This window comes from Rhodococcus sp. DMU2021 (assembly GCF_019641445.1).
GTDB classification, from domain to species: domain Bacteria; phylum Actinomycetota; class Actinomycetes; order Mycobacteriales; family Mycobacteriaceae; genus Rhodococcus; species Rhodococcus pyridinivorans.
The window spans coordinates 402,465-460,135 of the sequence record NZ_JAIFKB010000003.1; the positions used below are offsets into that span (position 1 = coordinate 402,465).

At 68.8% G+C, this 57,671-nt stretch carries 47 protein-coding genes (2 of these 47 cut by a window edge); 15 read left to right on the top strand and 32 right to left on the bottom strand.

What is annotated here, in order from left to right; all coding sequences use genetic code 11:
* Nucleotides 1–1,648, top strand: partial view of a dihydroxy-acid dehydratase gene (gene ilvD, locus K3M35_RS07900; protein WP_024101385.1) — the 3' portion only. Its footprint begins 194 nt before the window's first position; the window shows 1,648 of its 1,842 coding nt (coding positions 195–1,842); the start codon falls outside the window, past its left edge; the stop codon is at nt 1,646–1,648.
* Nucleotides 1,649–1,726: 78 nt separating this feature from the next.
* Here the strand turns inward: ilvD and K3M35_RS07905 are convergent, their stop codons facing one another.
* Nucleotides 1,727–2,485 (bottom strand): DoxX family protein, encoded by a 759-nt coding sequence (locus K3M35_RS07905; protein ID WP_220666232.1) that lies wholly within the window; start codon nt 2,483–2,485, stop codon nt 1,727–1,729.
* Between the two features lie 77 nt (nt 2,486–2,562).
* On the opposite strand from K3M35_RS07905, the gene K3M35_RS07910 reads away from it, so the two are divergent.
* Nucleotides 2,563–3,708 (top strand): PQQ-dependent sugar dehydrogenase, encoded by a 1,146-nt coding sequence (locus K3M35_RS07910; protein ID WP_059380771.1) that lies wholly within the window; start codon nt 2,563–2,565, stop codon nt 3,706–3,708.
* Here K3M35_RS07910 and K3M35_RS07915 read toward each other — a convergent pair whose 3' ends face one another.
* From K3M35_RS07915 to K3M35_RS07935, 5 genes are all read right to left on the bottom strand, one after another.
* Nucleotides 3,709–4,914, bottom strand: a complete 1,206-nt coding sequence (locus K3M35_RS07915; RefSeq protein ID WP_220666233.1) for a cation:proton antiporter — start codon at nt 4,912–4,914, stop codon at nt 3,709–3,711.
* Nucleotides 4,915–4,939: 25 nt separating this feature from the next.
* Nucleotides 4,940–6,448: an Asp-tRNA(Asn)/Glu-tRNA(Gln) amidotransferase subunit GatB gene (gatB, locus tag K3M35_RS07920; protein ID WP_006554542.1), complete on the bottom strand. Its 1,509-nt coding sequence runs from the start codon at nt 6,446–6,448 to the stop codon at nt 4,940–4,942.
* A 42-nt stretch (nt 6,449–6,490) separates the two neighbouring features.
* Nucleotides 6,491–7,519 (bottom strand): 6-phosphofructokinase, encoded by a 1,029-nt coding sequence (locus tag K3M35_RS07925; protein WP_024101390.1) that lies wholly within the window; start codon nt 7,517–7,519, stop codon nt 6,491–6,493.
* 103 nt (nt 7,520–7,622) lie between these two features.
* Nucleotides 7,623–8,300 carry a response regulator transcription factor gene (locus K3M35_RS07930; RefSeq protein ID WP_033097743.1) on the bottom strand — a complete coding sequence of 226 codons (678 nt, stop codon included), beginning with the start codon at nt 8,298–8,300 and terminating at the stop codon, nt 7,623–7,625.
* A gap of 11 nt (nt 8,301–8,311) precedes the next feature.
* Nucleotides 8,312–9,478 (bottom strand): sensor histidine kinase, encoded by a 1,167-nt coding sequence (locus K3M35_RS07935; RefSeq protein ID WP_374107756.1) that lies wholly within the window; start codon nt 9,476–9,478, stop codon nt 8,312–8,314.
* A gap of 167 nt (nt 9,479–9,645) precedes the next feature.
* Here K3M35_RS07935 and K3M35_RS07940 point away from each other — a divergent pair, with 167 nt between their 5' ends.
* Together K3M35_RS07940 and K3M35_RS07945 are read left to right on the top strand one after the other, a co-directional pair.
* Nucleotides 9,646–10,257, top strand: coding sequence for a hypothetical protein (locus tag K3M35_RS07940; protein ID WP_220666235.1), 612 nt, complete (start codon nt 9,646–9,648; stop codon nt 10,255–10,257).
* Nucleotides 10,254–11,534: an alpha/beta-hydrolase family protein gene (locus tag K3M35_RS07945; protein WP_220666236.1), complete on the top strand. Its 1,281-nt coding sequence runs from the start codon at nt 10,254–10,256 to the stop codon at nt 11,532–11,534. The genes K3M35_RS07940 and K3M35_RS07945 overlap by 4 nt, the downstream gene beginning before the upstream one ends.
* Nucleotides 11,535–11,618: 84 nt before the next feature.
* Here K3M35_RS07945 and gatA read toward each other — a convergent pair whose 3' ends face one another.
* Both gatA and gatC read right to left on the bottom strand, forming a co-directional pair.
* Nucleotides 11,619–13,094: an Asp-tRNA(Asn)/Glu-tRNA(Gln) amidotransferase subunit GatA gene (gene gatA, locus K3M35_RS07950; protein ID WP_220666237.1), complete on the bottom strand. Its 1,476-nt coding sequence runs from the start codon at nt 13,092–13,094 to the stop codon at nt 11,619–11,621.
* Nucleotides 13,091–13,390, bottom strand: a complete 300-nt coding sequence (gene gatC / locus K3M35_RS07955) for an Asp-tRNA(Asn)/Glu-tRNA(Gln) amidotransferase subunit GatC (protein WP_006554549.1) — start codon at nt 13,388–13,390, stop codon at nt 13,091–13,093. Before gatC ends, gatA begins: the two co-directional genes overlap by 4 nt.
* 367 nt (nt 13,391–13,757) lie before the next feature.
* Here gatC and K3M35_RS07960 point away from each other — a divergent pair, with 367 nt between their 5' ends.
* Nucleotides 13,758–14,408 (top strand): amino acid-binding protein, encoded by a 651-nt coding sequence (locus tag K3M35_RS07960; protein WP_006554550.1) that lies wholly within the window; start codon nt 13,758–13,760, stop codon nt 14,406–14,408.
* 36 nt (nt 14,409–14,444) lie between these two features.
* Here K3M35_RS07960 and K3M35_RS07965 read toward each other — a convergent pair whose 3' ends face one another.
* The 5 genes from K3M35_RS07965 to K3M35_RS07985 form a co-directional block, all read right to left on the bottom strand.
* Nucleotides 14,445–16,928: a LuxR C-terminal-related transcriptional regulator gene (locus K3M35_RS07965; RefSeq protein ID WP_308257065.1), complete on the bottom strand. Its 2,484-nt coding sequence runs from the start codon at nt 16,926–16,928 to the stop codon at nt 14,445–14,447.
* Nucleotides 16,929–17,154: 226 nt separating this feature from the next.
* Nucleotides 17,155–18,546: a glutamate decarboxylase gene (locus tag K3M35_RS07970; RefSeq protein WP_220666238.1), complete on the bottom strand. Its 1,392-nt coding sequence runs from the start codon at nt 18,544–18,546 to the stop codon at nt 17,155–17,157.
* Nucleotides 18,547–18,600: 54 nt separating this feature from the next.
* Nucleotides 18,601–20,586: a YhgE/Pip domain-containing protein gene (locus tag K3M35_RS07975; protein WP_220666239.1), complete on the bottom strand. Its 1,986-nt coding sequence runs from the start codon at nt 20,584–20,586 to the stop codon at nt 18,601–18,603.
* Nucleotides 20,587–20,589: 3 nt separating this feature from the next.
* A complete protein-coding gene (locus tag K3M35_RS07980) occupies nt 20,590–21,465 on the bottom strand; it encodes a hypothetical protein (RefSeq protein WP_220666240.1) in 876 nt (291 codons plus the stop codon).
* A 58-nt stretch (nt 21,466–21,523) separates the two neighbouring features.
* A complete protein-coding gene (locus tag K3M35_RS07985) occupies nt 21,524–22,804 on the bottom strand; it encodes an amidohydrolase family protein (protein WP_024101399.1) in 1,281 nt (426 codons plus the stop codon).
* Between the two features lie 173 nt (nt 22,805–22,977).
* On the opposite strand from K3M35_RS07985, the gene K3M35_RS07990 reads away from it, so the two are divergent.
* Nucleotides 22,978–23,619, top strand: a complete 642-nt coding sequence (locus K3M35_RS07990) for a hypothetical protein (RefSeq protein ID WP_033097737.1) — start codon at nt 22,978–22,980, stop codon at nt 23,617–23,619.
* Nucleotides 23,620–23,656: 37 nt separating this feature from the next.
* Here K3M35_RS07990 and ligA read toward each other — a convergent pair whose 3' ends face one another.
* The 8 genes from ligA to K3M35_RS08030 form a co-directional block, all read right to left on the bottom strand.
* Nucleotides 23,657–25,765, bottom strand: coding sequence for an NAD-dependent DNA ligase LigA (ligA, locus tag K3M35_RS07995; protein WP_039586017.1), 2,109 nt, complete (start codon nt 25,763–25,765; stop codon nt 23,657–23,659).
* A gap of 37 nt (nt 25,766–25,802) precedes the next feature.
* Nucleotides 25,803–26,828 (bottom strand): methionine synthase, encoded by a 1,026-nt coding sequence (locus tag K3M35_RS08000; RefSeq protein WP_220666241.1) that lies wholly within the window; start codon nt 26,826–26,828, stop codon nt 25,803–25,805.
* Nucleotides 26,825–27,904 (bottom strand): tRNA 2-thiouridine(34) synthase MnmA, encoded by a 1,080-nt coding sequence (gene mnmA / locus K3M35_RS08005; protein WP_033097734.1) that lies wholly within the window; start codon nt 27,902–27,904, stop codon nt 26,825–26,827. The genes K3M35_RS08000 and mnmA overlap by 4 nt, the downstream gene beginning before the upstream one ends.
* Nucleotides 27,901–29,136, bottom strand: coding sequence for a cysteine desulfurase family protein (locus tag K3M35_RS08010; RefSeq protein ID WP_006554560.1), 1,236 nt, complete (start codon nt 29,134–29,136; stop codon nt 27,901–27,903). Before K3M35_RS08010 ends, mnmA begins: the two co-directional genes overlap by 4 nt.
* A 58-nt stretch (nt 29,137–29,194) precedes the next feature.
* On the bottom strand, nt 29,195–29,998 hold the full coding sequence (locus tag K3M35_RS08015) for a 1-acyl-sn-glycerol-3-phosphate acyltransferase (RefSeq protein ID WP_006554561.1): 804 nt from the start codon (nt 29,996–29,998) through the stop codon (nt 29,195–29,197).
* A gap of 83 nt (nt 29,999–30,081) precedes the next feature.
* A complete protein-coding gene (locus K3M35_RS08020) occupies nt 30,082–30,912 on the bottom strand; it encodes a GNAT family N-acetyltransferase (protein WP_220666242.1) in 831 nt (276 codons plus the stop codon).
* Nucleotides 30,913–31,060: 148 nt separating this feature from the next.
* The gene (locus K3M35_RS08025) at nt 31,061–32,017 is read right to left on the bottom strand and encodes an electron transfer flavoprotein subunit alpha/FixB family protein (RefSeq protein WP_006554564.1); all 957 of its coding nucleotides are present in this window, start codon (nt 32,015–32,017) and stop codon (nt 31,061–31,063) included.
* A gap of 45 nt (nt 32,018–32,062) precedes the next feature.
* Nucleotides 32,063–32,848: an electron transfer flavoprotein subunit beta/FixA family protein gene (locus K3M35_RS08030; protein WP_220666243.1), complete on the bottom strand. Its 786-nt coding sequence runs from the start codon at nt 32,846–32,848 to the stop codon at nt 32,063–32,065.
* Between the two features lie 223 nt (nt 32,849–33,071).
* Here K3M35_RS08030 and K3M35_RS08035 point away from each other — a divergent pair, with 223 nt between their 5' ends.
* The 4 genes from K3M35_RS08035 to K3M35_RS08050 are packed head-to-tail and all read left to right on the top strand — an operon-like array spanning nt 33,072 to nt 37,202.
* Nucleotides 33,072–33,872, top strand: coding sequence for a class I SAM-dependent methyltransferase (locus K3M35_RS08035; RefSeq protein WP_220666244.1), 801 nt, complete (start codon nt 33,072–33,074; stop codon nt 33,870–33,872).
* A gap of 26 nt (nt 33,873–33,898) precedes the next feature.
* Nucleotides 33,899–35,419 (top strand): glycoside hydrolase family 57 protein, encoded by a 1,521-nt coding sequence (locus K3M35_RS08040; RefSeq protein ID WP_037216018.1) that lies wholly within the window; start codon nt 33,899–33,901, stop codon nt 35,417–35,419.
* Nucleotides 35,416–36,663, top strand: a complete 1,248-nt coding sequence (locus K3M35_RS08045; RefSeq protein ID WP_220666245.1) for a glycosyltransferase family 4 protein — start codon at nt 35,416–35,418, stop codon at nt 36,661–36,663. Before K3M35_RS08040 ends, K3M35_RS08045 begins: the two co-directional genes overlap by 4 nt.
* Nucleotides 36,660–37,202: a GNAT family N-acetyltransferase gene (locus tag K3M35_RS08050; RefSeq protein WP_220666246.1), complete on the top strand. Its 543-nt coding sequence runs from the start codon at nt 36,660–36,662 to the stop codon at nt 37,200–37,202. The genes K3M35_RS08045 and K3M35_RS08050 overlap by 4 nt, the downstream gene beginning before the upstream one ends.
* 13 nt (nt 37,203–37,215) lie before the next feature.
* Here the strand turns inward: K3M35_RS08050 and K3M35_RS08055 are convergent, their stop codons facing one another.
* Both K3M35_RS08055 and K3M35_RS08060 read right to left on the bottom strand, forming a co-directional pair.
* Nucleotides 37,216–38,718: an amidase gene (locus tag K3M35_RS08055; RefSeq protein ID WP_220666247.1), complete on the bottom strand. Its 1,503-nt coding sequence runs from the start codon at nt 38,716–38,718 to the stop codon at nt 37,216–37,218.
* 34 nt (nt 38,719–38,752) lie between these two features.
* Entirely contained in the window at nt 38,753–39,511 is a 759-nt protein-coding gene (locus K3M35_RS08060) for an acyltransferase (protein ID WP_006554571.1), read from the bottom strand.
* A 93-nt stretch (nt 39,512–39,604) separates the two neighbouring features.
* Between K3M35_RS08060 and K3M35_RS08065 the strand changes: the two genes are divergently transcribed.
* Nucleotides 39,605–40,921, top strand: a complete 1,317-nt coding sequence (locus tag K3M35_RS08065) for a PQQ-binding-like beta-propeller repeat protein (protein ID WP_033097729.1) — start codon at nt 39,605–39,607, stop codon at nt 40,919–40,921.
* A 24-nt stretch (nt 40,922–40,945) separates the two neighbouring features.
* Here K3M35_RS08065 and K3M35_RS08070 read toward each other — a convergent pair whose 3' ends face one another.
* Genes K3M35_RS08070 through K3M35_RS08090 form a run of 5 tightly spaced genes read right to left on the bottom strand, consistent with a single transcriptional unit; the run spans nt 40,946 to nt 45,633 of the window.
* Nucleotides 40,946–42,103: a class I SAM-dependent methyltransferase gene (locus K3M35_RS08070; protein WP_220666248.1), complete on the bottom strand. Its 1,158-nt coding sequence runs from the start codon at nt 42,101–42,103 to the stop codon at nt 40,946–40,948.
* On the bottom strand, nt 42,104–43,081 hold the full coding sequence (locus K3M35_RS08075) for a class I SAM-dependent methyltransferase (protein ID WP_019288412.1): 978 nt from the start codon (nt 43,079–43,081) through the stop codon (nt 42,104–42,106).
* 53 nt (nt 43,082–43,134) lie between these two features.
* A complete protein-coding gene (locus K3M35_RS08080) occupies nt 43,135–43,914 on the bottom strand; it encodes an enoyl-CoA hydratase-related protein (RefSeq protein ID WP_019288413.1) in 780 nt (259 codons plus the stop codon).
* A 10-nt stretch (nt 43,915–43,924) separates the two neighbouring features.
* Nucleotides 43,925–44,758: an NUDIX hydrolase gene (locus K3M35_RS08085; protein WP_006554576.1), complete on the bottom strand. Its 834-nt coding sequence runs from the start codon at nt 44,756–44,758 to the stop codon at nt 43,925–43,927.
* A 44-nt stretch (nt 44,759–44,802) separates the two neighbouring features.
* Nucleotides 44,803–45,633 (bottom strand): ABC transporter ATP-binding protein, encoded by an 831-nt coding sequence (locus tag K3M35_RS08090; protein WP_006554577.1) that lies wholly within the window; start codon nt 45,631–45,633, stop codon nt 44,803–44,805.
* Nucleotides 45,634–45,676: 43 nt separating this feature from the next.
* On the opposite strand from K3M35_RS08090, the gene glgX reads away from it, so the two are divergent.
* Nucleotides 45,677–47,839, top strand: coding sequence for a glycogen debranching protein GlgX (gene glgX, locus K3M35_RS08095; RefSeq protein ID WP_308257066.1), 2,163 nt, complete (start codon nt 45,677–45,679; stop codon nt 47,837–47,839).
* Between the two features lie 27 nt (nt 47,840–47,866).
* Here the strand turns inward: glgX and K3M35_RS08100 are convergent, their stop codons facing one another.
* The 3 genes from K3M35_RS08100 to ctaD all read right to left on the bottom strand — a co-directional run bounded on the left by K3M35_RS08100 (nt 47,867) and on the right by ctaD (nt 51,864).
* Complete coding sequence (locus K3M35_RS08100) at nt 47,867–48,709, bottom strand: peptidyl-tRNA hydrolase (protein ID WP_094980279.1); 843 nt, start codon at nt 48,707–48,709, stop codon at nt 47,867–47,869.
* Nucleotides 48,702–49,931 (bottom strand): phosphoserine phosphatase SerB, encoded by a 1,230-nt coding sequence (gene serB / locus K3M35_RS08105; RefSeq protein ID WP_024101411.1) that lies wholly within the window; start codon nt 49,929–49,931, stop codon nt 48,702–48,704. Before serB ends, K3M35_RS08100 begins: the two co-directional genes overlap by 8 nt.
* Before the next feature lie 172 nt (nt 49,932–50,103).
* On the bottom strand, nt 50,104–51,864 hold the full coding sequence (ctaD, locus tag K3M35_RS08110) for a cytochrome c oxidase subunit I (protein ID WP_072740429.1): 1,761 nt from the start codon (nt 51,862–51,864) through the stop codon (nt 50,104–50,106).
* Between the two features lie 270 nt (nt 51,865–52,134).
* Between ctaD and K3M35_RS08115 the strand changes: the two genes are divergently transcribed.
* Genes K3M35_RS08115 through K3M35_RS08125 form a run of 3 tightly spaced genes read left to right on the top strand, consistent with a single transcriptional unit; the run spans nt 52,135 to nt 54,770 of the window.
* The gene (locus tag K3M35_RS08115) at nt 52,135–53,142 is read left to right on the top strand and encodes an ABC transporter substrate-binding protein (protein WP_220666249.1); all 1,008 of its coding nucleotides are present in this window, start codon (nt 52,135–52,137) and stop codon (nt 53,140–53,142) included.
* A 46-nt stretch (nt 53,143–53,188) separates the two neighbouring features.
* Nucleotides 53,189–54,247, top strand: a complete 1,059-nt coding sequence (locus tag K3M35_RS08120) for an iron-siderophore ABC transporter substrate-binding protein (RefSeq protein ID WP_374107754.1) — start codon at nt 53,189–53,191, stop codon at nt 54,245–54,247.
* A gap of 49 nt (nt 54,248–54,296) precedes the next feature.
* Nucleotides 54,297–54,770: an NUDIX domain-containing protein gene (locus K3M35_RS08125; RefSeq protein ID WP_159417938.1), complete on the top strand. Its 474-nt coding sequence runs from the start codon at nt 54,297–54,299 to the stop codon at nt 54,768–54,770.
* On the opposite strand, the gene K3M35_RS08130 is transcribed toward K3M35_RS08125, so the two are convergent.
* A protein-coding gene (locus K3M35_RS08130) for an arabinosyltransferase domain-containing protein (protein ID WP_220666250.1) crosses the window boundary here: on the bottom strand, nt 54,764–57,671 show its 3' portion. The gene runs 329 nt beyond the window's last position; only the last 2,908 of its 3,237 coding nucleotides appear in the window; its start codon lies beyond the right edge, outside the window — the gene reads right to left on this strand; it ends in the stop codon at nt 54,764–54,766. The two genes, K3M35_RS08125 and K3M35_RS08130, sit on opposite strands and share 7 nt — an antisense overlap.

Sequence of the window (57,671 nt, forward strand, 5' to 3'; positions counted from 1 at the left end):
CGAAGCGGGCGGCGTGGCGCGCGAGTTCCACACCATCGCAGTCGACGACGGCATCGCCATGGGCCACGGCGGCATGCTCTACTCGCTGCCGAGCCGCGAGATCATCGCCGACTCCGTCGAATACATGGTCAACGCGCACACCGCCGATGCACTGGTGTGCATCTCGAACTGCGACAAGATCACCCCGGGCATGCTCAATGCCGCGATGCGCCTGAACATCCCGACGGTCTTCGTCTCCGGTGGTCCGATGGAGGCCGGCAAGGCGGTCGTCGTCAACGGTGTCGCGCAGGCCCCCACCGACCTCATCACCGCCATCTCGGCCTCCGCCAGCGAGGCCGTCGACGACGCGGGTCTCGACGAGGTCGAGCGCAGCGCGTGCCCGACCTGCGGTTCGTGCTCGGGCATGTTCACCGCCAACTCGATGAACTGCCTCACCGAGGCTCTCGGTCTCGCGCTGCCCGGCAACGGTTCGACCCTCGCCACCCACGAGGCGCGACGCGCACTGTTCGAGACCGCCGGCCGGACGATCGTCGAGGCCGCCCTGCGCTACTACCGCGACGACGACGAGTCGGTGCTTCCGCGCAACATCGCCACCCCGGCCGCCTTCCGCAACGCAATGGCGCTCGACGTCGCCATGGGTGGTTCCACCAACACCGTGCTGCACACCCTCGCCGCCGCGCAGGAGGGTGAGGTCGACTTCGATCTCACCACCATCGACGAGATCAGCCGCCGGGTGCCCTGCCTGGCGAAGGTCTCCCCGAACTCCGACTACCACATGGAGGACGTGCACCGCGCCGGCGGAATCCCCGCCATCCTCGGCGAGCTGCGCCGCGGTGGTCTGCTCGAGACCGACGTCTCCACGGTCCACACGAAGAGCTTCGACGAGTGGCTCGACACCTGGGACATCCGTTCCGGCAAGGCGTCCGAGACGGCCCTCGAACTGTTCCACGCCGCACCGGGCGGTGTGCGCACCACCGAACCGTTCTCGACGGACAACCGCTGGTCGTCGCTCGACACCGATGCCGCGAACGGTTGCATCCGCGACATCGAGCACGCCTACACCGTCGAGGGCGGCTTGTGCGTGCTGCGCGGCAATCTCGCACCGGACGGCGCGATCCTCAAGACCGCCGGTATCGACGAGGATCTGTTCCACTTCGAGGGCCCGGCCTACGTCGTCGAGTCGCAGGAGGAGGCCGTCTCGGTCATCCTCGGCAAGAAGATCAAGGCCGGCGACGTCGTCGTCGTCCGCTACGAGGGCCCGGCCGGCGGCCCCGGCATGCAGGAGATGCTGCACCCGACCTCCTTCCTCAAGGGCATCGGTCTGGGCAAGGTGTGTGCCCTGATCACCGACGGTCGCTTCTCGGGCGGCACCTCCGGTCTGTCCATCGGGCACGTCTCCCCCGAGGCCGCGTCCGGTGGTGTGATCGGCCTGATCGAGCAGGGCGACCGGATCCGCATCGACGTCGCGACCCGCACCCTCGAGGTGCTCGTCGAGGACGAGGTGCTCGCGGATCGTCGCGCGAAGATGGAGGCCTCCGAGCGTCCGTGGCAGCCCGTCGACCGTGAGCGCACGGTCTCGAAGGCGCTGCGCGCCTACGCCGCTCTGGCGACCTCCGCCGACAAGGGTGCCGTTCGGCGCGTGCCGTAACACTTCACGACAGCAGGAACGAGGGCCCCGCGATCATCCCGATCGCGGGGCCCTCGCCTGGTGTCCGTCCTTCGTATGTCAGCGTCCGAAGATCCACAGGCACACGCCGGCCGCCACACCCAGCAGCAGCACGACGAACGAGCCCAGGAACGGACGCGTCGCCCAGCCGCGTCGTCCGTCGATCGCGATGCGTCCCGGTCCGGTGAGGGTGATCGTCACCGCGCAGGCGACGAGAAGGGCCTCGAACTCGAAGCCCGACGATTCGGCAGCGAAGAACTGGACGCCCGGCTCGAGTTCGTGTTTGAACAGCACCGCGTTGACCATGATGGCCACGATCGCAGCAGCGGCGAACGGAGTGAGCAGACCCAGGACGAGCAGTCCTCCGGCCGCGATCTCACCGACCGCGCCGACGATCGCGAGCACGGCGGGCTGCTGGTACCCCGCGTCGCGCAGCAACGACTCGAAACCGTCGAGACCCGGGCCGTTCCACAGACCCACCAGCTTCTGCAGTCCGTGTGCGACGAGGATCGCCCCGACCGCCGCGCGCAGGACGAACAATCCGAGGTCGAGCGTCCCGCGGCGCACCTTCGGGGTCTGCTCGCCGACGGCCACCGCGCCGCCCGCATCCGCACCGAATACCGGCTCCGGCCGGTACATCTGCTCGGTGGGAGCGGCGTAGGCGTCGGTGCCGAGGGGCGTTCCCCCGGCCCCGAAGTCGTCGTCCGATCCGAGATACGACTCGCGTGGTCGGTGCATCTCGAGTGTGTGCTCGTCGGGCTGGTTTCCGTAGGAACTCGAACCCGCGTCCGGTATGCCACCGTTCTTGTTGTCGGCCACGCTCCCAGCCTAGGCCCGTGACTGCCCCCACACCCGGCATCCGCGGGTGCGCGCGTCGTGCCGGTAACGTTTGCGGCATGACACGGGGTACGCGGTGGACGGGTTCGTGGGGCGTACGTGCGGCAGCGGCGGCGCTCGCCGTCGGAGTCCTCGCCGTCCCATCCTGCGCCCGCTTCGACGACTCCGCATCGAGCCCGTTCACTCCCGAACCCACCTTCGATCCGGGACCGGGCGTCGGGCCCCAGGACCCCACCGAGACGACCACGCCGAGCGCCTCCCCCAAGCCTCCGGGGCCGTGTGTCGATCCCGACCCGTCCGTGATCGCGACCTGCCTCGACGTCACCGGCGGCCTGGTGACGATGCCCGACGGCAACTCCGCGCTCGTCACCGAGCGCCGGACGGGTCGGATACTGCAGGTCGCGCCGGAGACCGAGCCGGTGGAGATCGCGACGATCCCGGTCGACGGATCCGGGGACGGTGGGCTCCTGGACGTGGCACTCTCCCCCACCTTCGCCGAGGACCGACTGCTCTACGCCTACATCACCACGGCCTCGGACAACCGCGTGGTCCGCATCGCCGCGGGCGACACTCCCAAGGACGTGCTGACGGGAATCCCGCGCGGCGCGACGGGCAATTCCGGCGCCATCGAATTCGTCTCGCCCACCGAGCTCGCCGTCCTGACCGGCGACGCCGGAAACGCAGCGGCCGCAAACGATCCGAACGTCCTGTCCGGCAAGCTCCTGAACCTGCCGCTCCCGGCACCCGGCGCAGCACCCACTCCCTCGGTGATGCTGTCGGGGATCGGCACCGCGGGCGATGTGTGCCGCGATCCGAACGGCAACCTGTGGATCACCGACCGCACTCCCCTCGAGGACCGGCTCCAACGGGTCGGGGTCGACGGCTCGACCGGCACCGGCCCGGCCTGGACGTGGCCCGAGCGGCCCGGTGTCGCCGGGTGCGCGGCGGCTCCCGACGGGATCGCAATCTCGCTCACCGACGCGAAGGCCGTCGCGGTCGTCGCTACCGATCCGGGGACCGGCGCGGTCACGGCGTCCCCCGTCCTCGCGGCGGAGGACCGCTACGGCATGTTGCGCGGCGCCTCTTCGTCGCCCGACGGCCTGCTGTGGGTCTCGACGGTCAACAAGTCCGGCGCCGAACCGGGACCGAACGACGACCGCGTCATCCGCATCCAGTTCCCGGCCGGTGGTGGCGGATTCGACTGATCATGCCCGCCCCGGTGTCTGCGCCGCAGCGGGGTGGTGGAGCAGCCCCGCGAGCATCGGGAGGACGAGGACGGTGACGGCGCCCGCCGCCACGAGGATCGACGCGCTCGCGTTCGTCATCTGATCGGCACTCACCGCGACGCCGGTGACCGCGACGATCAGTGGCAGACCCGTAGTGGAGTACAGGGCGATCTGCAGTTGTTCGGCGGTTCCGAACATGCGGTTGCCGGTCTCGTCGCGTTCGAGGCGCGATGCGACGAACACCGGTACACCCCTCACCAGGACGAGCAGTCCGAGGAATGCCAGCAGGATGCCCGGGGCACTCGCAACGGCACCGACGTCGATCGCCATGCCCGAGGTGACGAAGAAGATCGGGATGAGGAAGCCGTATCCGAGACCGTCGAGCTTCTTCTCGAGCCGCTCGTCGCCCGCCGGGATCGTGCGGCGCAGGATGAAGCCGGCGGCGAAGGCCCCGAGAATGATGTCGAGATCGAAGGCGGCGGCGACGGCGATGAGTCCGACGAGCAGCAACATTGTCAGGCGCACCGGGATCTGGGCGGTGGTGTCGGAGCCGAGCCGGACGAACTGGGTGAACCGTGAGCCCTCCCCCAGGATCCAGGTCGGCAGCACGGCGACGGCGACGGCCACGACCGCGAACGCCAGCAGGACGATCAGCGAGCCGAGTGCGCCGCGCGCACCGAGCAGGGTTGCCATGGCCACAACGGGCAGCAGTTCTCCGAACGCACCGTGATTGAGCACCGACCGTCCGAGTGGGGTCGCGACGAGCCCGCGGTCGGCGAGGATCGGCAGGAGCGTCCCCAGCGCTGTGGATGTCAGGGCGATCGCCACGGCAATCTCGGCGTGCACCTGGCCGACCGCTCCCAGGGCGGCGACGGTACCGAGCGCCAACAGCATGCACACGCACCAGGTGAGCATCGCGCGGCGCCCACCCCGCCCGCGCAACTCGGCGGGGTCGATCTCGTATCCGGCGAGCAGGAAGAGCATCCCCAGGCCGAGTTCGCGCAGGATGCCGATCTCGCTGCCCGCCTCCGCGAGGTCGAACGCGTAGGGGCCGATGAGGACACCGGCCACCAGCAGCAGCACGACCTCGGGCACCAGCCGACGCGGGACGGCGCCGGCGATCAGCGGTGCCAGCACCGCCGCGACGGCGATCCAGAACAGCGAGGTGGCGACAGCAGCGTCCATGCGCCGCTACTCTAGCCGCGCAAGATCAACTGCACGCAGCGATGACGAGTTCCTTCACGCGCGCCGGATCGGCCTGTCCGCGAGTGGCCTTCATGACGTCGCCGACGATCTTGCCGGCCGCCTGGACCTTGCCGGAGCGGATCTTGTCGGCGATGTCGGGGTTGGCGGCCAGCGCGGCGTCGACCGCGGCCTGCAGCGCAGAATCGTCGCGCACGACCTCGAGACCGCGAGCGGCGACCACCTCGTCGGGCTCGCCCTCACCGGCGAGCACACCGTCGACGACCTGACGGGCCAGCTTGTTCGTCAGCTTGCCGTCGGCCACCAGCGCGATGACGCGGGCGACCTGTTCGGGTGTGATAGGCAGTTCGGCGAGTTCGACACCGCGGGTGTTGGCCTGCTGGGCCAGGTAGGCGACCCACCACGAGCGGGCCTCCGAGGCGGGGGCGCCGGCCTCGGTGGTCGCGATGACGAGGTCGAGCGCTCCGGCGTTGACGAGGTCGCGCATCTCCTCGTCGGAGACACCCCAGTCGGCCTGGATGCGGGCGCGGCGCAGCCACGGCAGCTCGGGCAGCGTCGCGCGCAGCTCTTCGACCCAGGCGGCGTCGGGCGCGATCGGCTCGAGGTCGGGCTCCGGGAAGTAGCGGTAGTCCTCGGCGGTCTCCTTGCGGCGACCGGGCGAGGTGGTGCCGTCGGCCTCCTGGAAGTGCCGGGTCTCCTGGATCACCTCACCACCGGAGACCAGTACGGCCGCCTGGCGCCGCATCTCGTAGCGCACGGCCACCTCGACGGACTTGAGAGAGTTGACGTTCTTCGTCTCGGTGCGGGTACCGAACTCCTTCGCGCCGATGGGCATCAGCGAGATGTTCGCGTCGCACCGCATCGAACCCTGGTCCATGCGGACGTCGGAGACGTCGAGTGCCTCGAGCAGGTCGCGCAGGGCGGTGACGTAGGCGCGGGCGACCTCGGGGGCGCGCTCGCCGGCACCGACGATCGGCTTGGTGACGATCTCGACGAGCGGCACACCGGCGCGGTTGTAGTCGAGCAGCGAGTGGCTCGCACCGTGGATGCGACCGGTGGCGCCACCGACGTGCAGCGACTTGCCGGTGTCCTCCTCCATGTGCGCGCGCTCGATGTCGACCCGCCAGGTGGTGCCGTCATCGAGTACGACATCGAGATATCCGTCGGTGGCGATCGGCTCGTCGTACTGCGAAATCTGGTAGTTCTTCGGCTGATCCGGGTAGAAGTAGTTCTTACGCGCGAAGCGACCCCACGGGGTGATCGAGCAGTTCAGCGCGAGGCCGATGCGGATCGCGGACTCGACCGCGGCCTGGTTGACGACGGGCAGCGCCCCCGGCAGACCGAGGCAGACCGGACACACCTGCGTGTTGGGCTCGGCGCCGAAGGTGGTCGGGCAGCCGCAGAACATCTTGGTGGCGGTGTGCAGCTCGACGTGCACCTCCATGCCCATCACGGGCTCGAACTTCGCGAGCACGTCGTCGTAGGCGAGCAGGTCAGCGGACACGGAGGCAGTCATGGTGTCGATTTTAGACGGCGCCGACAGTGCCGACGCGCCGCCTCACCCGAACAGGATCCGCATCTCCTGATAGCGCTCGTCGGGCACGTACTTCGGTTCGGCGAGCTCGTCGAAATCGACCCGAGCGATGTCGGTGCCGTGCAGCGCGACCATGCGCCCCCAATCCTCCTCGGCGACGAGATCGGTCACCGCCATGCCGAGTCGCGTGGCGAGCACCCGGTCGAATGCCGTGGGGACACCGCCCCGTTGGATGTGACCGAGCACCGTCGCGCGGGCCTCGACGCCGGTGTGCTTCTCGATGAGCGGCGCGAGCACCTCCGCGATACCGCCGAGACGCGGCCGGTCGAATCCGTCGAGCCCCTTGGTGGAGTACGCCTCCTCCATCTCGGGCAGTGTGAAGCCCTCAGCGACGACAACCATCGGCGAACGCCCGCGGTCGCGGACGCTGGTCACCCACTCGCAGATCTGTTCGAGGCTCTCGGGGTGTTCGGGGATGAGGATGGCGTGTGCACCACCGGCAGTACCCGCGTGCAATGCGATCCATCCGGCGTGCCGGCCCATGACCTCGAGCACCATGCACCGCTTGTGGGAGTTGCCGGTGGTGCGGAGACGGTCGATCGCCACCGTCGCGATCTCGACGGCCGTGTCGAAACCGAAGGTGTAGTCGGTGTGGCTGAGGTCGTTGTCGATCGTCTTCGGCACACCGACGATGCGGATCCCTTCACCGAACAGTCGCTTCGAGGCGGCAGCGGTGCCCTCTCCCCCGATGGCGATCACCGCGTCGATCCCGAGGCGGCCGAGGGTCTTCTGGATGTTCTGTGCCCCACCGTCGGGTCCCTGGTACGGACCGAACCGGCTCGTGCCGAGGATCGTGCCACCCTGCTGGGCGAGACCGCGAACACGGCTGCGGTCCAACGGGATCACATCGCCCTCGACGAGACCGCGCCAGCCGTCGAGGAATCCGACGAACTCCTGTCCGTGGACCTCGGTGCCCTTGAGCACCGCACCGCGGATGACCGCGTTGAGCCCGGGGCAGTCCCCGCCACTGGTGAGAATTCCGATCCTCGTCACGCACTACCTCCCGTCGCATGGTTCCGTACCGCACGGACCGATACCGCCCGGACCGCTGCTGCATTGCCATCCTGCCCGTTCACCGGCGCGACGGCAGCCCGATTCAGCCGGGTGTGACGAGACCGGACTCGTAGGCGAGCACCACGGCCTGTGCCCGGTCGCGCAGGTGCAGTTTTGCGAGAACCTTGCCGACGTGGGTCTTCACGGTCTGCTCGGCGACGAACAATCGTTCTGCGATCTCGGTGTTCGACAGGCCGTGTGCGATCAGTTCCAGCACCTCGAGTTCGCGCGGGGTCAGCGGATCGAGGACGCGGTCGCGCCCTCTCGCCGGCCGGCGCCGGCTGGTGACGTCGGCGATGAGGCGACGGGTGACGGTCGGCGCGAGCAGTGCCTGACCATCGGCGACCACCCTCACGGCCCGCACGAGTTCGTCGGCGGGGGCGTCCTTGAGCAGAAACCCGCTTGCTCCCATCCCGAGCGACTCGTAGACGTAGTCGTCGAGGTCGAAGGTGGTGAGCATGAGCACCTTCGACCGCGGCTCACGGGTGTCGGCAAGGATGTGCCGCGCCGCGTCGAGACCGTTCATCTCGGGCATGCGCACGTCCATGAGGACGACGTCGGGCCGCAGTCGCGCGACCTCCGAGACAGCCGCTCGACCGTCGGGGGCATCGCCGACGACGCTGATGTCGGGCTGGGCTCCGAGCAGTGCTCCGAAGCCCTGCCGGACCATTGCCTGGTCGTCGGCGATGAACACGGTGATGGGAGGGTGCGGTTCGGTCATCGGCACCCACCTTAGGCCCCGGTCAGCACCGGGAGAACCGCTCGGACCTCGAATCCGCCGCCGGGGCGGGGATGGGCGACGAGTTGCCCGCCCACGACGGACGCACGTTCGACCATGCCGAGGATTCCGTTGCCGCCGCTGCGGTCCGACTGCCGAACGGTGGTGTCGACCTGACCGGGCGAGGCCGGCCCGTTGGTCACCTCCACCGTGACGGTCGCCGGCTCCCACTGCAGTCGTGCGGACACGCGGGCGCCGGGTGCGTGCCGGGCCGCGTTCGCCAGGGACTCTTGCAGGATCCGGTAGACGGTGAGTCCGACACCGTCGGAGACGGGTGCGGGGACGCCGACCGTCTCCGTCTCGAGCGCCATCCCGGCTCGGCGGGAGGACTCGAACAGCTCACCGATGCGGTCGATGTCGGGCTGCGGTTCGTGTTCGGGGAGCTGCCCGTCGCTGCGGAGTACTCCGAGCAGGGTGCGGACCTCGTTCAGCGCCTCCCGTGCGGTCGCACCGAGGGCGTCGAATTCGGCGCGCACGTCGTCGTTCACGTCCGGGAGCCGGTAGGGCGCGCTCTGCGCCTGCACGACGATCATCGACATGTGATGGGCAACGATGTCGTGGAGGTCGCGTGCGATGTGGGCCTTCTCCTCGAGGATGGCGCGCCGTGCACGTTCGAGCTCGCTGGCTTCCTCCTGCTGGGCGAGTTGCCGTCGGGAGATCACCAGCCAGCGCACCAACAGCCCGAACACCATCAGGGCGCTGATCCCGATCCCCCAGCCCCAGCCGTCGCTGCCGGGGACGAAGGCCGCGAAGAGCAGAACCGTCGAGACCCAGACGACGAGGACGATCCGGATCTCCTCGCGGATCGCCACGGCGAACACCAGCGCGAGCATCACCATGATGTGCACGACCTGCCACGGATAGTCGTAGCCGGGGACCAGGTCGAACGCTATCGGGATGACGAGTCCCGCCGCCGCGGCCACCGCCCACCCGAGCGCCGGCCGGACGAGCACGAGGAGGAACGGGAACACCGCCATCCCCGAGATCAGCGGCAACAGGGGTGGGGAGACGTCGTGGGTCAGGGGCAGCGTCGGCCACGCGATCGCATAGAGGATCAACGTCACGGTGACCACGGTGATGACGCTCCACCGCCCCCGGCCCAGGCGTCCCGCGGTTCTCACGCCGGACTTCGCAAGCTCTTTCACCTCACCCACGCTAGGAGCCGGGGTCTCGACTGTCCTCATACCTGGGGGTGAGATCCGCATAGCTCTGCGGGTGGTGTCGGCCTCCTCGAGATCGCTCCGTCGCGGGGTCCGGTGCAGGGCTGCGCGTTCCTAGCGTCACCGGCATGACAGTGAGATCCGCAGCGGTCCGAGTCGCGTCGGTCGCCTTCCTCGCCACCGCAGCATATGCCGCCGTGCCGGGGGCGCTCGCCCACTCCGCCGCGCCCCCGACGGAGGACGCCGCGGCCGCAGCGACGGTGACGGCGCTCGTCGCCGACGACGCGGAGGGAGCACTGTCGTCCCTGCCGGCCGATTTCACCGCCGTGATGGGGTATGCGCCGATCGTCGAACAGTGGGCGGACGGGACGACGGTGCTCGCCGACCCCGAAGGTGACTGCTCCGCCCCGGTGCCGCTGCCGGCGGCGTTCGAATCGGCATGCCGGGTGCACGATCTCGGGTACGACCTCCTGCGGTACGCCCACACCACCGGTGGCGAGCTGGGCACCGGTGCCCGCCGCGACCTCGACGGTCTGTTCGCACGGCATCTCGACACCGTCTGCCGTTCCGAACCCGGCATCCCCTCCTGCACGCCGATCGCAGGGATTTCTTCTGCAGCAGTGGAATTCAACTCGTGGCGACAGGCTCACCGGACACCTGTCGCGGAATCGCCGTGGGCCCTGGCCGTCGCTGCGGGCTCGGTCGCTCTGGGCTTCACGGCACGAAAGGTACGGCGATGACGATCCTCATGGTGGTTCTCGCGACGGTGATCTCCCTCGCCCCTCCCCTGCTGCCGCGACAGTCGGTCGTGCAGGGCGTCGTCACAGGGGTGTTCGTCGTGGTCGCGCTGGCCGTTCTCCGTCTCGTCGTGACCGCGAGGCGGCGGACCGGTCGGGCTCCGCGGCCGGCGAGACCGGAACTGCGTGTGCCCGTCGGCCTCGTCGGCGGATCCGTCGTTCTGGTCACGGCCGCCGGTGCGCATCGGTGGCAGAACGGTCTGCGGGAGGCGATGGCGGTCCCGGCGCTGGATGTGCGCTGGTGGCTGGAGGCACTGGCAGTCGCGATCGTGGTCGTCGCGGCGCTGCTCGCCCTTCCGCGCCTCGTGCACCTCCTGTCGCGACGCGGGGTGGCGGTGGCCGTCGCCGCGACGCTGGGAATCGGCGCCACGGTTGGGATCGGCACCACGGCGGCCTTCTCACCCGGAGGGGCGGTCGACACGGTCGCCTCCCCCACCGCGCTCTCGGCGGGATTGTCGGGTGGCGTGGGATCGGCGGTGTTGTGGAACCGGTTGGGTCGAGAGGGGCAGAAGTTCGTGTCCCTGCCCTCCGAGGGGTCACCGATCCGGATCTACATACCGTTGTCGGCCGCGCCGGATCCGTCTGCGCGCGCCGAGTTCGCGGTGGACGAACTCCGCCGGGCGAGAGCCTTCGACCGACCGCATCTCGTGGTGGCCGTGCCGACCGGCTCGGGCTGGGTCGATGCCGCTGCGGTTCGCGGCTTCGAGGACCGGTGGGGCGACGATGTCGCCATCGTCGCCCAGCAGTACTCGGACATGCCGAGCTGGGTGACCTTCGTCCTCGATCGCGGTGCTGCGGAGGAGGAGGCCCGCGCGCTCGTCACCGCCTTGCGGGCGTACCTGTCCACGCTGCCCGACGAGCGACGCCCCGCCCTGCACGTCTACGGGCAGTCTCTGGGAGCGTCCGGCGCGAGCGCCGTCTTCGACGACGAACCGGAGCCGTGTGCACTGTTCCTCGCGGGGCCACCCGCGGGGGTCCGCACCGCCGGTGCGAGTGTCCGGGCGAACACCTCCGACCCGGTGGTGTGGTGGCGGCCGTCGCTGCTGTGGTCGCCGCCCGATCTGTCGCATGCGCGCGCCGATGCCCCGACCCCGCCGTGGCTGCCGGTGGTGTCGTTCGTGAACACAACGGTGGACCTGCTCACCTCGCTCGAGACGGCACCCGGTCACGGTCATCGCTACGGCGACGATCAGGCGCGGTGCATCTCCGCCGACGGGTAGATCGCGCCCACACGGATCGGCGTCCGGATACACCGCGACCCGCCGGCCGACGAACGGCACGACGGGTCGTGGTGTGGGAAAGGATCAGGCGACGATGGGTCCTCGTGCCACCTCGAAGGCCGCACCCACGCGGTACAGGCGCTCGTCGGCCAGGGCCGGGGCCATGATCTGCAGACCGACGGGGAGACCGTCGTCCGCCGAGAGGCCGGACGGCACCGACATCGCGCAGTGCCCCGCGAGGTTGGTCGGGAGCGTGCACAGGTCGGACAGGTACATCGCCAGCGGATCGTCGACCTTCTCGCCGAGCTTCCACGGCGTGAACGGGCTCGTGGGCGAGACCAGCACGTCGACCTGCTCGTAGGCCTTGTCGAAGTCCTGCGCGATGAGGCTCCGGACTTTGAGTGCCTGACCGTAGTAGGCCTCGTAGTAGCCGGAGGACAGCGCGTAGGTACCGATCATGATGCGGCGCTTGACCTCCTTGCCGAAACCGGCGGCGCGGGTCGCGGCCATGACCTGCTCGGCACTCATCGTGCCGTCGTCGACGCGCATGCCGTACCGCATCGCGTCGAAGCGGGCCAGGTTGGAGGAGACCTCCGACGGCAGGATCAGGTAGTACGAGGCGAGCGCGTACTCGAAGTGCGGGCACGAGACCTCGACGACCTCCGCGCCGAGCTTCGTGAGCGTCTCGACCGCCGCATCGAACGACGAGAGCACGCCGGGCTGGTAGCTGTCGGAGTGCAGCTCCTTGACCACGCCGACCTTCAGGCCCTTCAGGTCGCCGGCCGCACCCTGGCGCGCCGCCTCCACGACGGGACGCACGGGGGCGTTCACCGACGTCGAGTCGCGCGGGTCGTGCCCGGCGATGACCTCGTGCAGCAGCGCCGTGTCGAGGACGGTGCGGCCGCAGGGACCACCCTGGTCGAGCGACGACGCACAGGCGACGAGGCCGTACCGAGAGACCGTGCCGTAGGTGGGCTTGGTGCCGACGGTGGCGGTGACAGCGGCGGGCTGGCGGATCGAGCCACCGGTGTCGGTGCCGATCGCGAGGGGTGCTTGATACGACGCGAGCGCCGCAGCGGAACCGCCACCCGAGCCACCCGGGATACGGCTGGTGTCCCACGGGTTGCGGGTGGGGCCGTAGGCCGAGTTCTCGGTGGACGAACCCATCGCGAACTCGTCCATGTTGGTCTTGCCGAGGATGGGGATCCCGGCCTCGCGCAGCTTCGTGGTGAGCGTCGCGTCGTAGGGCGAGACCCAGCCCTCGAGGATCTTCGAACCGCACGTGGTGGGCATGTCCGTGGTGGTGAACACGTCCTTGAGCGCGAGCGGCACACCGGCGAGCGCCGAGGCCGGTTTCTCGCCCGCGGCGACGGCACGGTCGACCTCGTCCGCGGCGGCGAGCGCCTGCTCGGAGGCGACGTGCAGGAAGGCGTTGTACTCGCCGTCGACCTCGGCGATGCGATCGAGGTGGGCCTGGGTGACCTCCACCGACGACAGTTCGCCGGCATGGATCTTCGACGCCAGGGTCGCGGCGTCGAGGCGTGTCGTATCCGTGCTCATTCGCCCTCTCCCAGGATCTGCGGGACCGAGAAGCGATCCTCCTCGACGGCCGGCGCACCGGAGAGCGCCTGCTCGGGTGTGAGACCGGGGACGACGACGTCGGGTCGCGTCACGTTGGTGACGGCGTTCGGGTTCGCCATGGGAGCCACATCGTCCGCGGCCACCTCCGACACCGCCTTGACGTGGTTGAGGATCGAATCCAACTGACCGGCGAACTCGTCGAGTTCGGCATCGGTCAGCGCAAGCCGGGACAACCGGGCGAGATGCGCGACCTCGTCACGGGAGATGGCAGGCACCGTGAATGGCCCCTTTCCGATGGAGAGTGAACGTCCTGTCCAGGGTAATGCGTCCTGGAAGCGACGGCGCACGCGGTTCGGCGACATCACTCGTCGCCCGGTCGGCGTCGCGTCCCGTCCGCCGATGTTGCAAGCTTCGCAACGCTGTGTTGCGTTCGTGTGACATGCACCGTCGCGACCGGGGATTATCGATGAGGTCGGCATAATTTCGGATCTGCGCCGTCCCGGACGCCGGCGCCGAGGTGCAAGGATGTGGTCTGCCAGAGGTCGACACGGGCCCCTGGGCCGGCACTCGGATGCCGGCGCACCATGTGCCGTCGATGTGGCGTTCGTCGACGGCACGAAACCGACTGGGGAAAGGACTCACGTGTCGTACCTCTTGCGTGTCAGGCTCCCCGATCGTCCCGGTAGCCTCGGCTCGCTCGCCCTGGCGCTCGGTTCGGTCGGCGCCGACATCCTGTCGCTCGACGTCGTCGAACGCGGCACGGACTTCGCGATCGACGATCTCGTCGTCGACGTCGAGCCGGGCAAGCTCCCCGACACGCTCCTCACCGCGGCCGAGGCCCTGCCCGGTGTGACGGTCGACTCGATCCGTCCCTACGCCGGAATCCTCGACACCCATCGCGAACTCGAACTGATCGATCACGTCGCCGCCGCCCGCGACGACCGCATCCAGATCCTCGTCGACGGTGCTCCCCGGGTGCTCCGCGTGGGTTGGGCGACCGTGCTCGGAGTCGGCCCGAACGGCATCTTCCGCCTCGCGGGGAGCCCGGGTTCGCCGGAGACCCACCTCGACGGCGTCCCCTGGATGCCGCTCGCCGAGGCCACCCTGCTCGACCACGACGGTGAGTGGGTGCCGCAGCTCTGGCGCGACATGGACACGATGCTCGCGGCCGCTCCCCTCGGCTCGCCCGAACGTGTCCTCGTCCTCGGCCGCCCCGGCGGACCGGAGTTCCGTCCGTCCGAGATCGCACGCATCGGTTACTTCGCGGGCATCGTCGGCACCGTCCTCCGATAGTCCCCGGGGTTCCGGTCGCAGCTTCGGGAAAGGGTCTCAGCCGACGACGAGCCTGTGCGCCTGCGCGATCGCTTCCTCACGCGAATGCACGCCCAGTTTCCGGTAGAGGGAACGCAATTGGGTCTTGACGGTGTTGAGGGTGACGAACTGTTCCTTGGCGATCGTGCTCGCCGTGCCGCCGGCGAGCAATGCGTCGAGGACCGCGCGCTCGCGTGGGGTCAGCCGTACGACGACACGGATCTCACGGAAGATGCCGTACTCGGCCATCGCCGGGTCGAGATCGATCGGCAGGTCGACCCCGAGCGACAGGATGTCGCGCACGGCCGAGGGCGGGACTCCGACGAACGGCCGTGTCACCCCGGCATGTTCCGCCAGCACCACGGCCCGCTGGAGATGCCGTCGCGCATCGGTGCGGCGACCGAGTCTCAGAGACGCCACCGATCCGATCAGGGCGAGTTCCGCACCGACGGCCGGACAGTGCTCACGGGCGGCATCCCCACGATGCACGATCACCTCCGCGCCTCCGGGATCGCCGCCGAGCAGACGCAATCGCGCACGGGCCGGAGCCGTGAGGGGGTGCGTCGAGCTGTCGACCAGCTCGCGCGCCGCGCGGGCCTCGCCGAGCGCGAGGTGCAGGTCGGCACGCGCGGCATCGACCAACACCGCGGAGATACCGGTGAGGCGATGGGAGAAGTGCTGAAGTTCCGAATCGATGTACAGCAGGCCGTCGGCGGGCACACCGCTCAGCAGCGCCAGTCGCCCCCGCGCGTACATGACGGCCGCCCACAACTCTTCCGTGTGGCGGGGAGTGCCGAGTTCGGAGAGCGCGCGGAAGGCCGTGCCGGTGTCGAGCCTGTCGAGGGCCACGAGCGCGGTGGCGACCAGGCCCGCCGTACGGATGAGGGCCTCGGCCTCTCCCATGATCGGCGGATGCCGGAGCTCCTCCTCGATCCACCGGGTCGCCTCGTGGGTCCGGCCCCGGAGGGCTTCGAGGAGCGCGAGTTTGCCCGCGGCCTCTCGCTCGACGAACACACCGCGACCCGCCGTGTGGGCACGGCGCAGCATCGTTCCGGCATCGGTGGTGCGTCCGCCGAGGAGGTAGACGGTGCCGAAGTTGAGGTATTTCAGTCCGTGGGCGTGCCGGGTCGTGTCGTCCAGCGTCTCGAAATTCGGCACGGGTTCGGTGGCCAGGCCGTCGCACACTTCCATCGCCTCGTCGTAGGCACCCTGCATCCGGAGACTTCCGAGGCGAAGGATCGTTTCGAAGGATCGAGGGAAGGCCCACTGTTCCGGCTCTCCCGCCTTGTTCCGGGCACGGGTGATCGTCCGCAGCGACGCGACGGTGCGATCGTTGGTCGTCATGTCGTCGGGGAGCAGCTCGAGCAGCACGATCCCCAGGGAGCGGAGCGATCCGCTTCCGTACAGTGCCACCCAGTTCTTCTCGACGATGTCGATCGCGCATCGCCAGTCGCGCCGCTCCACGGCATGTTCGAGGGCGATGTCCGGACGCGAGCGCTGCAACCAGTAGTCGATGAGAGCCGACCGCGCATCCCACAGCTCCTTCGGGTATTCGGCGCTGCCCACCCGCAGGAGTGATCTGTGGACGACCTCGGGATAGCGCCAGGCGGTCTCGCCGTCCGTGGAGTCCTCGTCCGTCGAGCAGGCCTCGATCAGTCCCGACTCGGTCAGCGCGGTGAGGAAGGCGTCGCTGTCGTCGATGTGCGGTAGAGCCGAAATCGACGACTCCGTCACCGTGTTGGGTGCGGCGGAGACGAGGACCGAGCGGGAGGACAGTGCCAGTGAGGGATCCGCGGCCACGACATGCATGACGACGAGATCGACGGTCGAGTCGACCAGGACGTCGAGGGCGTCGGTGCCGTAGACCCGATCCGGCTTCTCGGCGCGCAGCGTCGCACACACCGCCGCGACGAATGCGGCGAATCCTTCGGTGCGGCGGGTGATCCACTCGATGGTGCGTTGGTCCCGCGCAAGTCCGAAGAGCCGGCACAGTGCAGCGGTCTCGTCCACGGTGAACGCCAGGTCGTCGTCGCCGACGATCGTCCTGTGCGGGTGTCCGTCGACAAGTTCGGCCCACGAGCCTGCGGCCCTGCTGGTGACCACCATCCGCACCTGCGGCCCGAGCCGCAGCAACTGCCCGACCCGGTCTTCGATCGCTTCGACCGACCGGACACCGTCGAGCACGAACATCACGGGCCGGGGGTGCCGGACCAGTATCGAACACAACGAGTCGAAGGAGCCTTCCGCCGCAACGGGTTCGTCGACTCCGAGGGAGGTGCACAGCAACGATGCCACCGTCGCCCAGTAGGTCTCGGGTGTGACGTCGTGCGCGGGTTCGGGAATCACCACCGGCGCCCACTCGGGACACGGGTCGATCGCCAGCCACGTGTCGACGAGGGTCGTCTTGCCGGAGAAGGGGCCACCGAGGATCACGGCGAGTTCGGAATGCGCGGACAGAACGGAGAACAATCGGCGACGGGACAAAGGCAGTGTTCTCGGCACGTCCACTATCCCTTTCGCATCCGGGCAGCATCGCCCTCGAAACGGACTCACAGGTATGTGCAAATATTAGCAGCCGGCGGGGGAAATGACGGATTTCGCCGGGATTCCGATCGCGCGCCAGGAATCACATCGAAGTAACTCCGCACCTCCATTCACACGGTCCACGAACGGATTTCACGTCGGCGGGGGAGAAACTCGGTGAGCTTCTCCCCCGCTGCGACTTCGTTCAGTGTGCGAATGCCTGGTCGGTGTGGCCGCGACCGACACCCTCGCGGAGATATCCGACTACATCGGCGATGTCTTCACCGAGCTTGTGGGCGATGTCCCGGCTGAAGCCCTCGCGAAGCACGATTCGCAGGACCGCGACGTCCTCCGCGTCGGCCGGCATCGTGTAGGCCGGAACCTGGAATCCGCGGGCCCGCAATTCGTGGGAGATGTCGAACACCGTGAAGCCGGGGTCGCCCGTCACCTCGAAGGAGATGACCGGGATGGCGGAGCCGTCCGTGATGATCGCCATGTTCTCGATCTCGGAGATCTGCTTCGACAGCATGAGCGCGGTGTCGCGCAGGGTCTCCATGATCTGCGTGTACCCGGCGACACCGAGCCGAATGAAGTTGTAGTACTGGCCGATGACCTGGTTACCAGGACGCGAGAAGTTGAGCGTGAACGTCGGCATGTCGCCACCGAGGTAGTTGACCCGGAAGACCAGGTCCTCGGGCAGATGTTCCTTCGAGCGCCAGACGACGAAACCGATACCCGGATAGGTCATGCCGTACTTGTGACCACTGACGTTGATGGACACGACCCGCGGCACACGGAAGTCCCATTCGAGGTCCGGATGGAGGAAGGGCACCACGAAGCCACCGGAGGCGGCGTCGACGTGCAACGGGACGTCGGGACCGCCGGAGGCCGCGAGCTCGTCGAGCGCGGCGGCGATCTCCGCCACGGGCTCGAGTTCACCGGTGAAGGTGGTGCCGAGGATCGCGACGACGCCGATGGTGTTCTCGTCGACCGCTTCACGGACCTGCTCGGGGGTGATGACGTAACGGCCGGGCTCCATCGGCAGGTACTTCGGCTCGATGTCGAAGTAGCGGCAGAACTTCTCCCACACCACCTGCACGTTGCTGCCGAGCACCAGGTTCGGCTTCGACGCGTCCTTGCCGGCGGCCCTACGGGCCTCACGCCAGCGCCACTTGAGCGCGAGACCGCCGAGCATGACGGCCTCGGACGAACCGATCGTCGAGACGCCGGTGGCCGATGACGGATCGGCCGGATCGAGGTTCTCGGCGTGGAACAGGGCCGCGACCATGTTGACGCAGCGGGTCTCGATCTCCGCCGTGGCCGGATACTCGTCCTTGTCGATCATGTTCTTGTCGAACGTCTCGGCCATGAGACGACCCGCCTGCGGATCCATCCACGTGGTGACGAAGGTCGCCAGGTTGAGCCGCGAGCTGCCGTCGAGCATCAACTCGTCGTGTATGAACTGGTACGTCGCCTCCGGATCGGTCTCCGACTTGGGAAGTCGCAGAGCAGGAATCGGGTCGGTACCGAGTCTGCCGGTGAAGGCAGGTGCGAGTGTCTCGGCTGGAGCATTGGACTCTGACATGGTTTCCTCCATTTCCCGCATCGAACACTCGTCGATCCGGTGACTTCAGGACATACGGGGCGGCTCTCACACCTCGATCGGCGGGTACAGCCTCTCCATCGTGTAGCGGCGGTTGCGCCGAACCGACAGGGCACTCAGCGTCAACGATACGAGCAGGATTCCGGCCAGGACAGCGATTGCGATCCACAATCGCGAATCGATGTTCTCGGCGACGGTGAGCTGCCGCAGACCGTTGACGGTGTAGGTCATCGGGTCGAACGGGTGGATGTACTGGAACGGCTTCGCCGTGGTCGGCACGGGGTAGATACCGCCGGCCGAGACCAGTTGCAGCATCAGGAAGGCCAAGGTCACCACCCGACCGACGGCGACGCCGAAGATCGCATTGAACGCTTGGATCATGGCCAGATACGTTGCGGAGATCAACATCAGGAACAGGATCGTCCCCACGACGTGCTTCACGTCCAGTCCGACGCCGAAATGGACGACCGTGTACATCACGACCACCTGCAGGATGCCTACCAGCAGAGCCGGCCAGTACGACGCGAGGACCGTGCGGTAGGCACCGAGTCCCGCGACGGTGGGCCGCGACTGCAACGGGGTGAGCAGCATCCAGGTGATGATGCCGCCGACGAACAGGGCGAGCGACAGGAAGAACGGGGCGAAACCGGTACCGAAGGTGGGTGCCTCGTTCGTGTAGTTCTGTTGCAGTGCAACCGGAGTCGACAACGTCTCGGCGGTGGCGGTGCGTTGTTCGTCCGTCCAGTTCGGCACCTGGGTGGCACCCTGGCTCAGGGCCTGCGCGAGTTCCTGCGAACCCGACTGCAACTCGACCATGCCCGAGGACAGCTCTCCTGCTCCGTCGGCCAACTGGACACTGCCGTCGGTGAGTTGGACGAGACCGGAGTTCAGCGTGGCGGCACCGGAGCTCAGTTCGTCGACACCGCTGCGGAGTCGGTTCACGTCCGCCGCCAGTCCCCCGTTCGACAACGTCGCCAGGGCTCCCTGTAGCGGACTGTTCGGGTTGCCGAGTTGATACTCGAGTTGTTCGGCGCCTGCCTGCAGACGCATGATCTCAGCGCGTAGGGCGTCGGCATCGGAGGCCGCCTGTTGCGCCGTCAGCGGTGTCAACGCGGTGATCGCCTGCTGCACGACCGGATCGGAGCTCCGGTTCAGGATGTCGACGACCTGCTGTACGGCCTGGTTCACCGTCGACTGCGTGGTCTGCGGTACCCGCGATTCGAGGGCGTCGAGCGAGGCCCGCAGCTCCGCTGCCTGCCCGACGACACCCGAGAGGGAACCGCTGTCGAGCGCGCTGAGCAGCGGACCCGTCACGCCGTCGATCGCGGTGGCGAGTTCGTTCGCGCCGGTAGCGAGCTGCGCCGACCCGTCTCGCGCCGTGACCATGTTCGTCGCGAGCTCCTGCGATCCCGAAGCGAGCTGGTCCGCGCCGCTCTTGGCCGTGTCGATGCCGTCGGCGAGTTGCCCGGCACCGTCGGCGGCCTGCTTCAGACCCGAGCCGGCGCTCTCGAGACCGGTGAGCACGGTCCCGACACCTTGGGCACCGATCGTGGAGTTCACCTGTCCGATCACCTGTTCGGACGCGTCCTGCCCGATGATCGTCGCGAGATAGTTGTTCGCGTCGTTGAAAGTGAAGACCAGATTCGCCTTCTCCGGGTTGTCGCCGTTGGGGGATTCGACCGCTTCGGTGAAATTCTCCGGAATCGTGATGGTGTAGTAGTACTTTCCGTCGGCCAGACCCGCGACGGCGTCCTCTTCCGACACCTCCGCCAGATCGAGCTGACCGGATGCGATGAGGGACTTCACGACCTGATCGCCGGCGTCGACCTGTTCCCCCGTCGACGAACGACCGGTGTCGTTGTTGACGATCGCCGCGGGAATCTTGTTCACCGCACCGAACGGATTCCAGAAGGCCCACAGGTACATGGCCCCGTACAGCAACGGCATGAGAATGATCGTCGCGATCGCGATGCGCGGCATCGTGCCGCGGAAGTATCGCTTCGAGTCGCTACCGAGAGAGACGCCTGCGAGCACTCGTCACTTCCTCTTCGTCAGGACGCCGATGTCACCGGGTCCGAGCAGATCGTGCATGTCAACCACGGCCCGTACCCCGCTATCGGGGTCGACGGGGTTCACGTCGCCGATGATCACCGCCTGGTTCTCACCGAGCGCGACGAGCCGGCCGAGCAGGGTCGCACGTTCGACGTCGTCGGCGATCCGATCGATCCGGCCCACCACCAGCAGTGGTGGACGCCGGGTGTTCGCCACCGAGATCCGCAGGAGCAGTTGCTGGAGTTCGGGCAGGTCGTCGACGAACGCCTCGAGCGGTGGCAGCGGTACGTCGCCGAAGATCTCCTCGCACATCTCGGCGATACCGTCCTCACGGACCCGCGGAACGAACTTGTACCACGGGGAATCCCACCGCTTCTGCTCGGTGACGAGATCGCGCACGGTGACCGACGGGCGCACCTCGTCGAGCTCGTTCATGCACGCAATCGCCGACCGCGCGATGATCTTCTGCGGTCTGTCCTCGCCGAGAATCGTCAGCGATCCCCGGGTCAGTCGCATGCGACCGCACAGAGCCATGAGCAACGCGGTACGCGCAGCACCGGCCTGCGCGGCCAGAACCGTCACTCCCCCGGCGTCGAGGTCCAGGTCGAGGGGGCCGAAGACATGGCCCCAGGGTCCGTGGAGTTCGATCCCGCGCGCCGACACGAGTGTGCCCGGCGTCTGCCGGGCGGTTGCCCGCTGCACGACCGGAGTGCCGTACGGCGGAGTCCCGACATCATCCGGTTCGGCTGTGCCCACCGGTGTTCCGCCGTAGTTTCCGTTCACGACGAAGGGATCCTCGAGCTGCTCGTCCGACAACTCGTCCCAGGCCTCTGCGTCGCTGTGCTGCCCGTAGTGAGTCACCGACTGTCCTTGCGCCGAGCGAGTGGGGTGTGGTGCCGTGTCCGATGCGCTGCCACGGTCACAGGCTGTTCTTGACGACGTGGCCGTTCTTCACGATGACCGACAGGTTCTTTGCCGGATCGGCGATCAGACTCAGATCCTCGAGCGGGTTGCCGTCGACGAGGAGCACGTCCGCCCAGGCGCCCTTGTCGATCACACCCCATCGGGCCTGACGGTAGGGATCGCGTTCGCCTGCGAGCCGGAACAGTTCGGCGTTTCCGGAGGTGAGCATCCGCAGCGCGTCGAGGTTGCTGTAGTGGTCGCCGAGCCGCGCGGCCATCTCGCTCTGGCGCGGCGCGATCTGCGGCTCGAGCAGCAGGTCGGTTCCCCAGGCCGTCTTCACGCCGTGCTTCTGCGCCCACTCGTAGACGTGGTCGGTGCCGGTGCAGATCTGCTTGTCCTTCTCCGCGCGATCCGGGTCGGGATAGTGGTGGTCGCCGAGCGCGAAGGGCTGCATCGACAACCACACCTCCTTCTCCGCGAGCAGTGCGACGGTCTCCTCGTCGGCGAGGTGGCCGTGCTCGATCGACTTCACCCCGGCCGCGACCGCGCGGCGGATCCCGGTGACGTTGTAGACGTGGGTGGCCACGTACGTGCCGTAGTCGGATGCGGCCTGGACGGCGGCACGCAGTTCTCTGTCGATGAACTGGACGGTGTACAGCGGGTCGTACATGGACGCCGCTCCGCCGCCGACCATCAGCTTGATCTGCGATGCACCTTTCTTGAGTTGCTCGCGCACGGCTGCGAGGACCCGGTCCTCACCATCTGCGACCCGCATGAAGCCGATCTGTTCGGCGCGGGCCTGATCCCCACCGAGGGCTGTGGGGCATTCGTAGACGAAGCCGAAGTCGCCGTGCCCGGACGTCTGCGAGATCGCGGCCTGGGACGGGTAGATGCGGGGACCGTCGAACAATCCCCGGTCGATCACCGATTTGATGCTGCCGGTGTCGCCGGCCATGTCGCGGACGGCGGTGAAGCCGCGCAGCAGCATGTTGCGGGCCTCGGCGAGGCCGTTGAGCGCGATGTGCGCTTCGCTGCCCATCACCATGTCGATGTAGGAGTTCGCGTTACCGACGAGGTGGACGTGCGCGTCGGACATGCCGGGCATGAGGACCCGCCCGCCGCCGTCGATCACGTCGGTCTCGCGGCCGGGTTCGTCGCCGATCGGCGATTCGGATACGGCGACGATGCGGTCTCCGTCGATCAGTACGTCGCCGGTGACGAGCTCTCCGGAAACTCCGTCGAAAACTCGCACATTACGAAAAAGAAGGCGCTGAGTGGACTTACCGGTTTCCGTCATGGCTGGGACGCTAACGCGCATCGAACACGACTTCCGACCAACCGAAAGGATCCCGAACCAATTCACCCCAACCGTTCACCCTTTTCGAAAGTTCGTTCTGAACTGCACCTATTCGATCGGATAGCTTCTTTTGAAAACACACAGATTTCCGATCTTCGACTTACACTGCGCCAATGCTGATTCACCCGACATTGCGCATGCAGTCCTGGGGATTCGTCATCGGCGCCGCCCTGTTCGCATTGGGTTCGGCGCCCGGAATTGCGACGCTTCTCGGCACCGCCGGTGCAAATACTTCGTTCTTCGTGGGTTCCTGGTTCTTCACGGGTGCAGCATTCGTCCAATTGATGCTCAGTGGGCCGGCCACCGTCACGGACAAGGGCAGCCCGGCGATCCGCGCCGACTGGCTCGCGTCGCTGATCCAGTTCATCGGTACGCTGCTGTTCAACGTCAGCACGGGAGCCGCACTGCACGCCCACACCGTCAAGGGTGAGGAGCACCTGGTGTGGAACCCCAATCTCGAAGGTTCCCTGTGCTTTCTGGTGTCGAGCGCGATCGCGTGTGCAGTCCTCTGGCGAGCGGGCTCGCATTGGGCGCCGCGCTCGAAGGACTGGATCAGCGGGTGGCTGAACATGCTCGGGTCGATCGCTTTCGGGGTCTCCGCCGTCGGTTCGTTCGTCCTCGACGACGGAAACACTCTCGACCCGAGCCTTGCCAACGCCGGCACGTTCGTCGGGGCGATCTGCTTCCTGCTCGCCGCGGCGGTATTCCTCGGGAGGCGCAGCGCCGAGGAACCGGAATCCGCAACGGCCTCCTGAGAATTCGCCGGCAGGGCACCTGCCGACGGAGAGCGTCTCAGTTCTCCCCTTCGCGCCCTTCGAGATAGGCGCGAGCGGCGTCGGGCCCCTCGTCGAGCAGGATCCGGAAACCGTCCTCGTCGAGCACGGGTACTCCGAGATCGGCGGCCTTGTCGGCCTTCGAACCCGGGTTGTCGCCGATGACGACGAAAGCCGTCTTCTTCGACACCGATCCGGCGGCCTTGCCTCCGCGCGCGAGGACGGCCTCCTTGGCCTGGTCGCGGGAGAATCCCGCGAGCGTGCCCGTAACCACGATCGACAGTCCTTCGAGGGTTCGCGGGATCGATTCGTCGCGTTCGTCGGCCATCCGCACACCCGCTGCCGCCCACTTGTCGACGATCGCGACGTGCCAATCGACGGTGAACCAGTCGGTCACCGCCGCGGCGATCGTCGGTCCGACGCCCTCGACGGCCGCGAGCTCGTCGACGGACGCGGCCCGGATCCGGTCGAGGCTGCCGAACTCGGTGGCCAGCGCACGCGCAGCGGTCGGTCCGACGTGCCGGATGGACAGGGCGACCAGCACGCGCCAGAGCGGCTGTTCCTTCGCCTTGTCGAGGTTCTGCAGCAGACGTTCGCCGTTCTTCGAGAGCACGCCCTTGGTGGTGCGGAAAAACGCGATGCGTTCGAGGTCTTCCTTCGTGAGCGAGAACAGGTCGCCCTCGTCGGCGATGATCTTCCCCTCGAGCAGCGCCGTGGCCGCCTCGTAGCCGAGGGCTTCGATGTCGAACGCTCCCCTGCCCGAGACGTGGAAGACCCGCTCGCGCAATTGCGCCGGGCACGACCGCGAGTTGGGGCAGCGCAGGTCGACGTCGCCCTCCTTCGCCGGGGCGAGGGTGGTACCGCATTCGGGGCACTGCGTGGGCATCTCGAAGGCGTACTCGGAACCGTCGCGCAGGTCGACGACCGGGCCGAGGACCTCCGGGATCACGTCGCCGGCCTTGCGGATGACCACGGTGTCGCCGATGAGCACGCCTTTGCGCTCCACCTCGGACGCGTTGTGCAGCGTCGCCAGCGAGACGGTGGACCCGGCGACGGTGACCGGCTCCATGTAGGCGAAGGGGGTCACGCGTCCGGTGCGCCCGACACTGACGCGGATGTCGAGGAGCTTGGTGGTGACCTCCTCCGGCGGGTACTTGTAGGCGATCGCCCACCGTGGGGCGCGGGACGTGGCACCGAGGCGTCGGTGCAGCCCCATGTCGTCGATCTTGACCACCAGGCCGTCGATCTCATGTTCGATGTCGTGGCGGTGTTCGCCCCAGTAGCGCATCCGCTCGACGACCGCCTCGGCGCCCTGCACGCGAACAGTGTGCGGTGAGACGGGCAGGCCCCAGGCCGCGAAGGCCGCGTAGGCGTCGGATTGCGAGCGGGGTTCGAAGCCCTCCATGCGGCCGTAGCCGTGGCAGTACATGCGCAGACGCCGGCGCGCGGTGACGGCCGGGTTCTTCTGCCGCAGGGAACCGGCGGCGGAATTGCGGGGATTCGCGAAGGGCGGCTTGCCTTCGGCCACCAGCCCGGCGTTGAGGGTCTGGAAGTCCTCGAGCCGGAAGAACACCTCGCCGCGCACTTCGAGCAACGTCGGGATCGGGTATTCGGCGGTGCCGGTGAGCTTTTCGGGAACGTCGTCGATCGTGCGGGCGTTGAGGGTGACGTCCTCCCCGGTGCGTCCGTCGCCGCGGGTGGCCGCGCGGACGAGTTTGCCGTTCTCGTAGACGAGGCTGAGCGCCACGCCGTCGATCTTCACCTCGCACAGATAATCGGGGTGAGTGCCGGTCTCGACCTCGGCGCGCGAGAGCCACGCGCGCAGTTCGTCCTCGTCGAAGACGTTGTCGAGGCTGAGCATCCGTTCGAGATGCTCGACGGCACCGAATTCGGTGGCGAAGCCGCCGCCGACCAGCTGGGTGGGCGAATCCGGCGTGCGGAGTTCGGTGTACTGATCCTCGAGTGCCTGCAGTTCGCCGAGGAGCGCGTCGAACTGACCGTCGGAGATGATGGGGGCGTCGCGCACGTAATAACGGAACTGATGCTCGCGCACCTGTTCGGCGAGATCCTGCCAGCGCTCACGCGCCTCCGGAGGAGCGGTGATGGGTGCGTCCGTCGGTTCACTCACAGCCTGCAAGCCTAGTCGAGGGGACCGACCGGAATACTCAGAGCGTGTCGGCTTCCTCAGCGAAGGCCGACGCGACGTCGCGCAACGAACACAGAGCGGCCCGTGCCCCCTCCGTGGAGGCCGAGGCCAGCCCGCAGACCGGGCTCACCGCCACCGATTGCAGCACCTTCCTGGGGAACCCGAGCCGGTCGATCAGCTCGACGGCCGGTGCCGCGTACTCGCGCCAGCCCGTCGAGGCCGGTGCGGTGGCGGGCACGAGTCCGAGTATCGGGACCGTGCCCGAGTCGAACAGTTCCCCGAGTCCGTCGAGGTCGGAGCGTCGCACGCCTCCGACGTCGAAGGCCACAGCGTCGGCAGCGCTGCGCCGCAGGAAGTCGGCCGGGAAGGTGCCCGCGCAGCAGTGCACCGCGACGGAGAGTCCAGTGCCCCGAATCGTCGTGTCGAGCACGTCCAGCGCTTCCGGGTCCGGCACGGCAAGGACGGTCTCGAGGACGGTCCGGCCCTTCAGCGTTCCGGCGAGCACATCCGGCAGCGACGGTTCGTCGAGTTGCGCGACCACCTGAACCCCGAGCCGGCGGGTGATCTCGGCGGCGTGTCGGGCCAGGCCCTCCGCGAGCGATTCGGCCAGGTCGCGAACGGCGCCGCGGTCGGTGAGCACCCGGCGTCCCGTGGCGAGTTCGACGTGGGCGGCGAGGGTGAGCGGCCCGGCAGCCTGCACCTTCACGGGGCGGCCGGCATCCAGCCCGGCGCGTTCCCAGGCCTCCTCGAGCGCATCGAGGTCCTGGGCGAGCAGGTCGCGCGCCCGGGCGGCCACACCGCCGCGTCGCGACACGAGGCGGTAACCAGTGGTCGAGGTGTCGAGGTACATGTCGACGAGCAGGGCGCTGACCCGCCCGATCATGTCGGCACCGAGGCCGCGTGCCGGCAGTTCGACGAGGTGGGGCAGATCCGTGAGTTCGCCGACGACGACCGCCGCGGCCTCGCGCGGGTCCGTCCCGGGCCACGAACCGATGCCTGTCGCGAGACCGGACCACACCTCGCGGCCGGTGGCAGGTGCCGTCACCGGTCCCCTGCCGCGATGGTTCCGCTGCCGAGGACGATGTCGCCCGCAGCGTCGGACCGGTACAGCACGGCGGCCTGACCGGCGGCGACACCGGTGAGCGGTTCGCGCAGCGAGATCTCGATGCCCGGACCCACCGCTTCGGCGACGGCCGGGGCCAGGCCACCGTGAGCGCGGACCTGGACGACGCACTCGATCGGTCCGACAGGAGCGGTGCCGGAGGTCCACACGGCGCGTTCGGCCCGGATCGACTCGACCTTCAGCTGTTCGGCGCTGCCGACCCGGACGGTGCCGCTCTCCGGTTCGATCGCGGTGACGTAGCGGGGGCGTCCGTCCGGTCCGGGCCCGGCGATACCGAGTCCCTTGCGCTGGCCGATGGTGAAACCGTGCACGCCCTCGTGCTGCGCGAGCACCTCACCCGAACGGTCGTCCACGACGGCGCCGGGACGCACACCGATGCGGGCACCGAGGAAGGCGCGGGTGTCGCCCGACGGGATGAAGCAGATGTCGTGGCTGTCGGGCTTGTTCGCCACAGCGAGTCCGCGCTCGGCGGCCTCCTCGCGGATCCGGCTCTTGGGGGTGTCGCCGACGGGGAACACCGCGCGCGACAACTGCTGCGCCGTGAGCACGGCGAGTACGTACGACTGGTCCTTGTCGGCGTCGACGGCGCGGCGCAGCACCCCGTCGTTCAACTGCGCGTAGTGACCGGTGGCGACGGCGTCGAAGCCGAGCGCGACGGCACGGTCGGCCAGCGCCGAGAACTTGATCTTCTCGTTGCAACGCAGGCACGGGTTCGGGGTCTCACCGGCGGCATAGGACGCGACGAAGTCGTCGATCACGTCCTCCTTGAAGCGGTCTGCGAAATCCCAGACGTAGAAGGGAATTCCGAGCACGTCGGCGGCGCGGCGAGCATCGCCGGCGTCCTCCTTCGAGCAGCATCCGCGCGAGCCGGTGCGCAGTGTGCCCGGCGCGGCCGACAACGCGAGATGCACTCCCACGACGTCGTGTCCGGCCTCGACCATGCGGGCGGCGGCGACCGCCGAGTCCACACCGCCGCTCATTGCCGCAAGAATCCTCATCTCCGGTCACCTCCTCGTCCACCGGCGCTCGCCAGTCCGGCGGCGCGAGCCCTGTCCACCACGGAAGGGAGAGTTTCGATCAGTTTGTCGATGTCACTGCGGGTTGTGGTGTGCCCCAACGAGAATCGGAGCGAACCGCGTGCCGTGATCGGGTCCGCCCCCATCGCGACGAGTACGTGACTCGCGCGCGCGACCCCGGCGGTGCACGCCGAACCGGTCGAGCATTCGATACCGGCCGCGTCGAGCAACATCAGCAGCGAGTCGCCTTCGCATCCGGGGAACGTGAAGTGCGCGTTGTTGGGCAGTCGTCCGACCTCGCGAGGACCGTTGAGGATCGCGTCGGGGATCGCCGCCTCGACACCCGCGACAAGAAGATCGCGCAGGTGCGCGAGTTCGGCGGTGCGGCCGGGCAGATCCGAGGTGACCTCGCGCAACGCCGCGGCCATCGCCACGATGGACGCGGTGTCCTGCGTCCCGGACCGCACGTCGCGTTCGTGGCCCCCACCGTGGGCGAGCGGCACGCACGGTACCTGCCTGCCGAGCAGCAGCGCTCCCACTCCCTGCGGACCACCGAACTTGTGAGCGGCCAGGGTCAGTGCCGACAGTCCGCTCGCGGTGAAATCGACTGGGAGATGCGCGACCGCCTGCACGGCGTCGCTGTGCATCGGGACGTCGAACTCGGCGGCGACCGCAGCGAGTTCGGTGATCGGCATGACGGTGCCGACCTCGTTGTTCGCCCACATCACGGACACGAGGGCGACCTCGTCGGCGTGGCGCGAGAGTTCCTCGCGGAGCGTGGTGGGATCGACGCGGCCGGAGCCGTCCACCGGCAGCCACGTCACCTGGGCATCCTCGTGCTCGACGAGCCATTCGACGGCGTCGAGCACGGCGTGGTGTTCGACCGCGCTCGCGAGGATCCGGCGACGCCGGGGGTCCTGGGCGCGGCGACCCCAATAGATGCCCTTGACGGCCAGATTGTCGCCCTCGGTGCCACCGGAGACGAAGATCACCTCGGAGGGCCGGGCGCCGAGGGCGGCCGCAATCGACTCCCGCGACTCCTCGACGCGCCGGCGCGCTGCGCGCCCCGATCCGTGCAGGGAGGACGCGTTTCCGACGGTGGCGAGGACCGACGTCATCGCCTCGACGGCCGCAGGAAGCATCGGCGACGTCGCGGCGTGATCGAGGTAGACGGTCGTGGAGGTACCGGAGGGACCGGCGGCGGGCGAGGTCATGACCGATCCAGGATAGCGGGTCGGCGCAGGTGCCCGCCGCGCTCAGGGGGGTCGCCCGTCAGGCGGCGTCCACCGTCCGTGCCGTTCCACCGGCCGGTGAGCCGCCGACCGGCAGGAATGTCACGGCCTCGACCGGGCGCTCGGCACGGACCGCGCGGGCGCATCGGGCTGCGAGATCGTGCCGGTCCCGACCCGGATGTTCGAGCGGAGCGAGCACGACTTCGACGACGACACCGCGGTTCCGGATCATCCGCCGGATCGAGGAACCGATCGTCTCGTCACCGACGAAGGCCGGCGCGGCGGTGAGGTCTCCCCCGCGCTCGCCGTATCGCAGGCCGACGGGCTGGACGGGGCACTGCGCGTCCACGGCCGCCTGCAGCAGGGCGGGGCGGAAACCGCCGTGGGACCGTCCGCATCGCGTCGTGCCCTCGGGGAAGACGGCGACGCACCCGCCCTCCAGCAAGCGGGTGCGTACTCGCTCGATCACGGCGGGCAGCAGTCGCAGTCGTTCCCGTTCGATGGGGATGACACGCATCCGGCGTGCGAGCGCGCCCAGCAGGCCCCAGTCGAGCAGGTCCGCTCGTGCGACGAACTCCGCGGGAGCGACTGCGGTGAGGACGAGGACATCCGTCCACGAGATGTGCGGTGCAACGACGAGCACGCCCCCTGCGCGCGCCCGTCGGTCACGCCGATCGTCGATCGTCGGACGGATGCCTACGCACCACAACAACAGGCGCGCACTGCGCCGCACCGTGCTCTCCCGACGCGCCGCGGGAATCATCCGTCCTGCCAGCAGGAGCGGCACCACCGTCAGCACGACCGCGACCGTCGCGATGCGCAACCACACCGTCGGCAGACCCACACGATCCGTCCCGTCCGGCAGGCACCGGATCCCGCACGGACTCGACGGCATCCACGCGTGCACCCGTGTCGTACCGACCCGAGTCACCGCGACCCCCGCTCGGCACGCTCGGCGGCCGCGCGCAGGCGGGCGAGATAGCGGGTGTCCGCCCGGTCCACGGCTAGTATCGCGACGAAGTCGGCGACCCCGAAAACCGGATCGTGGGCCGGTTCACCACAGATCCGGGCACCGAGCCGCAGGTATCCGCGCAGGAGCGGCGGGACCACGGGACGCGGCAACGGAGCGATCTCGTCGAGCGGGTGGCCTTCGACCATCACGGGATTCAGCGGTCGGACCCGCGCTGCGGGTTCGACGGCGTGTCGTTCGAGCAGCAGGTCGCGCACGGCCCGAACGTTCGACGCCTCGGGTTCGTCGGGCGTCGTGCGCATGGGCACCGAGACGCATCCGACGACCTCGTTGTGTCCGGTCGCCTCGAGATAGTGCAGGATGCCGGCCCACATCAGGGTGAGGACCGATCCGGAACGGTGGGCTGGATCGACGCAGGCCCTGCCCATCTCCACCAGGCCGCGCCCGTGTGGGTCGAGTGCGGAGAGATCGAATTCGGTGGCGGTGTAGTACCCACCGGCCTCGCGGGCGGCTTCGGGCGGCAGCATCCGGTAACAGCCGACGACGTCGTCGGTGACCCGATCGCGCACCAGCACGTGGTCGCAGAACTCGTCGAACCGGTCGGCGTCGGATCCGCCCCCCGCATCGGGGATCCGGAAGCCGGGTTCACCGGAGAAAACCCGGTACCGAAGGCGTTGCGCAGCCGTGCGATCCGACGCTTCCGTCGACACGACGAGGGAGTAGCGGGGGCCGGACAGGACGGGAGCGGTGAACCCACTCGGGCGGTACAGCACCGGCGATGTGGTCATGCCCCAAGGTGTAACGACCGTGGGAGGCGCGCCGGCGGCGACGGGGTGTCGCGGCGATGCATCGCCGATGAACACTCCCGCAGAATGCACGCGGCCCCGCTCCTTTCGAAGGAGCGGGGCCGCGCAGGGATCGATCTGCCGGAGCGGATCAGCCCTTGTGCTTCTTGACCTCCTCGGTCAGCTGCGGAGCGACGTTGAACAGGTCGCCGACGACGCCGTAGTCCGCGATCTCGAAAATCGGGGCCTCTTCGTCCTTGTTGACGGCGACGATGGTCTTCGACGTCTGCATGCCGGCGCGGTGCTGGATGGCGCCGGAGATGCCGAGCGCGACGTACAGCTGCGGGGAGACCGTCTTACCGGTCTGACCGACCTGGAACTGGCCCGGGTAGTAGCCCGAGTCGACGGCGGCGCGGGAAGCACCGACGGCGGCACCGAGCGAGTCGGCGAGCTCCTCGACGACGGAGAACTTGTCGGCCGAACCGACACCGCGGCCACCGGAGACGACGATCGACGCCTCGGTCAACTCCGGACGGTCGCCGCCGACGATCGGATCGCGCGAGACGATCTTCACGGCGTTCTCTTCCTGGGCCGGAACCTCGACGGCCACACGCTCGGCGGCGGCAGCCTCGGGCTTGGCCTCGATGGCGCCCGGGCGGATGGAGATCACGGGGACCTCACCGTTGGCCTTGGCGTCGACGGTGAACGCGCCACCGAAGATCGAGTGCACGGCGGAGCCGTCGGCCTTGACGTCGACGACATCGACGAGCAGACCGGAGCCGATGCGGGCGGCGAGGCGGCCCGACACCTCCTTGCCCTCGACGGACGCGGCGGTGATGACGGCGGCGGGGCTGGTGGACTCGACAAGCGACGCGAGGACGTCGACCTTCGGGGTCACCAGGTAGTTGTCGACGTCTTCGGACTCGGCGGCGTAGACCTTGACCGCACCGGCGGCGGCGAGGGCGTCCTGCAGCGCGTCGGCGGTGCCGGGGGCACCTGCGACGACGGCGGAGGGCTCGCCGAGCACACGCGCGGCGGTGATGAGTTCGGTGCTGACCTTCTTGAGCGCGCCCTCGGCATGCTCGACGAGCACGAGTACTTCTGCCATTACTACTTCTCTCCTAGATATGTCAGATGTTGTCGCGGGGCGCGATCAGATGATCTTCTGGCCGACCAGGTACTGAGCGATCTTGCTGCCGCCGTCGCCCTCGTCGGTGACGCGCTCACCCGCGGTGCGCGGGGGCTTCGGAGTCACACCGGTGACGGTGGACGCAGCGTTCGCAACACCCAAGATCTCGGGATCGAGACCGATGTCGGCGAGGGTGAGGGTCTGAACTTCCTTCTTCTTCGCGGCCATGATGCCCTTGAAGGAGGGGAAGCGGGGCTCGTTGATCTTCTCGGTGACCGAGACGATGGCGGGGAGCGGAGCCTCGATGCCGAAGACGCCCTCGTCGGTCTCGCGCTCGCCGGCGGCCTTGCCGTCCGCGATCGTGAGCTTGCGCAGGTGCGTCAGGTGGGGCAGGCCCAGGTACTCGGCGATGATCGCGGGCACGGCGCCCACGCGACCGTCGGTGGCCTCGTTACCGGCGATGACCAGCTCGACACCCTCGATCTGGCCGAGCGCAGCGGCGATCGCGTACGCGGTCTGGATCGAGTCGGAGCCGTGCATGGCGGGATCGTTGAGGTGGATCGCCTTGTCGGCGCCCATGGACAGCGCCTTGCGGATGGCGTCGGTGGCGCGGTCCGGACCGGCGGTCAGAACGGTGACCTCACCGCCGTCGCGCTCCTTGATGAGCAGAGCTTCCTCGACGGCGCGCTCGTTGATCTCGTCGAGCACGGCGTCGGCGGCCTCACGGTCGAGCGTGTAGTCGCCGTCGCTGAGCTTGCGCTCGGACCACGTGTCGGGGACCTGCTTGATCAAAACGACGATGTTCGTCATGGGTCTGCGTCGACCTCCTGTGTGTAGCTGCCTTTGGTCGGCAAGGCGCTGCCTGAACCGAGCACTCGTGTCTTTCGCACGGCGTGTGCGATAGATTATCAGCCGCTAAGTTACCAGTCAGTAACTTGACGGGATTCCCGGTTCACCATAGCCGTACGGAAGGACGACGAAACCTGTGATCTGGAACACCGGAGACCACCCCTCTGGGGAGAGGTCTAATGTCGTGGCGGTGAGCGACACCCCCGCCCGCGCCGATGACGCGCACGCCCTCCCCCTCACCGGCGAACGGACGGTCCCCGGCATCGCCGAGGAGAACTATTGGTTCCGACGTCACGAGGTCGTCTACCAGAACTTTCTCCCCCGTTGCGTGAACCGGGCCGTGCTCGAGGCCGGCGCCGGCGAAGGCTACGGGGCCGACATGATCGCCGATGTGGCGACGCGCGTGATCGGCCTCGACTACGACGAGAGCGCCGTCGCACACATCCGCGCGCGCTACCCCCGCGTGGACATCCGGCACGGAAACCTCGCCGAACTACCCCTCGAGGACGAATCGGTCGATACGGTCGTGAACTTCCAGGTGATCGAGCATTTGTGGGATCAGACACAGTTCCTACGCGAATGTCACCGCGTTCTCACCCCCGGCGGCGAATTGCTCATCAGTACTCCCAACCGGATCACCTTCTCCCCCGGCCGCGACACCCCGCTCAACCCCTTCCACACCCGTGAGCTGAACGCCGCCGAACTGACCGAACTGCTCGAGGACGCCGGCTTCCGCGTCGAACTCATGACCGGCGTGCACCACGGCCCCACGCTGCGCGCACTCGATGCCAAGCACGGCGGATCGTTCATCGACGCCCAGATCGAGCGCGCCCTCGCCGGGCAGCCGTGGCCGGACGATCTCACCGCCGACGTCGCGATGGTCTCCACCGACGACTTCACCATCGTCCCCGAGAACATCGATGCGAGCCTCGATCTGGTCGCGATCGCCGTGAAGGACCCCGCAGCGAAGGACACCGCTCCGTGAGTGCCGCATCGTCCCGCGAACCCGGGATGTTCGCGCTCGTCCTCCACTCCCACCTCCCGTGGCTCGCCCACCACGGCCGGTGGCCCGTCGGCGAGGAATGGCTCTACCAGTCGTGGGCAGCGACCTATCTGCCCGTCACCGACGTGCTGCGGCGGCTCGCCGCCGAAGGCCGAACCCGGATGCTCACACTCGGCATCACCCCGGTACTGGCCGCGCAACTCGACGACCCGCACTGCCTCGCCGGGATGCACCACTGGCTCGGCAACTGGCAACTGCGCGCGCACGAGGCGGCCGGCATGCGGGAGGAGTCCTACCGCGCACTCGGCGCCCGCGAGCACCGCGCCGCCACCGCGGCACTGGAGGACTTCGAAACCCAATGGCGCCACGGCGGATCCCCCGTCGTGCGGCAGCTGATCGACGCCGACGCGATCGAACTGCTCGGTGGGCCTCTCGCCCATCCGTTCCAGCCCCTCCTCGACCCGCGACTGCGCACCTTCTCGTTGTCCGAAGGTCTCGCCGACGCGCACGCCCGCTGGAACCATCGCCCCCGCGGCATCTGGGGCCCGGAATGCGGTTACACGCCGGGCATGGAGAACGATTACGCCGCAGCGGGAGTCGAGCACTTCATGGTCGACGGTCCTGCGCTGCGCGGCGACACCTCGCTCGGCCGCACGGTCCGCGACTCGGACGTCGTGTGTTTCGGCCGCGACCTGCAGGTCTCGTACCGGGTGTGGTCGCCGAAGTCCGGCTATCCCGGCCACTCCGCCTACCGCGACTTCCACACCTACTGCCACGACACCGGACTCAAACCGTCCCGCGTCACGGGCCGCACGGTGCCCTCGCACGAGAAGGCGCCCTACGATCCCGAACTCGCGTCGCACGCCGTCGACCGGCACGTCGCCGACTTCGTCGAGACCGTCCGGCAGCGATTGCGCAGCGAATCCGGCCGCATCGGCCGGGACGCACTCGTCGTCGCGGCCTTCGACACGGAACTGTTCGGCCACTGGTGGTTCGAAGGTCCGATCTTCCTCGAACGACTGCTCCGCGCGCTTCCCGAGGCCGGCATCGAGGTGGGAACCCTCGCCGATGCCCGCGACCGCGGATACGTCGGCGCCTCCGTCGATCTCGAGAATTCGTCGTGGGGTTCGGGCAAGGACTGGCGGGTCTGGGCCGGCGACCAGGTCGCCGATCTCGTGCGTCTCAACGACGAGGTGGTGCGCACGACCCTCGACAGCATCGACAAGTCCCGCGAGCAGAGCACGTCGTCGGTCGCGCTCCGCAACCGCGTGCACGACCAGATGGTGCGCGAAGCGCTGCTGACGGTCTCCAGCGACTGGGCGTTCATGGTCAGCAAGGACACCGCCGCCGCCTATGCCCGCGACCGCGCGCACAAACACGCCCACGCCCTGCGTGAGATCGCCGAGGCGGTCGACTCCGGACGCACCGAGACGGCACGGCGTCTGGCCGACGGATGGAACCGCGCCGACAATCTCTTCCCAGGACTCGACGCCCGACGACTGCCCGGACGCCACGGAGGCCCGCGATGAAGATTCTGCTCGTCTCATGGGAGTACCCACCCGTCGTCGTTGGCGGCCTGGGCAGACACGTCCATCATCTCGCCACCGAACTCGCCGCGGCGGGCAACGAGGTGGTGGTGCTGTCACGTCGCCCGACCGGCACCGATGCGTCGACCCACCCCACGATCAGCCACATCGCCGACGGCGTGCTCGTGGTGGCGGTCGCGGAGGACGCACCCCACTTCGACTTCGGCGAGGACATGATCGCCTGGACGCTGGCGATGGGCCACGCGATGGTCCGCGCCGGGATCGGGCTGACCCGCGGCGGCATCGGCGAAGGTTGGTATCCGGACGTCGTCCACGCCCACGACTGGCTCGTCGCCCACCCCGCGATCGCGCTGGCCGAGTACTTCGACGTGCCGCTCGTGTCGACCCTGCACGCGACCGAGGCCGGTCGCCACAGCGGTTGGCTGTCGGGCCGGATCAACCGCCAGGTGCATTCCGTCGAGTGGTGGCTCGCCAACGAATCCGACCGTCTCATCACGTGTTCGGCGTCGATGCACGACGAGGTCACCGAGTTGTACGGTCCGGACCTGCCGGAGATCTCTGTGATCCGCAACGGCATCGACATCACCACCTGGTCGTACCGCGACCGCGAACCGCGTCCCGGGCCGGCACGACTGCTGTACGTCGGCCGCCTCGAATACGAGAAGGGTGTGCAGGACGCGATCGCCGCGCTCCCCCGCATCCGCCGCTCGCATCCCGGCACGACCCTCGTGGTCGCCGGTGAGGGCACCCAGTTCGAGTGGCTGCGCGAGCAGGCACGCGTACACCGCGTCGCACGCTCGGTGAGTTTCCTCGGCAACCTCGACCACACCGAACTGCTCGGCTGGCTGCACGGCGCCGACGCGATCGTGCTGCCGAGCCGCTACGAGCCGTTCGGCATCATCGCCCTCGAGGCCGCCGCAGCGGGTACCCCGCTCATCGCGTCCACCGTCGGCGGCCTGGGCGAAGCCGTGGTCGACGGCGTGACCGGACTGTCGTTCCGGCCCGGCGACGTGGCCGGACTCGTCTCGGCCGTCCGGGAAACCCTCGACGATCCCGAGGCCGCCCGAGTGCGCGCGCGGGCGGCCCGGGCACGACTGACCGACGACTTCGACTGGCGCCGCGTCGCCGAAGAAACCGCGCAGGTCTACTCGTCGGCGAAGCGGCGGGTGCGTCACCCGCTCGCACGCCCCACGGTCCCCCAACGTCCCCTCCCGGACCGCGGATGAACGAGCAGCACACGCTCCAAATCGAGCGCCTGGCACCGCACGAATCCGATATCGTCGCCGTCACCGCACTGCTCAACGCGGTCTACGCGGTGGCCGAGGACGGCATGTGGGTACCGGGCACCACACGGACCGACACGGACGAGATCACCCGATATGCACGGGAGGGCAGCATTCGCATCGCCCGCTCGCACGGCCGGGTGGTCGGCTGTATCCGCGTGACCCCGGTCGACGCGACGACGGCCGAGTTCGGGATGCTCGCCTCCGACCCGAAGGTCCGCGGCACAGGCGTCGGCCGCGTCCTGATCGACACCGTCGAGACGGAGTTCGCCGAGCGAGGTTTCGAGGCAATGCAACTCGAGGTGATCCGTCCGCGCGACACCTCACACGAGTCGAAGGTGTTCCTCGACCGGCTCTACACCCGGCTCGGGTACGTGCCGGAGGAGCCCGCGCCGCTCGATACGCGCCATCCGGAACTCGTTCCGGCTCTTGCGGTCCTATGTGAAACGGTCGTCTACCGGAAGCCACTGGACCGACCCTGAGTCGACCTTCGACTCACGAGGTAGCGGACAACTCGGCCGGAGCGAGCGGCGGCTGCCGATCGAACCACGGCCGGGCCTGTTCGAGTTCGCCTGCGAGGGCGAGGAGCACACTCTCCCCACCGAGTGGGCCGACGAACTGCACCCCGAGCGGCAGACCGGACACCGTCCAGTGCAACGGCACCGAGATCGCCGGGCGCCCGGTGATATTGGCCAGCTGCGTGTAGGGGGTGCGCCCCAGATTGTCGTCCACCACCCGGTCGATGAAACCGGCCCGGGTCGCGATCCACGCGGTGCGGGTACGCAGGAGCGCCTCGCCGGCACGCCGCATCCAGCGGGGCGTGTCGAGTTCGCCGATGCGCCACGGCGGGAAGGCGAGTGTCGGCGTGAGCAGCAGATCGTAGCGTTCGTGGAACTGCGCGAGACCGCTCGCGTACTCGGCCCAGCGGGCATGGGCCGCAATGTAGTCCGACGCCGAGGTCGCCTTGCCCACGGCGGCGATGATGCGGGTGTCGAACTCGAAGTCCTCGGGTCGTGCTCCGGTGAGGCGGCAGGCCTCGGCGACCTCCGCGGCAGCCGTGGCGAACCACATGATGAGGAAGTCCTCTGCGAGACGCCGTTCGTCGATACCCGTCGAGGCGGGTTCGACGTGATGGCCGAGTTCCTCGAGCACCGCGACGGCAGCGTCCACCGCGACCTTTGCCTCCGGATCGACCGGCGTCCCGATCGGTGACGCGGTCTCGTATCCGATCCGCAACCGCTTCGGCGCCGAGCGCGCGGCCTCCGCGTACGACCGGGCACGCTCGACGAGATACGGCCCACCCGCGTACGGGCCCGCCATGACGTCGAGGAAGGCAGCGGCGTCGCGCACCGTCCGGCAGATCACCCCGTTGGTAGCCGCGCCGTGCAGCGGTTCCCCGCCGCGCATACCGGTGGGCACGAGTCCGCGTCCGGGCTTGAGCCCGAGGAGCCCGCAGCAGGCGGCGGGAATGCGGATGGAGCCGCCGCCGTCGCTCGCTCCCGCCGCGGGAACGACGCCGGCCGCGACCGCCGCGGCGGAACCACCCGATGACCCGCCCGGCGTCACCGACGGATCCCACGGGTTTCGGGTGGCCCCGAACGCCTCGGGCTCGGTGATGCCCTTCGCCCCGAACTCGGGGGTGTTGGTCTTGGCGAACGGGACCAGGCCGGCTCCGAGCCACCGGTCGACGATCACCGAGTTCTCGTCCATCGGCAGGTCCGCGAGGACACGGGACCCGCACGAGGTCGGCTCACCGGCCAGATCCTGCCCCAGATCCTTGAGCAGGAACGGCACCCCGGCGAACGGACCGTCGAGCGGTTCGCGTGCCAGGACACGGGCCTTGTCGTCGAGCCTGCGGACGACGGTGTTCAGTGTCGGTTCGACCGTGTCGAGCCGCGCGATCGCGGTCTCGAGCAACTCGCTCGCCGATACCTGCCCCGTCGCGACGAGTTCGGCCAGGCCGGTCGCGTCGTGACTCCGATACTCCGAGTAGTCCATCTGCTGTCCCCCGACAGTGTCCCGGCCCGCGTCGCTACTGGTGGACGCCCGCGGGCGTGTCTACCGACTTCTTCCGTGCGATATCTGCGAGCGCCGCTTCCCGGGCGGCACGCTCGGCAGCGGCGCTCTCCCACGCCACCTTACGGTTCTTCACGACCTTGGCGGGCGAACCCACCGCGATACTGAAGTCGGGGATGTCTCCCTTGACGACCGCGTGCGCTCCGAGCACCGAACCGCGGCCGACCCGGGTGCCGCGGAGCACGGTGACCTTCGCGGCGATCCAGGTGTCCGGACCGATCCGGACGGGGCTCTTGACGATGCCCTGGTCCTTGATCGGGTAGGTGATGTCCTCGGTGCGGTGGTCGAAGTCGCAGATGTAGCACCAGTCTGCGACCAGCGTCGACGCGCCGATCTCGATGTCCAGATAGGTGTTGACGACGTTGTCCTTGCCGAAGACGACCTTGTCGCCGATCCGGAGCGAACCCTCGTGGCAGCGGATGGCGTTGCCGTCGCCGATGTGGACCCAGCGGCCGATCTCGAGGCGCGACAGTTCGGGCGTCGCGTGGATCTCGACGTTCTTGCCCAGGAAGACCATGCCGCGCAGCACCACGTGCGGATTGGCCAGCCGGAACTTCGCCAGGCGGTAGTACCGGACCAGGTACCAGGGCGTGTACGCCTTGTTGTCCAGCACCCATTTCAGAGAGGACAGCGTCAGGAATCGTACCTGTTCGGGATCCCTCCGACGGGACCCGCGCCACCTCGCCGTCAGAGGTGCACCCCACATGCTCGTCATAGGGGCAGCCTACGGTCCGCCTCGTTCGCGGCTCACGACCCCCGGCCCGATACGCTGACACGTCGAATCGTTCGCCTGTGGAGGAGTTGAGTGATGCGGGGTGTCCTGCGGACCGCGGTCCCGGCGCTGACGGTGGTCTTCGCGCTGAGCGCGTGCGGCGGTGGGGCCGGCACCGACGACGTGTTGTCGAGCGGTGGCTGGCCGGGACGGCACTCCGATGCCCGCAACAGCAACACCGCGACCGCCGAGAGCGTCGACGACCTCGCGCCCGGCTGGACGCGTCCGCTGGGCGGCCCGGTCGGCTCCCCCGCCGGGATCGCGGCCAACGGCCAGGTCTCGGTGGCGGCCGCGACGGAGGCCGGATGCAATCTGTTCTCCTTCCAGATGGACACGGGCCGCAAGCGCTGGTGCACGCGTCTCGCCCCGGCCGTCACGACGATCACCCCCGTCTCCGACGGCGTCGCGAACATCTACGTCGGTGAGGACGGCGGACTGCTGTCGTTCAACGAGCACGGCCAGCGTCGCTGGCGCATTCCCGTGAGCGGCAGCCCCCGCAGCGCACAGTTCACCTCCGACGGAAGCCTGTTGGTGGTCACGCATTTCGGTCAGGTCAACGTCGTCGACCCGCAGACGGGACAACTCGAGGCACCGCTGTTCGATCTGGTGCCGGTGCCGACCCTCGAGGACGGGCAGAACCTGCCGCGACTCGCGAGCGATCACGGCCTCCCCGCCTGCTTCGGGGGCTCGGAGGACTGCCCGGTCGCCACCACCCCGGCCGTCGACACCGCCACCGACCGTGTCTTCGTCACCGTGTGGCGTCCGGGTTCGGACAGGTCGGCGCTCGTGGCGCTGCGCTACACGGCCGGTGATGACGCCGTGGTCATCGAGGAGTGGTCGGTACCCGACCTCCCCGGAGGTGCGGTGACGAGTCCGGTTCTGTCTGCTGACGGTTCGACCGTCTACGTCCACGACGGGGAGGGTGCCCTGTGGGCGCTCGACGCCGAGACAGGCGAAGCGCGATGGACCCACGAGACCGGCCGTCCCACGGCGCTCGGTCCCGCCGTCACCGAGGACGGACTGCTGCTCCTCGCGTCGGCCGACGGCAGCGCCCCGCTGACGGCCCTGCGCGACGGCGGCGACAGCGTCGAAGTCGAGTGGGAGCGGGCGGACGTGACTCCGTACGGTGCGCCGGCGGTGACCGCCGACGGCCGGGCCTATGTGGTCGTCGACGGCGATCGGGGTCTCGCAGCGGCGGTGCTCGATCTCGCGGACGGAGCGACGATGGAGGAGGAACCCCTCGATCCCGCCACCGGACTGCCGGTCGGCACCGGCGTCGGCCCGGGCGGGGAGTTCGTGATCACGACCCTCGACGGGGACGTGGTGGTGCTGCGCGAACCGCAGTCCGTATGAGGACGGCCGCCCGTGTGAGGGCGGTCAGCGCGACGGCGTGCAGACGAAGGCTTCCGGCGTCCGGCCGATGCGGGTGAGCACCACGCTGAGCGAGGCCGACCCGCGCAGTTTCAGGCGCGGACGCAATACCGCCGGGTCGACGTCGACGCCGCGCACGAGGATCTCGACCGCGCCGCAGTCGTGGCGGGCGAGCGCCTGACGGAGTGTCTTCTCGCTGTACTTGAGACGCTCGACGATCCGGAAACCCCGTACTCCGTCGGGCAGGCTGTCGCCGGTGAGATAGGCGATCCGCGGGTCGAGTTGCCACAGTCCGTGGGCTGCCGCGTAGTGGCGGACGAGACCGGCGCGCACGATCGCGCCGTCGGGGTCGACGATCCACTCCCCCGGCTCCCGTTCCGGAATGTCGTCGTCCGCGGCGTCGGTGATCTCGAAACCGGTTCCGTCCGAACGCAGTACTGCAGCCCGTCGGCGCACGCCGGGAGTGCTCAATCCCGGCGAGTACAGGCACGCTTCGCGGACTCCACCGTCGAGCGAGACGACCTCGACCTCACCGGCCCAGTCGAACGAGTCGAAATCCAGTCCCGGTGCGCACTTCACGGCGAGATCGCGGCCCGCGTAGGCGTCGAGGAGATCGGGCAGCGGTGGTTGCAGCGCGGCCGGATCGTGGGTCCGTCGCCCGCCCGAACGGCGTGCGGGATCGGCGATGACGGTGGTGCCTCGCGTGACCGGACGCAGGGCGTCGGCGCGCAGGAGGTACGCCCCGGGGACGTTGTGCGCGGCCATCGCCAGCCGCACGTCGTCGAGATCGCTGCCGATCACGGTCTCGGCGACCCCGACGAGTTCAGTGAGCTCGGCGCCGATCGAACACGTCACGTCGTGCACTGTGCGCCCTCGCAACCGCTTCGCGCGGTGGGCCGCGACGCGCGTGGGCGTGGACTGCTGCAGAGCGTCGTCGGTGAGCACCCACTCGCCGCCGCCGGCGATCTTCGCCTCCGCCTTGCGCCGGAGGATGACGGTTTCGACCAGCATTCCGGCACGATCGCCGAAACGCGTACGCGCCCAGCCGATGTCGGCGAGGCGCGTACGCGTCGACAGCTCCCGGTCGGCGACGCTCGCGAGAGCGTCGCGGCCGTCGTCCGACGTCAGGTACTCGACGTCGGCGAGGGTGAAGTCGTAACCCAACTACTTGCCGGGCTTCACGCCGGTGATCATGACGTTGTAGAAGAAGCTACGGGGCACGACGTGCTCGAGGATGTTCTCGTCGACCCAGCTCAGCGCCTTCCAGCCACCGAAGGCGAACTTCGCCCAGTTCCAGCCCAGCTTCTCCTGCGGGACGGCGGCCTCGAAGGTGCGCACCGGCCAGCCGAGCAGGGCCGCGGCGAACTCCTCGCTCGACGCCTTGACCTCGACGGCTCCGGCCGAGGAGGCCAGCTTCTCGAGATCGGAAGGATCGAAGGTGTGCAGATCGACGACGGCCTCGAGGGCGGCCGCCCGGGAGGACTCGTCGAGCTCGGTCTGCGGACGACGCCAGTCGCGCAGGAAAGGCAACTTGGTGATGTTGGTGGTGGCCTCCCACGTGACCCGGCCGAGCATGCGGGCGTAGAAGTTGCCGATCGTGCTGGGCTCACCGGCGAAGACGAAACGGCCGCCGGGCTTGAGCACGCGCAGCACCTCGCGCAGCGACTGCTCGACGTCCGGGATGTGGTGCAGCACGGCATGGCCGACCACGAGGTCGAAGGTGTCGTCGTCGTACGGAATGGTCTCGGCGTCGGCAACGCGGCCGTCGACGTCGAGGCCGAGATTCTCGGCGTTGCGGAGCGCGACCTTCACCATGCCGGGCGACAGGTCGGTCACCGAACCGGTCTTCGCGACCCCACCCTGCATGAGGTTGAGGAGGAAGAAGCCCGTGCCGCAGCCGAGTTCGAGTGCGCGCTCGTAGGGCAGCGGCTGATCGCCGGCCGCGGCGACGAACCGCCCCTTGGCGTAGTCGATGCACCGCTCGTCGTACGAGATGGACCATTTCTCGTCGTACGTCTCGGCTTCCCAGTCGTGGTAGAGCACCTGGGCTAGCTTGGTGTCCTCGAGCGCGGCTGCGACCTCTTCGGCAGTGGCGTGCGGATTCGGCGCGGGGTCGACCCCGTCGGTCCTGCTGGCAGTCATGCGGTGATCCTACTCATCGGTAAGCTGTGGACAAGTGCAGGTGCCGGTCGGCATCACTCGCCGACGAACTTCGCCTTGCCCGGCCCGTTCTCGATGAACGATTCGAGGCCGATGGTGCGGTCCTTCGTGGCGAACAGCGCGGCGAAGACGTGCTGTTCGATCTTCAGACCCGTATCCAGATCGGTGTCGAGGCCCTGGTCGATCGCGGCCTTCGCAGCGGCGAGCGCGCGCGAGGCGGCGCCTGTGAACTGCCCGGCCCAGCGACGCGCAGCCTCGTAGACGTCGTCGGGGGCGACGACCTCGTCGACCAGACCGATCGACAGGGCTTCGTCGGCGCCGACGAAACGACCGGTGAAGACGAGATCCTTCGCCTTCGCCGGGCCGACGAGCCGAGCCAGTCGCTGGGTGCCGCCGCCACCGGGGATGATGCCCAGCAGGATCTCGGGCGTGCCGAGCTTGACGTTGTCGCCGACGATGCGCCGGTCGGCGCCGAGGGCGAGTTCGAGGCCACCACCGAGGGCGTAGCCGGTGATCGCGGCGACGGTGGGCTTGGGGATGTCGGCGATCGACCCGAGGGCCGACTGCAGGTCGCCGACGATCTCGCTCATCTGCACGTAGCTCAGGTCGGCCATCTCCTTGATGTCGGCGCCGGCCGCGAACACCTTCTCGCCGCCGTAGACGATCACCGACTTCACGTCGGACCGGACGGTCGCCTCGCGCGCAGCGGCCCGGATCTCCTCCTGGAGCTGCCGGTTCAACGCGTTCATCGGAGGGCGGTCGAGACGGATGGTGCCGATGCCGTCGGAGACGTCGAGGGTCACGAATTCAGCCATGGTCCTCAGCCTAGATGTCGGAGCGCTGGGCCCACGGATGAGTACCGACCTCGTAGTAGGCCTCGTCCCCGTCGAACGCGATGTGGACCGCCCCGTCGCGACGGCTGATGATCGGCAGGATCGGCTCGATGACCGGATCCGCCGCCATGAGGTCGGCGACCGTGGCGAAGCCCGACAGGATCGACAGCTGACTCCACGTGGGCGGGAGCAGGATGCACCGGCCCGACCGCCAGTCGGCGAGGGCCTCCTCCGCGGTCTGCCACTGCACCAGATCGGTCTCGCTGGTGTTGCCGTCGGCCCGCTGTCCTTCCGGTACCGCGGCGACGAAGAACCGCGTATCGTAGCGGCGCCGCTCCCCCAGCGGGGTGATCCAGTTCGCGTGGGGACGCAGCAGGTCGGCGCGCAGCACCAACTGTTCCTTCTCCAGGAAGTCGCCGAAGGACAACTCGCGCGCTTCCAGCAGACGACGCGCCTCCGCGTAGTCACCGGTGTCGGCCACCACCGAATCCTCGGTGGGTCCGGCGAGCAGCACGCCACACTCCTCGAAGGTCTCGCGCACGGCCGCGAGCACCAGTGCACGGGCCTGCGCCTCGCCGATACCGAACCGCTCGGCCCACCAGGTCACGTCCGGTCCGGTCCACCGCACCTCGGCGTCGGTGTCGGAAGTGTCGACACCGCCGCCGGGGAAGACGGTCATGCCGCCGGCGAAGTCCATGCCGACGACACGACGCTGCAGGAACACCTCGACGCCGCGCGCAGAGTCCCGCACGAGCATCACGGTGGACGCGTCGCGGATGGGTACCGCGGTGGGATCGAAGGTGGATGCCGAGCGATTGTTGGCCATGGCCTCAACCTAACCGATCGGTCCCGGCACCACCCGACCCGGAGTCACCGGCGGTGCCGTCCCGCCTGGCGGGTGCGGCGGGCGAAGAACCGGTCGTCGACCTTGTCGAGCGAGATGGACTGACTGAACGCCGCGCTGAGGTTCTCGGCGGTGATCACGTCGTCGAGCAGGCCCTGGGCGACCACACCGCCCTCCTTCAGGAGCAGCGCGTGCGTGAAGCCCGGCGGGATCTCCTCCACGTGATGGGTGACGAGCACGATCGCAGGGGCATCCGGGTCGGCCGCGAGCGTCCCGAGCCGGGCCACGAGTTCCTCGCGACCGCCGAGGTCCAGACCGGCCGCGGGCTCGTCGAGCAGCAGCAGTTCGGGGTCGGTCATGAGCGCCCGGGCGATTAGCGCACGCTTGCGTTCGCCCTCCGACAGCGTCCCGTACAGACGGTCGGCGAGATGTTCCGCGCCGAGGCTCTCGAGCATCTCCACCGCGCGGCTCGTGTCGATGTCGTCGTACTGCTCGCGCCACCGGCCCAGCACGCCGTAGCCCGCGGAGAGCACGAGATCGGTGACCTTCTCGTCGTTCGGCACCCGGTTGGCCAGGGCCGCGGAGGACAATCCGATCCGGGGTCGTAGTTCGGACAGATCCGTCTTTCCGAACGTCTCCGCGAGGACGTGCGCGGTGCCGGAGGTGGGGAACGTCTCGGCCGCCGCGACCCGCAGCAGCGAGGTCTTTCCTGCCCCGTTGGGTCCGAGAACCACCCAACGTTCGTCGAGTTCCACCTTCCAGGTCACGGGACCGACGAGGACGTTCCCGCCGCGTCGGACCACTACGTCGTCGAATTCGATGAGCAAATCGGGATCAGGTTGTGCCACGCGGACCATCTTCTCTTACGCCCGAGCCCGAAACGCGGCAGGATCGGTTCCCGTGTCGTCCTCCGCATCCGAATCTGCTGTCGTGTCCGGCTCGGTCGCGCTCCCCGACCGGGCCGCCTTCCCGCTCGGCCCCACCCCGGTCGACGGTGGGACACGCTTCGCCGTCCACGCCCCGCACAGCGACCGCGTCCAGGTCTGTCTCGTCGACGACGACGGGAACGAACACCGCGTGGACCTGCCCGACCGCACCTACGGGGTCTGGCACGGGGTGGTCCCCGGCGTCGGCGCCGGGCAACGGTACGGCTACCGCGCCTACGGGCCGTGGCAGCCGCAGTGGGGGTTGCGTACCAATCCGCACAAGATCCTGCTCGACCCGTGGGCCCGGCGGATCGTCGGCGACGTCGGTGATCCGGACCGGCTGATCCCCCACCAGGGTGACCCGTTCGGTGCGATGTCGAGCACCGACTCGCTCGGCCACACACCTCTGTCGGTGGTGACCCCCGTCCTGACGCCCATGCACGACAAACCCAGCGTGCCGTGGGAGAACACCGTCGTCTACGAACTGCACGTCGGTTCGTACACGGCCCGTCACCCGCTCGTGCCGCCGGAACTGCGCGGCACCTATCTCGGACTCGCCCACCGGTCGGTGATCGACCACCTGGTGGGGCTGGGAGTGACGACGGTCGAACTGCTCCCCGTGCAGGCCTTCGTGACCGAGCCGTCGGTGCGTGCGCGGGGGATGCGCAACCACTGGGGCTACTCGACCGCCTCGTACTTCGCGCCGCATCCCGCCTACGCCGTCACGCCCGGCAACGAGATCGCCGAGTTCCGAACGATGGTCGACGCCTTCCACAGCGCCGGGCTCGAGGTGCTGCTCGACGTCGTCTACAACCACACGTGCGAAGCATCGGTCGACGGTCCGAGTCTGTCCTGGCGCGGTCTCGACGCGCCCGGCTACTACCTGCTCGACGCGCACGGACGGGACATCGACCTGACGGGGTGCGGCAACACCCTCGACGCGTCCTCACCGATCGTCGTGCGGATGGTGTGCGACAGCCTCCGGTACTGGGCGGACGTGATGGGGGTGGACGGCTTCCGCTTCGACCTCGCCAGTGCGCTGGCCCGTCCCCGCGGTGGGGCCTTCGATCCGCGAGCGGCACTGCTCACCGCGATCGTCACCGATCCCGTCCTCTGCGACGTCAAGCTCGTCGCCGAACCGTGGGACGCCACCGCACACGGTTACCAGCTCGGGAACTTCGGCGCGCAATGGGCCGAATGGAACGACCGCTACCGCGACACGGTCCGCCGTTACTGGGCGGGACGTTCCGGGATCCGCGAGATGGCGTCGCGGCTCACCGGTTCGGAGGACCTCTACGACAGGAACATCCGGCAGCCGTGGATGTCGGTCAACTTCGTCACCGCCCACGACGGTTTCACCCTCGCCGATGCGGTCTCGTACGAGCGCAAGCACAACGACGAGAACGGTGAGGAGGGCCGGGACGGGTCGAACAACAACGAGTCGGTGAACCACGGGGTCGAAGGGCCGACCGACGATCCGGAGATCCTCGCCGCCCGCGACCGGCACATCCGGGCGATGCTCGCGACGCTGCTGTTGTCGACGGGCACACCGATGCTGCTCGCCGGCGACGAGTTCGGGCACACGCAGAACGGCAACAACAACGCCTACTGCGTCCCCGTGGACGTCCCCGTCCGCGACGCCTGGCCGCTGGACTGGGAGCACGCCGACCGTGCGCGAACGGATTACGTGCGCGAACTGCTCCGCCTGCGCACGCGCGTCCCGGTGCTGCGGCAGCGACGCTTCTTCGAGGGCCGCGCCCGGTCCGTGGGCTATCCCGATCTCGTGTGGTTCGGCATCGAGGGGATCGAACTCGACGAGGATGCGTGGCAGGACGACAGTCGCCGCACGCTGCAGGGCTGGGTCGACGGCTCGCAACTCGGCACCGTGACCCGCACCGGCGTCACTCTCGAGGACAGCAGCGGGCTGTTCGTTCTGCATTCGGGCGACGCCGCCACGGTGACCCTCGCCGGACCCGAGTGGTATCGCGGCAACATCGTGTGCGTCTTCGATTCGAGTGCCCCCGACGGCAGGCCCGCGGACACCTCCCCGATGCGGGTGGGAAGTTCGTACCCGGTCGACGGTCCGACGGTGCTGATCTTCTGGATCGCGGACGACGGACCCATCGAGCAAGGATGATCCACGGCGGCACGACGCCGGTGGAGGTCAGGCTCGTTCGTCGACCGTGCCGGGCACCGCGATCACGGTGATCGAACCCGGGGCCACCTCGGTGAAGCCCGCGTCGCGGACCGCGACGGCCGTGCCGGCTTCCACGCGGGCGAGCAGCTCGCGCCAGGTGGCCTCGTCCGCATCGCGGACGGCACACGGGAATCCGTCGGAAGCCCAGGCGCGTGCGGTGTCGACGTCCAGTGCCCCCGCGAACAGCATCGCAGCATGACCGACCTGCGCGGCCGCCTTGCCGACGGTCATCTCGAGGTCCTTCTGCACCCAGAGGACCGGAACGCCGTCCGCCGGTGGGGGCGGATCGTCGTGGGGCAGGTCGGTGCCACCGATCTGCAGGCGGGAGATGCGCGGGTCCAGTTCCCCCACCGGGCCGGGCACGAACGCCCGGGCCTGGGCACCGGCGTGGTCGACGGTGACTCCGTCGACGTCCTGCGCGGCACGCCAGTGCGCTCCGCGGGCGCGGCGGGCGACCTTCCGGATCCGCGCGTCGTTCCATGCGAGGAAGGGTTTCTGCCACGGACCGGGTTCGCCGTCCGGGCCGGGACCGACCCGCGGGTCGAAACACAGTGCCACGGTGGACATCGCGGCGGCTTCGAGCACCGCGCTGCGGGCGGGTGGATCGACCTTGGGGATGTGCAGCACGATCGGCATCGCCTGCACCTTCGCCGGATCCTCCGGGTCGGGCCGGTGCCCGTAACCGCGGGTGAGTACGCCGTGGCGCTCGGCGAAACCCGGATCCGAGGCCGGGTCGAAGACCCGATCGGGTGCGGCCTCGAAGACCGGCTCGGGCGCCGTGTCCGCGAAGTCGGGGTCCAGCTCAGACACTGCCGTCGATCGGGACGCGGCGCAGGGTTCCGTCGACGCGGTCGGCCGCCTCGATCTCCTCGCGGGTGACGCCGAGGACGAAGAGCACCGCATCTAGGTAGGGATATGACAGGGCGGTGTCGGCGACCTCGCGCAAGGCCGGCTTGGCGTTGAACGCGACGCCCAGGCCCGCGGCCGAGAGCATGTCGATGTCGTTGGCACCGTCGCCGACCGCGACGGTCTGCTCGACCGGCACGCCCGCCTCGTCGGCGAACTCGCGGAGGGCGCGTGCCTTGGCGGCGCGGTCGACGATGTCGCCGACCACTCGCCCGGTGAGCTTGCCGTCGACGATCTCGAGCGTGTTGGCGCGGACGAAGTCGAGTTCGAGTTCGTGTGCGAGCGGGTCGATCACCTGGCGGAAGCCGCCCGAGACGACGCCGCAGCGGAAGCCGAGCCGACGCAACGTCCGGATCGTGGTGCGGGCACCGGGAGTGAGTTCGAGCTGCTCGGCGACCTCGTCGATGACGGTCGCCGGCAGACCCGCGAGGGTCGCGACGCGTTGTTCGAGGGACTGCGCGAAGTCGATCTCACCGCGCATCGCAGCCTCGGTGACCTCGCGGACCTTGTCCTCGACACCGGCGTGCGCGGCGAGCATCTCGATGACCTCGCCCTGGATGAGCGTGGAGTCGACGTCGAAGACGATCAGGCGCTTGGAACGACGGGCGAGACCGCCGCGCTCCACCGCGATGTCGACGTCGAGGCCCGCGGCGAGTTCGACGAGGGCGTGCCGCAGCGCGGCGTCGGCCTCGACGCTGGTGTCGGGCGCGGTGATCATCAGCTCGAGGCCGGTGAGCGGGTAGTCGGCGATGCCGCGGATCGAATCGATGTTCGCGCCCTGGGCCGCGAGGGTGCGGCCCACCGATCGCAGCGCCTTGGCACTGACCGGGCTGCCCAGCACGACGACGGCGTGGGTCGAGACGGTGCGGGCGCCGCGCTCGGCCCCGATCTGGACGTCGGCGTGCATGCCGATGGTGGCCATCGCGGACTCGACCTCGTCCTGCATCGCTTCGACATCGGTCGGGCAGACGAGGAGGACACCGAGGGTGAGCCGGCCACGGATCACGACCTGTTCCACATCGAGGAGGTCGACGTCGTGCCGCGTCAGCGCTGCGAAGAGCACCGAGGTCACGCCGGGATGGTCAGGTCCGGTCACGGTCACCAGCACCGTGCTGTCAGACGCCACTACGTCTCCGATCGCTTGTCTGTCGAGGTACACACGGACGCACGCGCGTACCGGCTCGCTCGTTCATTGTTGCAGGGCGAACCGCCGCTCCCGTTCGCGGGTCCGGACCCACGGAAAGGCCGAAGCCCCACCCGGTGAACGGGTGGGGCTTCGGTCGATCGTCGATCTGCGCTCAGGCGCGCGGATGGTCGCCGGGGGTACGGTCGGCACCCTCGAGGACGTTGACGTTGTGCTTGTCGCTGCCCGGGCCGACGTGCGCTTCGGCGCGCATCTTCTCGACCATGTGCGGGTAGTGCAGCTCGAAGGCGGGACGCTCCGAACGGATCCGCGGCAGCTCGGTGAAGTTGTGCCGCGGGGGCGGGCAGCTGGTGGCCCACTCGAGCGAGTTGCCGTAACCCCACGGGTCGTCGACCGTGACGACCTGGCCGTAGCGGTAGCTCTTGAAGACGTTCCACAGGAACGGCAGCGTCGAGGCACCGAGCACGAACGCACCGATGGTGGAGATGGTGTTCAGGGTGGTGAACCCGTCGGACGGCAGGTAGTCGGCGTAGCGACGCGGCATGCCCTCGTTACCGAGCCAGTGCTGCACCAGGAAGGTGGTGTGGAAGCCGATGAAGGTCAGCCAGAAGTGCCAGCGGCCGAGCTGCTCGTCGAGCATGCGTCCGGTCATCTTCGGGAACCAGAAGTAGATGCCGGCGTAGGTCGCGAACACGATGGTGCCGAAGAGCACGTAGTGGAAGTGCGCCACCACGAAGTACGAGTCGTGCAGGTGGAAGTCCAGCGGCGGGCTCGCGAGGATGACACCGGTCAGGCCACCGAAGAGGAAGGTCACGATGAAGCCGACCGAGAACAGCATCGGCGATTCGAAGGTGATCTGGCCCTTCCACATCGTGCCGATCCAGTTGAAGAACTTCACACCGGTCGGGACGGCGATCAGGAAGGTCATGAACGAGAAGTACGGCAGCAGCACGGCGCCGGTGGCGTACATGTGGTGCGCCCACACGGCGATGGACAGCGCCGCGATGGCCATCGTGGCGTAGACCAGACCGGTGTAACCGAAGATCGGCTTGCGGGAGAAGACCGGGAAGATCTCCGAGACGATGCCGAAGAACGGCAGCGCGATGACGTACACCTCGGGGTGACCGAAGAACCAGAACAGGTGCTGCCACAGGAGCACACCGCCGGTGGCGGGGTCGTAGATGTGGCCACCGAGGTGACGGTCGACGAACAGGCCCATGAAGGCGGCGGTCAGCAGCGGGAACACGAGCAGGATCAGCAGGCTGGTGATCAGGATGTTCCAGGTGAAGATCGGCATCCGGAACATGGTCATGCCCGGTGCACGCATGCACACCACGGTGGTGATGAAGTTGACGCCACCGAGGATGGTGCCCAGACCCATCACGCCGAGGCCGAGGATCCAGAAGTCGGCACCGACACCCGGGGAGTGGATCTCACTGGTGAGCGGCGTGTACGCCGTCCAACCGAAGTCCGCGGCACCGCCGGGGGTGACGAAGCCGAGCATGACGATCGTCGCGCCGAACAGGTACAGCCAGTAGCTGAAGGCGTTCAGGCGCGGGAAGGCGACGTCGGGGGCGCCGATCTGCAGCGGCAGGATGTAGTTCGCGAAGGCGAACACGACCGGCGTCGCGTACATCAGCAGCATGATCGTGCCGTGCATGGTGAACAGCTGGTTGAACTGCTCGTTCGACAGGAACTGCAGGCCGGGGACCGCGAGCTCGGTGCGCATCAGCAGGGCCATCAGGCCGCCGATGAGGAAGAAGGCGAACGAGGTGACCATGTACATGATCCCCAACATCTTGGGATCTGTGGTCGTGATCATCTTGTAGATGAACGAACCCTTGGGTCCCTGCCGCGGCGGGTACGGCCTTGCTGCAGCTATCTCTGGGACTGGCTGGGGCGCTACGGCAGTCACTAATCCTCCTGAATGCGCGCTCGACCTCGGGCTGGAGGCGAACGGTCTCTGGCTTGCGCTCATCGAATCGTAGACCCTGCCCGAAACGGTCGCCCTCCGGGTCCTACTCACTGTCGTACTCGACTCGCGAGGCTACCTGGAGCGGAGCCGACAACCACAATCCGAGGCTGTGCTGCACCTCACATGCAAGGGCGAGACCAGGTGACCCCACCACGCGCGAACAGCACGGGTTAGGGTGCACTTCCCCCCGCAATCACAGAAGGACGACCCGTGCCTGTTCTCTCCTCCCGACCAGCCCGGTTCGCGGCAGCACTGCTGACCGCCGGACTCCTCGTCGCCGGCTGCAGTTCGGCCGACACCTCCGACGACGCGACCACCGACACCGCGTCCGACTCGGCCGCCGGCTTCCCCCGGACCGTCGAACACTTCCGCGGTTCCACCACGATCGAGAGCGAGCCGACCCGCATCGTCGCGCTCGACACGAGCTATTCCGACGCCGTGCTTCTCCTCGAGGCACCTCTCGTCGGGTACGTCGACTACCGCACCGACGAGTTCCCCGACTATCTCGGCGACTCGCGGCAGCACGCGACCGACGCCGTGTCCGTCGGCAAGACCGCGGACGTGAGCCTCGAACAGGTGGCCGCGCTCGAACCCGACCTCATCCTCTCGGCGGAGGTGCGCGACGGAGAGAACTACGAGGAACTGTCCGCCATCGCCCCGACCGTCTTCTCCCAGTCGACCGGACCGACGTGGAAGGACAACATCCGCCTCGTCGCGCAGACCATCGGCAAGGAGGACCTCGCCGAGCAGAAGATCTCCGAGTACGAGGAGCGCGCCGCGGCCATCGGTGCGGACATCAACGAAAAGGCCGGCAACCCGACGATCTCGATCGTCCGCTTCGCCGGTGAACCGACGGCCCGGCTGTACCGCACCACCTCGTTCAGCGGCATCGTGCTCGAGGACGCCGGTCTCGCCCGCCCCGCGAGCCAGGGTCCCGATCCGTCGGATCCGTCGAGCATCATGAACGCCATCAGCCCCGAACTGATCACCGAGGCCGAGGCGGACGTCATCTTCGTCACCACCTACGACCTCGGCGACGGCAAGGCGCAGGCGGCGGCCGAACCCTTCGTCACCAATCCGTTGTGGCAGAACCTGCAGGGAAGGAAGGTCGAGGTCGACGACAGCGTGTGGATGATGCCGGTGAGCATCCAGGGTGCGCACCGCATCCTCGACGACCTCGCGGACACCTTCGGCGTCGACCGTCACACGACCGGATAGCCTGAGCCGTCCGATCCGAGCAGCGTCCTACAGGAGTTGGTCCGACGTGTTTTCCGTGCACCGGTCACGAGCAGTACTCGTCGCAGCCGTCGCTGCGGTGACGACAGCCCTGGCCGGATGCTCCACACCTCCCGACGACGACGCATCGGAGATCGTGCGCACCACGACCCGCATCGCCGGTGCGTCGGTCGTGGGCATCGACCGGGACACGTCGACCGCGTGCGCACTCCCCTCCCCGCTCGATCCGGGACAGCCCACCACCGGCACCCGGCCGGTCCTGCACACCGCAGGCCGGTCGGATGTGCCCGCCGACCCGCAGCGGATCGTCGTCCTCGACCCCGCGGCGCTCGACGCGGTGTGCGCCCTGGGGCTGTGGGAGCGCGTCGTGGGAGCGAGCGCCGAGCTCACCGGCCGGCCGGAATATCTCGGCTACGGGATCGGCGAACTCCCGCCCGTGGGTGGCGCGGGCAACCCGGACGTCGCGGCGATCGAGCGCGCACAGCCGGATGTGATCCTCGGCTCCTCCACCGCCCCGGACGTCTACGCCTCCCTCAGCGGCATCGCACCCACCGTGCTGGTCGGGTCCGATCCGGTCTTCTGGAGGGAACAGTTCGTGCGGGTCGGTGAGGCGCTCGGGCGCACGGAGGCCGCACGTCGCGTGCTCGACGACTACGCGACGGCCGCGCGCGATCTGGGCCGCGAGCTCGTGTCGTCCCAGACGCAGGCGTCGATCGTCCGGTTCACGGCCGACGGCCCGACCGTGGAGGGCACCGCGTCGTTCGCGGGGCAGGTGCTCGGCGACGTCGGCGCTGCCCGGCCCCCGGCCCAGCGGTTCGCGGTCGTCGACGGACAACCGTGGCAGGCCGTCGACACCGAGGACCCGGCCCCGGCGGACGGCGATGTGATCTTCGTCCGTTTCGCCGGTGAGGACGGGCTCGAGGCCGGCAAGGACTACATGCAGACCGACGAGTGGCTCGACCTCGGGGCCGTGCGCGACAACCGTCTGTTCTCCGTGACCGACGACGTGTGGTCGACCCCCGGACCGGTCGCCGCGCGGGCGATCCTCACCGACCTGACGCACACCCTCAACGGATATTCGAACTGATCGCCGGCTCGACCGGCGGCAGCACGCCTGCCGGTATAGAAACGAGGGCGTGCCGATACCCGATTTCGTCGTCCAGCTCCGCTCACACGTAGGAACCGCACCCCTGTGGCTGCCGGGGGTGAGCGCGATAGTCACGGACGACGACGACCGCGTCCTGCTCACCCGCCGCGCCGACAACGGCATGTGGGCCGTGGTGTCCGGCATCCTCGAACCCGGAGAGGAACCGGCGGTCGCCGCAGTCCGGGAGGTGCTCGAGGAGACGGGTGTCGCCGCCGAGATCGTGCGGCTGACGAGCGTCGACGTCACCGCGCCCATCACCTATCCCAACGGCGACGTGGCGCAGTACCTCGACGTGTGCTTCCTGCTCCGCGCGACCGGCGGGGACGCTCGCGTCGCCGACGACGAGAACCTCGAGGTGGCGTGGTTCGCGCCGGACGACCTTCCCGAGCCGCTCACCGAGACGTCGCGTCTGCGGCTCGGGAAGGCGCTCGCCGGGCGTGCGGAGGCCTGGTTCCGTCAGTAGGCAGTGTTGATCGGACCCGGGCTCCACAGACCGCTGCGCGTGACCGTGGCGGTGTCGAGTTCCGCGGTCTCCGTCGACGGATCGATCGGCGTGTACTGCTCGATCGCTCCCCAGTCGCGGTCCCAGTCGTGATCGAGATACGACGGGATCGTGCGGGCCCGCAACAGCTGGTCGGTCCAGCCGAGAGGACCGCCACCGTTGTGGTCCTGCCACAGATCCGTGGAGATAGCACCGATCCGGTCCGGCAGGATCCGGTACTCGGGGATCTCGGCGATGCCGTTGCGGTGCACCATCTGCCGCTGGCACGGGAAATTGAGACCGACAGCCCAGTCCAGCAGGACCGGTGTGTCGCTCCCGACGGCCTGCTGCAGGGTCTGCGTCTGCGGCACGCGCGGCGGGGTGAACGCCAGCCACTGTTCGGGCGCGAGATCGTTGTCGGAGGCGACGATCCGCACCGCGTCGACCTCGGCCGGCAGCGTGTCCATCGGCACACGCAGGTTCCTCCACGAGGGCGACGGACCGATGTCGATCGGCAACGCCCGTCCCAGCGCGGTCACGCTGCCGTCGGCCGCGGTGGTTCCGTATTCGAGTTCGAGTCGCTGACCGTAGGTTTCGGTGCCGTCGGCGTCGACCGAGAAGATCCGGCCGGCCGCGGCGATCGTGACGAGATCCCCACGCGATCCGGTCGCGTCGGGCTCGGGCAGCCGGAACCAGGCGCTCGTGACGTCGCCGAGGGACGATCCGTGGCTGCCCAGCACCGGCGTGGTCACCGGATCGAGGCCGAACGGCAATGCGACGGTGCTGCCGTTGATTCCGACTCTGCCGGTACCGCCGCCGGTGCCACCGGTACCGCCGGTCGAGCTCTGGTCGTCGTTCGTGTCGACGGTGTTGGCGGTGCCGGCCGAGGCCGAGTCGTCGTCCGGGGTCAGATCGAGCGCGACACCACCCGGCGTGAACCCGTCCCCTCCCCCGGCATCGAGAGCGGAGGCCGCGTCGGCGCCGATGGGGGTGAGCACCGAGGCGTTCGGATCCGTTTCGAGCAGCACGTCGTTCGCGAGCGCACACGAGTTGCCGGTGAGCGTGTCGACGTTGGACCGTGCCACCGAATAGCCCGGGTACTGCGAGATCGCGCCCTTGGCCAGTGACAGCACCTCGAACAGCACCATCGCCGCGGCGGCGACGGTCAACGGCGGCACCGCCCACAACCGCGACGGGGTGTCGGTGCGGGTGGAGGCGACGGGGTGGATGTGCCACCACGCGGCCAGCAGCAACGCGACGACCGTCACGGCGAAGAAGACGGTGGAGAAACCGAATCCGGCGACCGACGGCGGCTTGTCCCACCACGGGACCCCGTAGCTCGAGACGTACCACCAGCCGTTGGGGCCGATGAACGACATGGTCACCACGAACGACACCGCCGCAGCGAACAGGGCGCGGTTGCGTCGCGAACGCAACACCGCAGGGCCGGTGGCCACGGCGGCGAGCATCGCCACCGCGGCGGCCAGACCGGCGTAGATACCGAAGTGGTGGGTCCACTTGGTGGGCGCGAACATCATCAGCACCAGCGCGCCGAGGGTGATGCCGACGATGCGGCGGGACGGTCCCTGCGCGGTGCCGGGGATGTGCCCACCGCGGCGCAGCATCGCCACGATCGCCACCGCCACGCACAACACCAGGGTGAAGACCGCGAACCTGCGGGCCAGCGAGCCGTCCACGGTGATCTGCAGCAGGTACTGGTAGCGCAGATACTCCTGGAACCACGGCACGTTCGGACCGACGCCGTGCACGTGCTGCATCTCCAGCACCGCCGCGAGGGTCTGGTCGGCGAAGACCGGCACCAGGATCACCAGTCCGGCCGCGAGCATCAGCGTAAGTACCGGCAGCCATCCCAGGGTCTGCGCACGCCGATGGAGGATGCGGGCGATCGGGCGGGCACCGGCGATCAGCGCAGCGAAACAGATGATGCCCGACGGTCCCGCGGTCACGGTGAGCGCGGCGACGAGGATCGCGGCCGCCGCGGGCAGCAGACGCCGGGTGGCGATCGCGCGTTCGACCGAGCACCAGGTGAGCACGACGCCCGTCGCGACGATCGGTTCCGGGCGCAGTCCGTTGTTGAGCGGCAGCCAGAACGCCAGGAACACCAGCGCCCCGGTCCACAGCGGAAGCCGGTTGCGACGCAGTGCGACGCCGAGACGTGGAGCGACCTCGCGGCTGAGCACCCACCAGCACAGGATTCCGGCGGTCAGTGCCGGTAGCCGCATCCAGATGCTCGCCGTCGAGACCTGGGTCATCAGGGCGAGGACGTCGTAGAAGGGAGTGCCGAAGGGTGCCTCGGGCACACCGAACCACCGGAAGTAGTTCGCCATGTACCCGGCCGCGCCCGCGGCGCGAGCCATTCCGAGCTGGTAACCGTCGTCGGCGGTGTTCGCCCCGATGACGTGCCAGACGAGCAGCGTTCCGACGACCAGCGCGTCGATGCGGGTGAACGACCACCACGACGCCGGCAACAGGCGGCGGTGGCGACGACCGTCGGCGCGGTCGAGCCGGGCCAGCGTCCACAACGCCAGTGCCGTGGCGACCACCGCGACGATCATCGCGACGATCTTCAGCACCGTCGGAGACGTCGTGAAGCGGGTGTCGACGGTCGCGGTGACCGAGACACCGTCGAGTGCGGGACCGGGCAGGTCGGTGAAGATGCCGACGAGCTGGGGCCGCAGGTCTCGGTCGAAGGTCCGCTCCCCTGACGCCGCGGCCGAGCCGGTGATCGTGGCGACGGTGCGTTCCGAGTTCGAGGACAGGGTGACCGAGCAGTCCCCGGCCAGGTCGTCCACCGGCGCGGAGGCGAGCAGTGTATTGCGGGAGATCACCTCGAACACCGCCGGCCCGTCGTCACCGGCCGGC

Excerpts from the sequence above, each read along its gene's own strand:
- K3M35_RS07910 (WP_059380771.1), top strand. The coding sequence starts at position 2,563 with ATGACACGGGGTACGCGGTGGACGGGTTCGTGGGGCGTACGTGCGGCA.
- K3M35_RS07915 (WP_220666233.1), bottom strand. The coding sequence starts at position 4,914 with ATGGACGCTGCTGTCGCCACCTCGCTGTTCTGGATCGCCGTCGCGGCG.
- gatB (WP_006554542.1), bottom strand. The coding sequence starts at position 6,448 with ATGACTGCCTCCGTGTCCGCTGACCTGCTCGCCTACGACGACGTGCTC.
- K3M35_RS07930 (WP_033097743.1), bottom strand. The coding sequence starts at position 8,300 with ATGACCGAACCGCACCCTCCCATCACCGTGTTCATCGCCGACGACCAG.
- K3M35_RS07940 (WP_220666235.1), top strand. The coding sequence starts at position 9,646 with ATGACAGTGAGATCCGCAGCGGTCCGAGTCGCGTCGGTCGCCTTCCTC.
- K3M35_RS07945 (WP_220666236.1), top strand. The coding sequence starts at position 10,254 with ATGACGATCCTCATGGTGGTTCTCGCGACGGTGATCTCCCTCGCCCCT.
- gatA (WP_220666237.1), bottom strand. The coding sequence starts at position 13,094 with ATGAGCACGGATACGACACGCCTCGACGCCGCGACCCTGGCGTCGAAG.
- K3M35_RS07970 (WP_220666238.1), bottom strand. The coding sequence starts at position 18,546 with ATGGAGGAAACCATGTCAGAGTCCAATGCTCCAGCCGAGACACTCGCA.
- K3M35_RS07985 (WP_024101399.1), bottom strand. The coding sequence starts at position 22,804 with ATGACGGAAACCGGTAAGTCCACTCAGCGCCTTCTTTTTCGTAATGTG.
- K3M35_RS07990 (WP_033097737.1), top strand. The coding sequence starts at position 22,978 with ATGCTGATTCACCCGACATTGCGCATGCAGTCCTGGGGATTCGTCATC.
- mnmA (WP_033097734.1), bottom strand. The coding sequence starts at position 27,904 with ATGAGGATTCTTGCGGCAATGAGCGGCGGTGTGGACTCGGCGGTCGCC.
- K3M35_RS08010 (WP_006554560.1), bottom strand. The coding sequence starts at position 29,136 with ATGACCTCGCCCGCCGCCGGTCCCTCCGGTACCTCCACGACCGTCTAC.
- K3M35_RS08020 (WP_220666242.1), bottom strand. The coding sequence starts at position 30,912 with ATGACCACATCGCCGGTGCTGTACCGCCCGAGTGGGTTCACCGCTCCC.
- K3M35_RS08025 (WP_006554564.1), bottom strand. The coding sequence starts at position 32,017 with ATGGCAGAAGTACTCGTGCTCGTCGAGCATGCCGAGGGCGCGCTCAAG.
- K3M35_RS08030 (WP_220666243.1), bottom strand. The coding sequence starts at position 32,848 with ATGACGAACATCGTCGTTTTGATCAAGCAGGTCCCCGACACGTGGTCC.
- K3M35_RS08040 (WP_037216018.1), top strand. The coding sequence starts at position 33,899 with ATGTTCGCGCTCGTCCTCCACTCCCACCTCCCGTGGCTCGCCCACCAC.
- K3M35_RS08045 (WP_220666245.1), top strand. The coding sequence starts at position 35,416 with ATGAAGATTCTGCTCGTCTCATGGGAGTACCCACCCGTCGTCGTTGGC.
- K3M35_RS08050 (WP_220666246.1), top strand. The coding sequence starts at position 36,660 with ATGAACGAGCAGCACACGCTCCAAATCGAGCGCCTGGCACCGCACGAA.
- K3M35_RS08055 (WP_220666247.1), bottom strand. The coding sequence starts at position 38,718 with ATGGACTACTCGGAGTATCGGAGTCACGACGCGACCGGCCTGGCCGAA.
- K3M35_RS08060 (WP_006554571.1), bottom strand. The coding sequence starts at position 39,511 with ATGACGAGCATGTGGGGTGCACCTCTGACGGCGAGGTGGCGCGGGTCC.
- K3M35_RS08065 (WP_033097729.1), top strand. The coding sequence starts at position 39,605 with ATGCGGGGTGTCCTGCGGACCGCGGTCCCGGCGCTGACGGTGGTCTTC.
- K3M35_RS08075 (WP_019288412.1), bottom strand. The coding sequence starts at position 43,081 with ATGACTGCCAGCAGGACCGACGGGGTCGACCCCGCGCCGAATCCGCAC.
- K3M35_RS08080 (WP_019288413.1), bottom strand. The coding sequence starts at position 43,914 with ATGGCTGAATTCGTGACCCTCGACGTCTCCGACGGCATCGGCACCATC.
- K3M35_RS08085 (WP_006554576.1), bottom strand. The coding sequence starts at position 44,758 with ATGGCCAACAATCGCTCGGCATCCACCTTCGATCCCACCGCGGTACCC.
- K3M35_RS08090 (WP_006554577.1), bottom strand. The coding sequence starts at position 45,633 with ATGGTCCGCGTGGCACAACCTGATCCCGATTTGCTCATCGAATTCGAC.